The 57,671-nt window shown below is 70.6% G+C and carries 37 protein-coding genes, 3 tRNA genes and 2 pseudogenes (1 of these 42 running past the window's edge); 13 read left to right on the top strand and 29 right to left on the bottom strand.

What is annotated here, in order from left to right; translation table 11 throughout:
- The 11 genes in view from ACFY0K_RS06475 to ACFY0K_RS06425 are tightly spaced (at most 52 nt apart) and all read right to left on the bottom strand, a layout consistent with a single transcriptional unit that may run on beyond the window.
- Positions 1 to 1,254, bottom strand: the 5' portion of a protein-coding gene (locus tag ACFY0K_RS06475) for a methylmalonyl-CoA mutase (RefSeq protein ID WP_390638898.1). 330 nt of this gene lie to the left of the window's left edge; 1,254 of the gene's 1,584 nt are visible here — the first part of the coding sequence; it begins with the start codon at positions 1,252 to 1,254; its stop codon lies beyond the left edge, outside the window.
- Positions 1,255 to 1,270: 16 nt separating this feature from the next.
- Entirely contained in the window at positions 1,271 to 3,043 is a 1,773-nt protein-coding gene (locus ACFY0K_RS06470; protein ID WP_390638897.1) for a type I polyketide synthase, read from the bottom strand.
- A gap of 2 nt (positions 3,044 to 3,045) precedes the next feature.
- Positions 3,046 to 9,312, bottom strand: a complete 6,267-nt coding sequence (locus ACFY0K_RS06465) for an SDR family NAD(P)-dependent oxidoreductase (protein ID WP_390638896.1) — start codon at positions 9,310 to 9,312, stop codon at positions 3,046 to 3,048.
- Positions 9,313 to 9,360: 48 nt separating this feature from the next.
- Positions 9,361 to 10,221 (bottom strand): ACP S-malonyltransferase, encoded by an 861-nt coding sequence (fabD, locus tag ACFY0K_RS06460; protein ID WP_390638895.1) that lies wholly within the window; start codon positions 10,219 to 10,221, stop codon positions 9,361 to 9,363.
- Between the two features lie 10 nt (positions 10,222 to 10,231).
- Positions 10,232 to 11,227, bottom strand: a complete 996-nt coding sequence (locus ACFY0K_RS06455; protein WP_390638894.1) for an aldo/keto reductase — start codon at positions 11,225 to 11,227, stop codon at positions 10,232 to 10,234.
- Positions 11,228 to 11,279: 52 nt separating this feature from the next.
- On the bottom strand, positions 11,280 to 12,803 hold the full coding sequence (locus ACFY0K_RS06450) for an FAD-dependent monooxygenase (RefSeq protein ID WP_390638893.1): 1,524 nt from the start codon (positions 12,801 to 12,803) through the stop codon (positions 11,280 to 11,282).
- Positions 12,804 to 12,837: 34 nt separating this feature from the next.
- On the bottom strand, positions 12,838 to 13,542 hold the full coding sequence (locus ACFY0K_RS06445; protein WP_390638892.1) for an SDR family oxidoreductase: 705 nt from the start codon (positions 13,540 to 13,542) through the stop codon (positions 12,838 to 12,840).
- A gap of 37 nt (positions 13,543 to 13,579) precedes the next feature.
- Positions 13,580 to 14,815, bottom strand: coding sequence for a beta-ketoacyl-[acyl-carrier-protein] synthase family protein (locus ACFY0K_RS06440; RefSeq protein WP_390638891.1), 1,236 nt, complete (start codon positions 14,813 to 14,815; stop codon positions 13,580 to 13,582).
- Positions 14,812 to 15,078 carry an acyl carrier protein gene (locus tag ACFY0K_RS06435; RefSeq protein WP_351493491.1) on the bottom strand — a complete coding sequence of 89 codons (267 nt, stop codon included), beginning with the start codon at positions 15,076 to 15,078 and terminating at the stop codon, positions 14,812 to 14,814. Before ACFY0K_RS06435 ends, ACFY0K_RS06440 begins: the two co-directional genes overlap by 4 nt.
- Positions 15,079 to 15,128: 50 nt before the next feature.
- Positions 15,129 to 15,800, bottom strand: coding sequence for an HAD family hydrolase (locus ACFY0K_RS06430; protein ID WP_390638890.1), 672 nt, complete (start codon positions 15,798 to 15,800; stop codon positions 15,129 to 15,131).
- Entirely contained in the window at positions 15,797 to 16,792 is a 996-nt protein-coding gene (locus ACFY0K_RS06425; protein WP_390638889.1) for an AfsA-related hotdog domain-containing protein, read from the bottom strand. Before ACFY0K_RS06425 ends, ACFY0K_RS06430 begins: the two co-directional genes overlap by 4 nt.
- 158 nt (positions 16,793 to 16,950) lie before the next feature.
- Between ACFY0K_RS06425 and ACFY0K_RS06420 the strand changes: the two genes are divergently transcribed.
- Both ACFY0K_RS06420 and ACFY0K_RS06415 read left to right on the top strand, forming a co-directional pair.
- Positions 16,951 to 17,784 (top strand): helix-turn-helix transcriptional regulator, encoded by an 834-nt coding sequence (locus tag ACFY0K_RS06420; protein WP_351493498.1) that lies wholly within the window; start codon positions 16,951 to 16,953, stop codon positions 17,782 to 17,784.
- Positions 17,785 to 17,940: 156 nt separating this feature from the next.
- On the top strand, positions 17,941 to 19,500 hold the full coding sequence (locus ACFY0K_RS06415) for an FAD-binding oxidoreductase (RefSeq protein ID WP_390638888.1): 1,560 nt from the start codon (positions 17,941 to 17,943) through the stop codon (positions 19,498 to 19,500).
- Between the two features lie 124 nt (positions 19,501 to 19,624).
- On the opposite strand, the gene ACFY0K_RS06410 is transcribed toward ACFY0K_RS06415, so the two are convergent.
- Positions 19,625 to 20,311, bottom strand: coding sequence for an SDR family oxidoreductase (locus tag ACFY0K_RS06410; RefSeq protein ID WP_390638887.1), 687 nt, complete (start codon positions 20,309 to 20,311; stop codon positions 19,625 to 19,627).
- Positions 20,312 to 20,522: 211 nt separating this feature from the next.
- Here ACFY0K_RS06410 and ACFY0K_RS06405 point away from each other — a divergent pair, with 211 nt between their 5' ends.
- The 3 genes from ACFY0K_RS06405 to ACFY0K_RS06395 are packed head-to-tail and all read left to right on the top strand — an operon-like array spanning position 20,523 to position 22,694.
- Positions 20,523 to 21,548, top strand: coding sequence for a phosphotriesterase (locus tag ACFY0K_RS06405; RefSeq protein WP_390638886.1), 1,026 nt, complete (start codon positions 20,523 to 20,525; stop codon positions 21,546 to 21,548).
- A complete protein-coding gene (locus tag ACFY0K_RS06400; RefSeq protein WP_390638885.1) occupies positions 21,538 to 21,906 on the top strand; it encodes a hypothetical protein in 369 nt (122 codons plus the stop codon). The genes ACFY0K_RS06405 and ACFY0K_RS06400 overlap by 11 nt, the downstream gene beginning before the upstream one ends.
- On the top strand, positions 21,903 to 22,694 hold the full coding sequence (locus tag ACFY0K_RS06395) for a thioesterase II family protein (RefSeq protein ID WP_390638884.1): 792 nt from the start codon (positions 21,903 to 21,905) through the stop codon (positions 22,692 to 22,694). The genes ACFY0K_RS06400 and ACFY0K_RS06395 overlap by 4 nt, the downstream gene beginning before the upstream one ends.
- Positions 22,695 to 22,739: 45 nt before the next feature.
- On the opposite strand, the pseudogene ACFY0K_RS06390 reads toward ACFY0K_RS06395, so the two are convergent.
- The 5 genes and pseudogenes from ACFY0K_RS06390 to ACFY0K_RS06370 form a co-directional block, all read right to left on the bottom strand.
- Positions 22,740 to 23,558, bottom strand: a pseudogene (locus ACFY0K_RS06390) (helix-turn-helix transcriptional regulator); the annotation flags it as partial.
- Positions 23,559 to 23,581: 23 nt separating this feature from the next.
- Positions 23,582 to 24,280: a BTAD domain-containing putative transcriptional regulator gene (locus ACFY0K_RS06385; protein WP_390638883.1), complete on the bottom strand. Its 699-nt coding sequence runs from the start codon at positions 24,278 to 24,280 to the stop codon at positions 23,582 to 23,584.
- 214 nt (positions 24,281 to 24,494) lie between these two features.
- A complete protein-coding gene (locus tag ACFY0K_RS06380; RefSeq protein ID WP_390638882.1) occupies positions 24,495 to 25,766 on the bottom strand; it encodes an MFS transporter in 1,272 nt (423 codons plus the stop codon).
- Positions 25,767 to 25,845: 79 nt separating this feature from the next.
- Positions 25,846 to 26,616 (bottom strand): BTAD domain-containing putative transcriptional regulator, encoded by a 771-nt coding sequence (locus ACFY0K_RS06375; RefSeq protein WP_390638881.1) that lies wholly within the window; start codon positions 26,614 to 26,616, stop codon positions 25,846 to 25,848.
- A gap of 147 nt (positions 26,617 to 26,763) precedes the next feature.
- Positions 26,764 to 27,585 carry an SDR family NAD(P)-dependent oxidoreductase gene (locus ACFY0K_RS06370; protein WP_390638880.1) on the bottom strand — a complete coding sequence of 274 codons (822 nt, stop codon included), beginning with the start codon at positions 27,583 to 27,585 and terminating at the stop codon, positions 26,764 to 26,766.
- Between the two features lie 506 nt (positions 27,586 to 28,091).
- Here ACFY0K_RS06370 and ACFY0K_RS06365 point away from each other — a divergent pair.
- Positions 28,092 to 28,355, top strand: a complete 264-nt coding sequence (locus ACFY0K_RS06365) for a type II toxin-antitoxin system VapB family antitoxin (RefSeq protein WP_390638879.1) — start codon at positions 28,092 to 28,094, stop codon at positions 28,353 to 28,355.
- Positions 28,352 to 28,765 (top strand): PIN domain nuclease, encoded by a 414-nt coding sequence (locus ACFY0K_RS06360; protein ID WP_390638878.1) that lies wholly within the window; start codon positions 28,352 to 28,354, stop codon positions 28,763 to 28,765. Before ACFY0K_RS06365 ends, ACFY0K_RS06360 begins: the two co-directional genes overlap by 4 nt.
- A gap of 872 nt (positions 28,766 to 29,637) precedes the next feature.
- Here the strand turns inward: ACFY0K_RS06360 and ACFY0K_RS06355 are convergent.
- The 3 genes from ACFY0K_RS06355 to ACFY0K_RS06345 form a co-directional block, all read right to left on the bottom strand.
- Positions 29,638 to 29,952, bottom strand: a complete 315-nt coding sequence (locus ACFY0K_RS06355; RefSeq protein WP_390638877.1) for a hypothetical protein — start codon at positions 29,950 to 29,952, stop codon at positions 29,638 to 29,640.
- A 4-nt stretch (positions 29,953 to 29,956) separates the two neighbouring features.
- Positions 29,957 to 36,112, bottom strand: coding sequence for an RHS repeat-associated core domain-containing protein (locus tag ACFY0K_RS06350; protein ID WP_390638876.1), 6,156 nt, complete (start codon positions 36,110 to 36,112; stop codon positions 29,957 to 29,959).
- A 593-nt stretch (positions 36,113 to 36,705) separates the two neighbouring features.
- Positions 36,706 to 40,332, bottom strand: coding sequence for a LamG-like jellyroll fold domain-containing protein (locus ACFY0K_RS06345; RefSeq protein WP_390639446.1), 3,627 nt, complete (start codon positions 40,330 to 40,332; stop codon positions 36,706 to 36,708).
- Positions 40,333 to 40,681: 349 nt separating this feature from the next.
- On the opposite strand from ACFY0K_RS06345, the pseudogene ACFY0K_RS06340 reads away from it, so the two are divergent.
- Positions 40,682 to 41,017: pseudogene (locus ACFY0K_RS06340) on the top strand (hypothetical protein); the annotation flags it as partial.
- A gap of 443 nt (positions 41,018 to 41,460) precedes the next feature.
- Here the strand turns inward: ACFY0K_RS06340 and ACFY0K_RS06335 are convergent.
- From ACFY0K_RS06335 to ACFY0K_RS06325, 3 genes are all read right to left on the bottom strand, one after another.
- Positions 41,461 to 41,537 (bottom strand) — tRNA-Ile (locus ACFY0K_RS06335).
- 178 nt (positions 41,538 to 41,715) lie between these two features.
- Positions 41,716 to 41,788, bottom strand: a tRNA-Asn gene (locus ACFY0K_RS06330).
- Positions 41,789 to 41,793: 5 nt separating this feature from the next.
- Positions 41,794 to 41,866 (bottom strand) — tRNA-Asn (locus ACFY0K_RS06325).
- A gap of 134 nt (positions 41,867 to 42,000) precedes the next feature.
- Between ACFY0K_RS06325 and ACFY0K_RS06320 the strand changes: the two genes are divergently transcribed.
- The 4 genes from ACFY0K_RS06320 (at position 42,001) to ACFY0K_RS06305 (ending at position 47,735) form a co-directional block, all read left to right on the top strand.
- The gene (locus tag ACFY0K_RS06320; RefSeq protein ID WP_390638875.1) at positions 42,001 to 42,306 is read left to right on the top strand and encodes a YtxH domain-containing protein; all 306 of its coding nucleotides are present in this window, start codon (positions 42,001 to 42,003) and stop codon (positions 42,304 to 42,306) included.
- A 148-nt stretch (positions 42,307 to 42,454) separates the two neighbouring features.
- Positions 42,455 to 43,909, top strand: coding sequence for an FGGY family carbohydrate kinase (locus ACFY0K_RS06315; protein ID WP_390638874.1), 1,455 nt, complete (start codon positions 42,455 to 42,457; stop codon positions 43,907 to 43,909).
- A gap of 164 nt (positions 43,910 to 44,073) precedes the next feature.
- Positions 44,074 to 45,807 (top strand): ABC transporter ATP-binding protein, encoded by a 1,734-nt coding sequence (locus ACFY0K_RS06310; protein ID WP_390638873.1) that lies wholly within the window; start codon positions 44,074 to 44,076, stop codon positions 45,805 to 45,807.
- Positions 45,807 to 47,735 (top strand): ABC transporter ATP-binding protein, encoded by a 1,929-nt coding sequence (locus ACFY0K_RS06305; RefSeq protein ID WP_351954895.1) that lies wholly within the window; start codon positions 45,807 to 45,809, stop codon positions 47,733 to 47,735. The genes ACFY0K_RS06310 and ACFY0K_RS06305 overlap by 1 nt, the downstream gene beginning before the upstream one ends.
- A 182-nt stretch (positions 47,736 to 47,917) precedes the next feature.
- Here ACFY0K_RS06305 and ACFY0K_RS06300 read toward each other — a convergent pair whose 3' ends face one another.
- From ACFY0K_RS06300 to ACFY0K_RS06280, 5 genes are all read right to left on the bottom strand, one after another.
- On the bottom strand, positions 47,918 to 49,219 hold the full coding sequence (locus ACFY0K_RS06300; protein WP_351954896.1) for an RNA polymerase sigma factor: 1,302 nt from the start codon (positions 49,217 to 49,219) through the stop codon (positions 47,918 to 47,920).
- Positions 49,220 to 49,323: 104 nt separating this feature from the next.
- Entirely contained in the window at positions 49,324 to 51,237 is a 1,914-nt protein-coding gene (dnaG, locus tag ACFY0K_RS06295) for a DNA primase (RefSeq protein ID WP_390638872.1), read from the bottom strand.
- Between the two features lie 125 nt (positions 51,238 to 51,362).
- The gene (locus ACFY0K_RS06290; protein ID WP_390638871.1) at positions 51,363 to 52,625 is read right to left on the bottom strand and encodes an NAD(P)/FAD-dependent oxidoreductase; all 1,263 of its coding nucleotides are present in this window, start codon (positions 52,623 to 52,625) and stop codon (positions 51,363 to 51,365) included.
- 158 nt (positions 52,626 to 52,783) lie between these two features.
- Entirely contained in the window at positions 52,784 to 54,064 is a 1,281-nt protein-coding gene (locus tag ACFY0K_RS06285; protein ID WP_390638870.1) for a deoxyguanosinetriphosphate triphosphohydrolase, read from the bottom strand.
- Positions 54,065 to 54,273: 209 nt separating this feature from the next.
- Positions 54,274 to 55,002 carry a sirohydrochlorin chelatase gene (locus ACFY0K_RS06280; protein ID WP_390638869.1) on the bottom strand — a complete coding sequence of 243 codons (729 nt, stop codon included), beginning with the start codon at positions 55,000 to 55,002 and terminating at the stop codon, positions 54,274 to 54,276.
- Positions 55,003 to 55,166: 164 nt separating this feature from the next.
- On the opposite strand from ACFY0K_RS06280, the gene ACFY0K_RS06275 reads away from it, so the two are divergent.
- Positions 55,167 to 55,847: a vancomycin high temperature exclusion protein gene (locus tag ACFY0K_RS06275; protein WP_390638868.1), complete on the top strand. Its 681-nt coding sequence runs from the start codon at positions 55,167 to 55,169 to the stop codon at positions 55,845 to 55,847.
- Positions 55,848 to 55,954: 107 nt separating this feature from the next.
- Here ACFY0K_RS06275 and ACFY0K_RS06270 read toward each other — a convergent pair whose 3' ends face one another.
- A complete protein-coding gene (locus ACFY0K_RS06270; RefSeq protein WP_390638867.1) occupies positions 55,955 to 57,214 on the bottom strand; it encodes an AMP-binding protein in 1,260 nt (419 codons plus the stop codon).
- Positions 57,215 to 57,671: the final 457 nt, after the last annotated feature.

Raw genomic sequence — 57,671 nt, 5'->3', positions numbered from 1 at the left:
GCGCTCGATCTCCCCCTTCTGGAAGCCGCGCTCGATGCCGGCCACGGCACCCCCCAGTTCCTCCACCTTCGCCAGCAGCTCCCCCGCCGCCGCCTCGACTTCGTCCGTCATCTTCTCGACTACGTACGCGCCCGCGAAGGGGTCCACGGTCGCGGTCACGTCCGTCTCGTAGGCCAGCACCTGCTGGGTGCGCAGTGCCAGTCGCGCCGACTTGTCGGTCGGGAGCGCGATCGCCTCGTCGAAGGAGTTGGTGTGCAGCGACTGCGTGCCGCCGAGCACCGCGGCCAGGCCCTGGACGGCGACCCGGACCAGGTTCACCTCCGGCTGCTGCGCCGTCAGCTGCACCCCGGCCGTCTGCGTGTGGAACCGCAGCATCGACGACTTCGGATTCCTCGCGCCGAACTCCTCCCGCATCACCCGCGCCCAGATCCTGCGCGCCGCACGGAACTTGGCCACCTCCTCCAGGATCGTCGTACGCGCCACGAAGAAGAACGACAACCGGGGCGCGAAGTCGTCCACATCCATCCCGGCGGCCACCGCCGTCCGCACGTACTCAATCCCGTCCGCCAGTGTGAAGGCGATCTCCTGCGCGGGCGACGCACCCGCCTCCGCCATGTGGTAGCCGGAGATCGAGATTGTGTTCCACTTCGGGATCTCGGCCCGGCAGTACTTGAAGGTGTCCGCGATCAACCGCAGCGAGGGCTTCGGCGGGAAGATGTACGTACCCCGCGCGATGTACTCCTTCAGCACATCGTTCTGGATCGTGCCCGTCAGCCGGTCGGCGGCCACCCCCTGCTCCTCCGCCACCAACTGGTAGAGCAACAGCAGCACCGAGGCGGGCGCGTTGATCGTCATCGAGGTCGAGACCTGGTCGAGCGGGATCCCGCCGAACAGCACCCGCATGTCGTCGACCGAGTCGATCGCCACGCCCACCTTGCCGACCTCGCCGTGCGCGATCGGCGCGTCGGAGTCGTGGCCCATCTGGGTGGGCAGGTCGAACGCGACCGACAGGCCCGTCGTGCCGTTCGCGATCAGCTGCTTGTAACGGGCGTTGGACTCCGTCGCCGTACCGAAACCGGCGTACTGACGCATGGTCCAGGGCCGCCCGGTGTACATCGACGGATAGACACCGCGTGTGAACGGATACGCGCCCGGCTCGCCGAGCTTCTCCTGCGGTGTCCAGCCCGCCAGGGACTCGGGACCGTAGACGGGTTCGATGGGCAGTCCGGACTCCGACGTCCGTCGTGCGGCCATGGGATTCCCTCCCTGCTCAATGGCGGACGCTGCTGGCGTCTGCCGTGGGCGGGTCGACGGCGTAGTGGTGGCGCTGCCAGGGGTAGGCGGGCAAGGCCGTCACCCGGCGCGGAAGCCTGCGGTAGGGGCTTGGGACACCGTCGTCGGTGACCTCGGTGCTCGCAGGGGCGTCGGCTCCGTCGGCGAGCGCCCGTAGTGCGGTGAGCGCGGTCGCCCGGTCGGAGGCGGCGATCCGGGACCGGTGCGGGTGGCGGGCGCGGCCTTCCGTGGCCGTGTAGGCGAAGGCCGGGTACCCGGCGTCCCCGGTGGCATCGAGGTGGGTGTGGTAGCGGTGGGCCAACTCGCGCAGGGCCTGGGGGGTCTTCGCGGACAGTTCGAACCCGTCGACGGGGACGTCCTGTTGAGCTCCCCGGGGATCGGGGGCGCGCAGGATCACCTGTGCGTTGGTGCCGCTGAGGCCGAAGGAGTTGACGGCGGCGTGGCGGCCGTTCGACCCTGCCTCCCAGGGCTCCGGCGCCGTGGGCATGGTGATCCCGGTGCCGGAGAGGTCGATACGGGGGTTGAGGGTGCGGTAGTGGACCAGGGGCGGCACGATGCGGTGTTGCAGGCTGAGGATCGCCTTGACCAGGCCCGCGATACCGGCCGCGGCCTCCAGGTGGCCGAGGTTCGCCTTGGCCGAGCCGATCCACAGCTTCGACCCGGCGGCCGGCCGGCCCAGTACCTCGGTGATGGCCTCCATCTCGATCGGGTCGCCGAGGGCGGTGCCGGTGCCGTGGGTCTCCACCAGGCCGATGTCGGCCGCCTCGAGCCCGGCGTCGTCGAGGGCCGCCCGGATCAGTTCGGCCTGGGCGAGGACGTTGGGTGCGCTGATGCTGGTGGAGCGGCCGTCGTGGTTGACGACGGATCCCTCGATCACGGCATGGATGCGGTCGCCATCCCGGACGGCGTCGTCCAGCCGCTTCAGGACGACGATCCCGCACCCTTCCGAGCGGGTGAAGCCGTTCGCGCGGGCGTCGAAGGGTTTGCACAGGCCGTCAGGGGCGAGCAGACCGGACTGGGACATCAGCCGTGTCATGTGGGGGGCGACGATGAGGTTCACCCCGCCCGCGAGGGCCACCTCGCACTCGCCCCTGGCCAGCGCCTGGCGGGCCAGGTGCACGGTGACCAGGGAGGACGAGCACGCGGTGTCCACGGACATGGCGGGTCCGCGCAGACCGAGGGTGTAGGAGACCCGGCCGGCCGCGAAGCAGGGCATGTTGCCGAGGATCCAGCCGAACTCGGGGTCGTCGTCGCGCCAGTGCTCGTAGTCGTGGTTGGTCAGGCCCGTGTACAGGCCGACCTTGGCCGTGGAGAGGCGGTCCGGGGGCAGGGCTGCGTCCTCCAGTGCTTCCCACGCCACTTCGAGCAGCAGCCGGTGCTGGGGGTCGAGGCTGCGGGCCTCGTGGCCGCGGATGCCGAAGAATTCGGCGTCGAAGCCGAAGACGTCGTCGAGGAAGCCGCCGCGGTGCGGCAGGTCGGCCCACTGGGCCGCGAAGGGCTTCTTGCGTTCGTCGGACAGCGGGCGCACCAGGTCCCGGCCCTCGCGCAACGCCTCCCAGTATTCGTCGAGTCCGGTGATGCCGCCCGGCAGGCGCAGTCCGATGCCGACGACGGCGACCGGGCCGTCGCCACGCCGTTCCGCGAGCTCCGCCTTGAGGCGCTTGATCGTCTCCATCGCCCGGGTCAGGGGGGTGGTCCCCCGAGCCGGGGCGGGGCCCTGGGTGGGCGCCCCGTCAGACGTGTCCTGCATGCTCACTCCGTTCCGGTTGACGTGAGCCCCGCAGCCTGCGCGAGACGCTCGGACAGCGCCGCCGACAGGGCGCGTACGGTGCCGTAGGTCCACAGCAGGGTCGGCGACAACTTCAGTGCGAAGGCTCCTTCGAGGCGGTTGCGGAACTCGAGGCTGAGCAGGGAGTCGAGTCCCAGTTCCTTGAACGGCGCCTCGCGGTCGACGGCCGCGGTCTCCAGGCGCAGGACCCGTCCCGCGAGTTCGCGCACCTGCGCCTCGATCAGCGGCAGGCGCTCCTCGTCGGAGGCTCCGAGCAGTTCCGCGGCGAACCGGCCGGCTCCGGCCGTGCCACCGGCGCGGTTCGTTCCCTCCGCGAGGAGGGTGCTCCAGCTCGCCTTCGCCGCGGTGTCCGGGTAGGAGTCGAGCCACTGGCGTACGTCGAGCCGTACGTAGGACGCCACCTCATGACCGCGGTCCAGGTACCGGGCGAGGGCGTGCCACGCCCCCTCGGTGGTAAGTCCGCCCATGCCGCGTTCGGCGAGCCGGGAGCCGCGGGCGTCCTCGTGTGCGGCCAGGCCCACGTCCGAGAAAGGACCCCACTGCACGCTGAGGGCCGGCATCCCGCGGCGCCTGCGCCGGGCCGCCAGGGCGTCCAGGTAGGCGTTGCCCGCGCTGTAGGCGGCCTGTCCGGCGAGACCGACGAGCGAGGCCACCGAGGAGAACAGCACGAAGAAGTCCAGCGGGTCCTGTTCCGTCGCGGTGTCGAGATGGCGGGCGCCGTCGACCTTCGGGGCGAGGACTCGGGCGAGCTGCCCGGCGTCGAGGGTGCGGATCGTCGCGTCGTCGAGGAGCCCGGCCGCGTGCACGACACCGCGCAGTTCCGGCAGTTCGGCCCGTACCTGCTCAAGGGTGCGGTGGACGGCTTCGGCGTCGGAGACGTCGACACGGTGCGTGTCCACGCGCAGTCCCTTGTCGCGGAGAACCTTGATGCGGGCCTGTGCCTCGGCGCCGGGCGCCGAGCGGCCCAGCAGCACCAGTGCGCCGGCACCCAGGTCGGCCAGGAACTCGGCGAGGGACAGGCCCAGTCCGCCGAGACCGCCGGTGATCAGGTAGGTGGCGTCGGCGCGCAGGCGGCCCTCCCGCAGCGGCTGCGGTGCGACCGCCACGGGGACGTCCGGGTCGGCGGCGAGGACGAACTTGCCGATGTGGCTGCCCTGGGACATGGCCCTCATGGCCTCCGCGGCCCGCGCCATCGGGTAGCGGACGACGGGCAGCGGAGCTATGTCGCCGGCCGACACGACGCTCCAGACCTCCCGCAGGAGGCGGGCGAACCGCTCGGGCCTGCGGTCCATCATGGCGGCGATGTCGACGGAGGCCAGGCTGATGCCCTTCTTGAACGCGGTCAGAGCGACCCGGTGTCCGGAGTAGATGTCGCGCTTGCCGACCTCGACGAACCGGCCGCCCTCGGCCAGTACGTCGAGACCGAGCGGGATGGCCGCTCCGGCAAGGGAGTTGAGGACGACGTCGACACCACGGCCGTCGGTCGCGGCACGCACCTCCTCGGCCCAATCCAGTCCGCGGGAGTCGAAGACGTGGCGGATGCCCAGCTCCCTCAGGTGGTTGCGCTTGTCCGCGGTGCCGGCCGTCGCGATGATCTCGGCGCCGGCCAGCCGGGCGAGCTGTACGGCGGCGAGGCCGAGGCCGCCCGCCGCGGAGTGGATCAGCACGGTCTCGCCCGCCTCCAGCCGGGCCACGTCGTGTAGCGAGTACCAGGCAGTCGTCAGGGCGACGGGGAGGCTGACGGCCTCCTCGTCGCTCCACCGGTCGGGCACCGGCCGCACGTGGTCGGCCCGTACGGTGATGTGCGAGGCGTGCGCGGGCAAAGCGCAGGTGACCACGCGCTGACCCACGGCCGGCTCGGTGACGCCGTGGCCGACGCGGGTGACCACGCCGGCGCACTCGATGCCGAGCAGGTCCGCCCCCCGGGGGTCCGGGAAGGTGCCAAGGGCCTTCATGACGTCGAGGAAGTTCAGCGCGGACGCCGTCACCGCGATCTCCAGTTCGCCGGCGGCCGGTGTGCGCCGGACCAGCGGCTGGAACACCAGGCCCTCCCACAGTCCCGGGCGCTCCGGCACCAGGTGATACGCAGGCTCGGAGCGGGCCCAGGCGGGCGGAGCGCCGGCGGGCCCGGGTTCGCCGTGGGTGAGGCGGCCGGTGAAGCGACGGCCGGCACGCAGCGCCACCTGGTCCTCGGCGTCGTCGACGGTGAGCAGTTCGGCCACGCACTCCTGCGCCCAGCCCTGGTCGGCGCGGGTCACGTCGAGCAGCAGGGAACGCAGCTCGGGGTGCTCCTGGCGCAGGACCCTGCCGAAGCCCCAGTACAGTGCGGAGCCCGCGTCGACCCCGTCGTCGCCGGTCACCGGCTGGGCGCCCGAGGTGACCACGGCGAGCCGCGGCGGCACCGGCCGGGTGGCGCACGCCCGGACCAGCTCGGTGAGTTCGAGCAGGCCGCGGCGCTGCGCGCCGAGGTCGCCGACGGGTGCGAGGAAAGCCACGCCCGCCAGGTCGGCGGCGCCCCGCAGTCGCGCGTACGGCTCGCCGGTCTGCACTGCGTCGATCAGCAGCGGCTCGGGGGCACCGGCGGCGATCAGTGCCTCGCCCAGCTCACGGGCCGCGTCGTCGGCCTCTCCCGCCACGACCGCCCAGGTGCCGGGTGCGGGGTCCACGGCACCCCACGGCTGCTCGACGAAGCCGAATCCGTAGGTGTGCGTGCCGGTCTCGTCGGTGCCGCCGTCGGCTGTCGCGAGCGGCTCCATCACCAGGCCCGTCATGGTCAGCAGCGGGCGGCGCGCGCTGTCGTACAAGTGGAGGTCGACCGCGCCGTCCGCGCGCAGCACCGCGTGGGACCAGACCTCGGTGACCGGTTCGGCGGGGTCCTGGAGCAGCTCGACCCGGTGTACCGACCTGGGCACCACGGTGACGTCCCGCGGGTACAGGGCGAGAGAGACCTGGAGGGCCGCGTCCCACAGGGCGGGGTGCAGGCCGTGCGGACGGGCTCCGGCGCGGCACCGCTCCGGCAGCAGTACGTCGCCCAACGCCTCGCGCCCGTCGATGCGCAGCGAGCGCAGTCCCTGGAACGCCGGACCGTAGTTGAGGCCGCGTGCGGCCTGCTCGGCGTAGAACTCCTCGACGCCGGCCGGTGGCAGGCCGGTCAGCCGCTCGGGGAAGCCGGGGACAGGGTGCCCGGGCGGCGTGGTGTAGAAGACGCGTGACGTCGCGTGGGTCGTCCAGCTCGTCGCGCCCTCCGCGAGCGACAGGAGGGAGTACGTGCCGCCGTCCTTGACGTCCTCCTGCCAGCGCACGGAGAGGCGGCGCGGCTCGTCGGCGAAGGTGAGGTCCTGACGGAAGTCGACGCCGGTGAGGACGCGCGGTGCCGCCCCGGTGCGGGCGCGGGCCGTGTCGAGGGCGAACACCATCATCGCCGTGGCGGGCAGCACGACCGCCTCGTACACCTGGTGGTCCCGCAGCCAGGGCGTGTCGTCGCGGCCCAGTTCCCAGCCGCCTTCCCAGGCGTCCTGCTCGGCCGGGGACGGGGTGAGGACGAAGTCCGTCCCGCCGTTCGGGGTGCCGCGCCGACGGCCCTGCTCCACCCAGTACCGGCGCCGCTGCCACGGATAGCCGGGCACCGCCTCCCAGGAGTCGCGGGGCAGACCGCCGAACGGTTCGAGGCCGGCGACGTAGGCCCTGGCCAGTGCCGTGCCGAGGTCGCGGACGGTGCCGTGGTGGCGGCGCAGGGTGGGCAGAACGCGCGCGGGGTCGCTCTGGGTCTGCGCCAGTTCCTCCAGTGCGGGCACCAGGACGGGGTGACCGGAGACCTCGACGACGTGGGTGACCCCATCGGCGAAGAGCGCCTGCATGGCGTCCGCGAAGGCCACAGGCTGCCGAAGGTTGTCCACCCAGTAGGAGGCGTCCATCTCGGGGCCGTCCAGGACGGCCGTCCGCACCGTGGACATCAGCGGTACGGAGCCGGCCCGGGGCGCGACCGCGGCGAGGGCGGCGAGGAGGTCGTCCTCCAGTTCGTCCATCTGCGGGCTGTGCGAGGCGTAGTCGACGTTGACCAGGCGGCAGAAGACGTCGTCCGCCTCCAGGAGTTCCTTCAAGACGAGGACAGACTCCTTTTCACCCGACAGGACACAGGAGCGCGGACCATTGTTGACGGCGAGGGAGACGGTCTCCTCGAAGCCCTCCAGGGCCGCCAGGGCCCCGGCGACATCCAGGTCCACGGCGAGCATCAGGCCCCGGCCGGAGGTACGGCGCGCGAGGGAGCTGCGCCGGGCCACGATCATCGCGGCGTCGGCGTAGGAGAGGATGCCGGCCACGGTGGCGGCGCCGACCTCGCCCTGGCTGTGGCCGACGACCACGTCGGGCTCCACACCCGCGGCCCGCCACACCTCGGCGAGGGCCACCGACACCGCCCACAGAGTCGGCTGGAGCATGTCGACGCGCTCCAGCCAGCCGTCCCCGGCGTCGCCGGAGACGATGCCGGTCAGGTCCCAGTCGACGTGGGGGGCGAGCGCGTCGGCGCAGCGGTGGATCGTCGCGGCGAACACCGCGTCATGGGCGAACAGCTCGCTCGCCATGCCCGCCCACTGGGTGCCCTGGCCGGGGAAGACGAAGGCGGTGCGACCCGGCTTGCGGGCCCGCCCCGCGACCAGGCCGGGTATCTCCTCCGCCGTGTTCCCGGACTGCCCGGCCTCGGTCTCGGCCTCGGCGAAGCGGGCGAGGAGTTCGACGGCCTCGCGGGCGTCGTCGGCGACGACGGCGACCCGGTCGGCGAAGTGGTCGCGCCGCCGGGCGAGGGTGCCCGCGAACCCGTGCGGGTCACCCGCCGCAGGCAGCGCGGCCGCCGTCCCGCGGGCCCGCTCGGTCAGGGCCTGGCGTCCCTGCGCGGAGAGGAACAGGCTCAGGGTGTCCCGCCGCACGGGCTCTTCGGCAGCGGGCGGCACGGCGGGCGGGGTACGCAGCACGACGTGGGCGTTGGTGCCGCCCCACCCGAAGGAGCTGACGCCCATGTAGTAGTCGGTGTCGCGCGGCAGCGGCAGCGGCTCCCGTACGACGGTGACGTTCAGATCCTCGAAGTCGATCGCCGGGTTGAGGATCCCGGAGTGCAGGCTCGGCGGCACCACCGCGTGCTTCATCGACAGCAGCGCCTTGATGACGCCTGCGAGTCCGGCGGTGGCCTCCAGGTGACCTACGTTCGACTTGACCGACCCGATCGGCAGGGGGCCGCTGCCGGGCCGGCGGACCTGGCCGAGGACGCGGCCGATGGCGGTGGCCTCGACCGGGTCGCCACGACCGGTGCCGGTGCCGTGCGCCTCGACGTAGGCGACCTCGTCGGGGGAGACGGCAGCGCTCGTCCAGGCCTGTCGCAGCAGGTCCTCCTGGCCGGCCGGGTCCGGGGTGACCAGGCTCTCGCCACCGCCGTCGTTGTTCACGGCGGAGTGCGCGATGACGCCGTGGATCCGGTCGCCGTCGCGCAGGGCACGCTCCAGCGTCTTGACGTACAGGGCCGCGACGCCCTCGCCGCGCACATATCCGTCGGCCGACGCGGAGAACGCCTGGCAGCGCCCGCTCTCCGACAGGCCGCCGAAGTGGCTGAGGCCCACGGTGAGGTCGGGGGCGAGCATCAGGTTGGTGCCGCCGACGACGGCCGCCTCGATCTCGCCCGCCCACAGCGCCTGGGCCGCGAGGTGCAGGGCGACGAGGGATGCCGAGCAGCCCGTCTCCACGGTGAGGCTGGGGCCGCGCAGGCCCAGGAAGTAGGAGAGCCGGGTGGCGATCATGTCGTTGGCGTTGCCGAACGCGCTGTGCGGCGTGGCCGGTGCGCCGCGGTCCTTGCGCAGCACCTCGTAGTCGTGCCAGAGCGCGCCGACGTACACCCCCGTGCGGGAGCCCGCGAGGTCGACGGCCCGGATGCCGGCGTCCTCCAGGGCCCGCCAACCGGTCTCCAGCATCAGCCGCTGCTGCGGGTCGATGCTGGCTGCCTCGCGCGGGGAGATGCCGAAGAAGGTGGGGTCGAAGTCCTGCACCCCGTCGATGAACCCGCCCACGGACTGCACGGGCACCTCGGGGTCGAGCGGTTGCGAGGTGTCCCACCGGTCCTCGGGCACGGGCCGGATGGCGTCACCGCGCTCCATGAGGAGCTTCCAGAAACTGTCCAGGTCGGGGGCGGAGGGGAAACGCCCCGCCATGCCGACCACGGCGAGCGGGGAGTGTGGTGCGTCGGTCACGAAGTTCTCCCGGTGATCAGGTGGGTGCGTTCGGCCGTACGACGGCGGCTACAGCGACGCCGTCACGGACCGGCGGATGCGCTGCACCATTCCGGTCAAGGTGGTTCCGGGCCCGAGTTCCACGAAGGTGAACTCGTCGTCGGCTGCGTCGAGGAGACGTTCGACGCTCTCCCGCCACAGCACGGGCCCGGTGAGCTGGGCGACAAGCGCGTCGGCCACCCGGCCCGGCTCGTGGGGCAGTGCGGTGGCGTTGGCGAGGACGGGGACGCGCGGGGCGGCGAGTTCGATCCGGGCGAGTTCCGCGGCGAAGCCCTGGGCCGCGTGTCGCATGTAGCGGGAGTGGAAGGGCCCGCTCACATTGAGCCGTACGCACTTCACGTCGGCCTCGGCCGCCATGTCGACGAGCCGGTCGACAGCCTCCTCCGGGCCGGCGAGCGCCACCTGGCCCGGCGCGTTGTGCAGTGCGACGTCGAGCGCGGTCAGTTCGCTGCGCTCCAGCAGGTCACTGACCTCGGGCAGGTCGAGGCCCAGCAGTGCGGCCATGGTGCCCGGGATGCTGTCGGCCATGAGCTCGCCGCGCCGCCGTACCAGGCGCAGCCCCGTGGCGAAGTCGAAGACACCGGCCGCGAAGAGTGCCGCGTACTCTCCGACGCTGTGGCCCACCAGTACGTCGGGCTCCACATGGTCCCGCCGGTGCCGCAGCCAGGCCAGCGCCTCGACCACGTAGAGGGCGGGCTGGGCGAACCGGGTGCCGCGCAGCTCTCCCTGCGGATCCTCCAGGCAGAGTCGCTCGATGGAATACCCGAGCACCTCGTCGGCCTGCGTGACCAACTCCGGGAACTCGGCGAACAGTTCATGTCCCATGCCCTTGGACTGCGCGCCCTGGCCGGGAAATCCGATCACCAGCATCACGGGCCCCCTACCGGTCCACGGTGGAGAGCATCGGCGCGTGGAAGCGGTCGCCGGCGAAGGCGCCCTCCGGGGCCAGCTCGTCCAGTTCGGCCAGGGTCCGCGCGTCGAGGACGATGTCGGCCGCGGCCCGGTTCTCGTCCAGTTGCCCGCGGTTCATCGCGCCGGGGATCGGCACTGCGCCCTGCGCGATGATCCACGCCAGGGCCAGCTGAGCGAGCGTCAGACCGCGGTCCCGGGCGAACCCGGCGAGCCGGTCGGCCAGCCGGAGGTTGTGGGTCAGGGCATCCCGCCCGAACCGCGGCAGCACGCTGCGGATGTCGTCGTCCGGGAACTCGGTCGCCGGGAGCTTGCCGGTCAGCAGCCCGCGGCTGAGCGGCCCCCAGGCGACGAACCCGATGCCCAGTTCCCGGCAGACCGGCAGCAGAGTGCGCTGCGGCTCCCGCGTGGACAGCGAGAACTCCGACTGGAGCGCCGCCATCGGGTGGGTGGCGTGCGCACGGCGCAGGCTGTCCTCGCCGGCCTCGGAGATGCCCAGCAGCCGTGCCTTGCCCGCGGCGGCCAGCTCGGCCATGGTGCCGATCGACTCCTCCACCGGCACCTCGGGGTCCACCCGGTGCAGGTACAGCAGGTCGACGTGGTCGGTGCCGAGGCGCGAGAGACTCTCGTCGACGGCCACGCGGATACGGTCGGGTGTGCCGTCGATCCGTACGCCCGTGTCGGTGCGCTCCAGGCCGCACTTGGTGGCCAGTGTGACCCGGTCGCGGCCGATGCGGGCGAGCGCCCGGCCGACGATCTGCTCGCTGCGGCCGCCGCCGTACATGTGAGCCGTGTCGATGAAGTCGACGCCGTGGTCGACGGCCCGCTCGATGGTGGCGACGGACTCCTGTTCGTCGGAGGGCCCGTAGAACTCGGCCATGCCCATACAGCCGAGACCGAGCGCGGAGACCTCCAGCTGCTCGCCGAGGGCGACCCGGGGTACGGAGGACGGGGGTGTGGTCGTCATGGTGTGTGCTCTCTCCTTGCGTCAGGGGGCGCCATGCGTCCGACGGGCAGCGTCAGCGCGCCCGGCTCTCGGCGGGTGCGGGCGTGACGAGGGCCAGCAGCCGGGCGCGCAGTGCTTCGGCGGCCGCCCGGTCGGACGGGGCGGCCGCGGCCGCGACCACGCCGTCGGGGCGGACCAGGCACAGGGCCCGGCGCGGTACGCCGAGGGACTGCGCCACGTGCAGCGGGACGGTGACGATCCGCAGCACCTCCGGGTCGGCGTCGACCGGCAGCCCGAGGCCGGGCAGCGCGCCGGCGCCCTCGTCGCCGGCGGCGAGCAGCAGGTGTCCGCCGCCCAGAAGGTCGTACAAGTACTGTCCGCGGCCGGTGACCGGCACGTCGGGAAGACGGGAGCCGGGCCGCAGCCGCCCCGCGGCCGGCCCCTGGACGGGCAGCACCAGGTCCAGCTGGGCCATGCGACGCGGCAGCACCCGCTCGATCACGCCGGTGCGCAGACCCACCGTGATGCCGACGTCCCGCAGCCACCTGCGCCAGCCCTTGAGCAGCCACATCCGGGTCTGCTGGTCGGCCTCCGCAACGACCCCGTGCGCGACGAAGAGCCGCTCCTCCTGCCAGGCGTCCAGCTCGGCCTCGTCCAGCCCGCGCCGGACGACCGCGGCCAGCCGCCAGGCGAGGGAACCGGCGTCCTGGACACCGGTGTTGAGGCCGAGCCCGCCGGCCGGACTGTGGATGTGGGCGGCGTCCCCGGCCAGCAGCACCCGCCCCACCCGCATCCGGTCGGCGAGTTTGCGGTGGATCCGGAAGACCCCGCTGCCCGCCACCTTCACCGAGTCCGCCCGTAGCGGAGAGTTCTCCGCCACCGCGCGCGCCACGGCCGCCTCGGCGTCCTCGACCTCCACTCCGGGCGGCACGCTCGCGAAGAAGCGGTACAGCCCGCCGGGCAGACCGGCCACCACGATCACTCCGGTGCGCCCCATGACGTAGTACGACTCGTCGTGGACGTACTCGGTGTCGTACTCGCCGTCGACCAGGACGAAGGACTGCGGGTAGGTGGCCCCCTCGAAGGAGACCCCGGCGCCCTCGCGGACCGTACTGTGCGCGCCGTCGCAGCCCACCAGCCAGCCGGCTCTGATCTCGGTGCCGTCGGCGAGCCGGGCGGTGACGCCGTCGTCGTCCTGGACGAACGACTCCAGGCGGCTGCCGAACTCGATCCGGCCGCCGTGGCGGCCCACCGTCTCGCGCAGCACCTCCTCGGTCGTGACCTGGGGCAGGGAGACCGGCACCGGGAAGCGGGTGCCCGTCAGCGGACGCATGCGCAATCGGCCGATGTGGCGGTCGCCGGTGTAGTAGTTCGTCGCCGCCAGCTTCACGCCGCGGTCGTACAGCTCCCGGCCGGCGCCGAGCGTGTCGAACACCTCGAAGGAACGCGGCCACAGCGTGATCGCCTTGGAGTGCGGACTGGCCCGCTCGGCTCGGTCGATGACGCGCACCCGCACGCCCCGGCTCAGCAGCCCGGCCGCGAGGGTGAGCCCCGTCGGGCCCGCCCCGACGATCAGTACGTCGGTCTTCTCGCTCACAGCTCACCTCGTAGGTCTCGTAGGCTCACGTGCATCACGCCCCCATCGCGAAGCCGCCGCTGACCGGGACGACGGCGCCCGTCACGAAGCGGGCCTCGTCCCCGGCGAGGAAGCGCACGACCGCGGCGACGTCCTCGGGGGCGCCCATCCGCCCCAGGGCGCTGGCGCCGAGCACCCAGTCGAGGCGTGCCGGATCGACGGCGGCGCTCATGTCGGTCTCGACGGGCCCGGGGGCCACCACGTTGGACGTGATGCCGCGGCTGCCCAGCTCCCAGGCCAGGGACCGGGCGAAGCCGACGAGCCCGGCCTTGGAGGCCGCGTAGTTGGCCTGTCCGGCGCCGCCCATGGCGGCCACGGCCGAGGACACGAACAGCAGCCGCCCCCAGCGTTGTTCGAGCATGGAGCGGGCGGCGCGACGGGCCATCCGGAAGGCGCCCACCAGGTTGGTGTCCACGACGTCGAGGAAGTCGTCGTCGTCCATCGCCAGGACCAAGCCGTCGCGGGTGGTGCCGGCGTTGGCGACCATCACCTCGACGGTGCCCTGCTCCCGCTCGACGGTGTCGAAGGCCGCCTCGACGCTCTTGGTGTCGGTGACGTCGCAGGGCACGGCAAGGAAGCCCTCGGGGGGTATGCCGGAGCGATAGGTGACCGCCACCCGGTCTCCGGCCTCGGCGAACGCCCGCGCGACGGCCAGGCCGATCCCGCGGTTGCCGCCGGATATCAGTACGGACCGGCTCATGGAGAGGAGATTCCTTCCCTTGGCAGGACCCGGTGCCTCACGCCCGGGTGAAGGCGACCACGGCGTTCTGGCCGCCGAAGCCGAACGAATGGGTCATCGCCGCCTGCAGGGCCAGCTCGCGCGGCTTGCCGGAGACCACGTCGACGGTGATCGCGGGGTCCTGCTCGACGAGGTTGGCCGTCGGGGGCACCAGGCCGTTCTCCAGCGAGAGGACGGTGTACACGGACTCCAGCGCGCCGGCCGCGCCCAGCGCGTGGCCCACCACGCCCTTGGTGGAGGTGACCGCGGGCGATCCGTAGATCCGGTCGATCACCTGGCTCTCGGCCAGGTCGTTGAGCGGAGTCGACGAGCCGTGCGCGTTGACGTGCCCGATGTCGGCACGGGTGAGGCCCGCGTCCGCCAGCGCCATGCGGATCGCCCGCTCCGCGCCGACACCCTCCGGATCCGGCGCCGTCATGTGGTAGCCGTCCGCCGAGGCCCCGTATCCGGCGACACCCGCGCGGACCCGCGCGCCTCGCGCCCGGGCGTCCTCGGCGCGCTCCAGGACCAGCACTCCGGCACCCTCGGCGGGGACCATGCCGTCCCGGCCCACGTCGAACGGACGGCACGCGCCGGCCGGATCGTCGGTCCGCCGCGACATCGCGCCCATCTGGACCAGGCCGCTGATCACCAGCCCCGTCAGGGGAGCCTCCGCGCCGCCCGCCAGCACCACGTCACACAGTCCGGCCTGAAGCAACTGGCGCGCGGTGCCGATCGCGGCCGGGCCCGCGGCACAGGCCGTGTTGACCACCATGTTGGGGCCGTACGCGTGGAGCGCCGCCGCCAGGTAACCGGCCAGGAGGTTCATCGGGGCGGTCACGCCGAACAGCGGGGACACCCACTCGTGGCCCTCCTCGACGTACCGCAGGTGCTCGGCCTCGTAGCTGTGCGCGGCGCCGATCGAGGTGCCCATGACGATGCCGACGCGGGCACCGTTCCAGTCCAGGGGGTCGAATCCGGCGTCGGCGCACGCCTCCTTGGCCGCGGCCAGACCGAGCTGGGTGGTCCGGTCGGTGCGCCGGGCCTCCTGGGCGCCGACCACGTCGGCGGGCACGAAGCCGGGCACCCGGCAGGTGATGTTCACCGGCAGATCGGGCAGGCCGGGGTCGGGGGCCGCGGTGGAGACGCCCGCGCAGACGCGGTCCCAGTTCTCCGGCACCCCGACACCGGCCGCGGACACCGCGCCGAGGCCGGTCACGACCACGTCGGGGCGCCGGCCGGCGGCGCCGGTCACGAGGCCGCCGCTTCGAGCTCGCCCAGCTTCTGACGGGTCAGGTCCGCCACGTCGGTGACGGTGAACTCCACGCCGATCTCACCGGCGATGAACTGCACCCCGTACTTCTTCTTGATGGTGAGGCTGAGCTCCACGCCGCCCAGGGAGTCGAGCCCGAGGCTCTTGAGGGTGGCCTGCTCGGTGAGCTTCGCCTCGGGCACGTCGAAACGCGTCCGGAGCATCTCCAGGACGAACAGCTCGATCTCGTTGTTCTCTGCGGTCATCGCACGTCACCTCTCTGGAAGTTGGCCGGATCGCGGGGCGGTCGCCGCCGTCACGCGCGCCCGGTGCCGGTCAGCCACGCCACCTCGGCGACGGCTTCCGGGGTGTCCTTGAACTCGACCGCCCGCCAACCCGCGGCGACGGCCCCTGCGCAGTTGGCCGGCAGGTCGTCGACGAGCAGACAGGCCTCGGGCGGTACGCCCGCGACGGCGGCCGCGTGATCGAAGATCTCGCGCATGGGTTTGCGCACGCCCACCTGGTACGACATCACCAGCGCGTCGAAGACGCCGTCCGGCGGCACCATGGCCCGCCAGTGCCGCTCCCAGGTCGGGACCATGTTGGACAGCAGGCCGACGAAGACGCCGTGCGCCCTGATGTCCCGCAGGTGCGCCACCCACGCGGAATTGGCGGGACGGCCGCCGAACCAGGCTTCGCCCGGGTCGCCGAGGTCTGCGTGCAGCCCGAACTCCCCGGCCAGCACCTTCTCGACCCGGCGCGCCCACTCTGTCTCCGTGATCAGCGGGGTGTCCAGGAGCTCCATCGAGTCGCTCGCACCGGCGTCCTCGGTGACCCGTGCGATGGCCTTCTGGAGCAGGTCCCGCGGGACGCCGACCCGCTCGGCGAACACCCGCATGCTGTCCCGGACAGGCTGCGTGCAGACGCCCCCGAAGTCGGTCCACACGGCCCGCACCGGCGGTTCCTGTCGTTCGTGGCGTGTCGTCATGCGGCCACCGCCTGCCGGGCCGGGACACGGTCGGAGGTGTGGAGTTCGGCCCTCACGGCGATCTCGGTGAGGACGGCGCCGTGCTGCTGGAACACCACGTCTGCCGTGATCGGTCCGTCGCCGGCCGCCGGGGGCCGCTCGGTGATCGTCGCCGTGACTGCCACGTCGGCGTCCACTTCGGCGAAGCGGACGTAGTCGGCCGCCAGCCCGGTGATCCGTACCTCGGCGCCGTCCGCCCCGTCGAGCCGTACCGCCAGTGTCGTGGCCTGTGCGGCCGCCTCCAGCAGGGCCATCGCCGGGTAGTGGTCCAGCGGGTGGTCGAAGATCGTCGTGTGCCGGCCGGAGACCCACAGCCGGGCGGCCAGGCCGTCCGCGGTGCCGTGGGCATCGACCAGCAGAACGTTGCGGGGGTCGCGTCGCTCCACCAGACGGGGGGCGACCGGCACCCCGGCGGGTTCGGCACCGAGGGCCGAGGACAGCGGCACCTGCCCACCCCGGCGGCCCTGGCGCAGCAGCCCGTACTCCTCACGGTCCAGATAGCGCCCCTCGCCCTCCATCACGCCGATCCGCTCGCCGGCGATCGACAGGTCGAGGCGGGTGCGGACGCTGCGCAGCAGACCGCCGCGGAAGGAAGGCAGAGAGTGCACCTCAAGGATCAACTGGCCTGGGCTGTCGCCCACTTCCAGGATGTCGGTGCGCTCCAACTCGATGGAGGTGGCGGCGGCCAGGAACACCCAGTCGCGCGCCACCCCGTACTGGGTGTGTGCCACGTAGGTGCCGGCCTGACGGCAGCACTCCGTCAGCAGCAGCGCGTCGTACCGTGCCGCAGGTGCGCGCTGGTCGAGGAAATAAGGGTGGGACAGCGGGAGTTGGGCGCCGATAACGCAGGTGTCGCGGTCGATCGGCACCAGGTCGGTGAGAAACACTTCGTTCACCGCGTGCCGATGGACCAGGAGGCGATCGACGGTTTGCTGGAAGGAGAGGTCCTCCATCGGTCCGGCCCTTCGGTCGGCGCGTTGTGCGCGGTCGGTTGGAACCGAGGAGAGAGTGACCCAGAGGTCGTGACGGCACCGTCATCGCCCCGTCATGCCGGTCCCGACCCGGCCACCGTTTAGGCTGGTCGGCGGGCAGGAAAGAAGAGGGGGATCAGGTGAGCACGCAGGAACAGCGGCGCGAGCTGGCGCAGTTCATCCGCAGTCGCCGCGAGCGACGCAAGCCCCAGGACGCCGGGCTGCCAGTCGTCGGCCACCGGCGCACACCGGGGCTGCGGCGCGAGGAGGTCGCCACGCTCGCGGGCCTCAGCATCACCTGGTACACGTGGCTGGAGCAGGCACGGGAGATCCGGGTCTCCCGACAGGTGCTCGGCAGCCTCGCGAACGCACTGGGCCTGGACCCGGTCGAGCGCGACCACCTGTTCCGGCTGGCCGGCGAGGTGCCCCCGGGCAACGCCCCGCCGCGCCCCGAACTCCCCATGCAGTACGAACTGTTACTCACCCACCTGAACCCGAATCCGGCGTTCATCGTGAACCGGCGCTTCGACATCCTGGCCTGGAACCAGGGCTGCGAGCTGCTCTACGGCGATCTGGGCGCACTCCCCGACGAGCGCCGCAACGTCCTGTGGGTCACCTTCACCTCCCCGGCGGTGCGGGCGATGTCGGAGAACTGGGAGGAGGAGGCCTCGCACACCCTCGCCCTGTTCCGCACCCAGGTCGGCGAGCGCATCCTCGACCCTGATGTCGTCGAACTCCTCAGCGCCCTGGAGGAGTCCAGCCCCGACTTCACCCGGCTGTGGGAGCTCAAGGAGCTGGCCCCGTTCGTCCCCAAGCCGCGCACCGTCAACCATCCGCGGCTCGGTGTGATCGAGCTGGAGTACATCAAGATGCATGTCGCGGACGACGACAAGACCCTGGTGTCGTATCTCGTCAAGCCAGGATCGGACCTGGAACGACGCCTGGGCGAGCTGCTGCGGGAACGCGAGGGCTGAGTCGCCCCCGACGTCGCCACTGGCGCGGCTCTGGCGGGGCTGCGCCGTGCTTCTGGAGCCCTTCGCCACACTCGGGTCCGTCCCTGATCCCTCCCGGTCCGAGACGTGCGGCGGACCGCCGGGGCGGACCGGCCGCACGATGGGTGTGCTGCACACATGGCCGGAATCCTGGACGGCACGACCGTCCCGAACGCCTCCGAGTTCCCGCACGGTCACCGGGCCCCCGCGCGGGTCACCGTCACCCCGGACGATCCCCGCTACGACTACCTCGGCGCCCGCGGCCTGAACCGCCGGCTGTCCTCCCGCCCCGAGGTGATCCACCAGGTGTTCACGGCCCGGCAGGTGGAACAGGCCGTGGCCGACTCCGTCGCCACCGGCCGGCGTATCGCCGTGCGCAGTGGCGGGCACTGCCTGGACTCCCTGGTGGACCGGCCCGACGTCACCTCCCTCATTGACGTCTCCCTTCTGAACTCCGTGTACTACGACCCCGAGCACGCCGCCTTCTCCGTCGACGCCGGTGCCCAGCTCGGTGACGTCTACAAGCAGCTCTATCTCGGCCACGGCGTGGTGATACCCGGCGGTACCTGCCCGACCGTGGGCATCGCGGGGTACACACAGGGCGGCGGCTTCGGCGCGCTCTGTCGCGAGCAGGGACTTATCGTCGATCATCTCCACGGCGTCGAGGTGGTGGTGGTGGACGACGCGGGGCGTACCCGTACGGTCCTGGCCACTCGCGAGTCCGGCGATCCGCACCGGGATCTGTGGTGGGGTCACACCGGCGCGGGCGGCGGCAACTTCGGGGTGGTGACCCGGTTCCTCTTCCGGTCGCCGCATGCCTCGGGCAACGATCCGGCAAGCGCGCTGCCGAAGCCGCCCGGCAGCAGCCTGGTGGCCACCGTCCGCTGGTCCTGGGACGGCATGACCGAGGCGGACTTCACGCGGCTCGTCGACAACCACGGCGCCTGGCACGCCGAGCACAGCGCGGACGGCTCCCCCTACGCCGGCCTGTACACCTCGCTCGTCCTGTCGTCCCGGGCCGCCGGCACCCTGTCACTGGTGGCGGAGACGGACGGCTCCGCACCGAACGCCACCGGCCTGATGAACGCCTATCTGGACGCGGTGAACGCGGGTGTACGGGCGCCGCACACGGTCGACCGCAGGACCATGCCGTGGATCACGGCCGTCTACTCGGACCTGTTCGGCAGCGTCTCCTTGACCGACAACCGCTACAAGGGCAAGGGCGCCTATCTGCGCCGACCGTACACAGCCGATCAGGTCGCCGTCATGTACCGGCATCTGACGGATCCGGCCTTCCCGGGGCGGGGTGCGGTGAACCTCCTGTCGTACGGCGGACGCGTCAACGCGGTGGACCCCGCCGCCACCGCCGTGGCCCAGCGCGACTCAATCCTGAAGGCCTACACCGGCGCGGCCTGGTCTGACCCGGCGCGGGACGAGGAGCACCTCGCCTGGGTGCGGGGGATCTACCGGGACATGCACGCGGCGACCGGAGGGGTGCCGGTGCCGGACGGGGCCACCGACGGCTCGTACATCAACTATCCGGACACCGACCTGGCCGACCCCGCCTGGAACACCTCGGGCGTGCCGTGGCAGACCCTGTACTTCAAGGACAACTACCCGCGGCTCCAGCGGGTCAAGGCCGCGTACGACCCCGGGAACGTCTTCCGGCACCCGCTGTCGGTCCGGCTGCCGGACTGAGGCCGCACCCGGACAGCACCGCGCCCCACCGGATCTGGTCCGGTGGGGCGCGGTCGGGCCCGGGGGATGGCCCGGCTGACCCGGAGCCGGGCCTGCCGGGCCCGGCTCCCGGAGCGGTAAGTGGTCAGGCGACCGTGAAGCCGCCGTCGACCGGGAGGACCGTGCCGGTCACGTACTCCGCGCCGACGAGGTAGGCGATCGCGTCGGCCACCTCGCCGGGCTTGCCGACCCGCTTGATCGGCAGGTCCTGCGCCATCGCGGTGAACTGGCCCGCACGCGCCTCCTCGGGCACGAACGACCACCAGGGCGTGTCCACGGCGCCCGGCGCGACGGCGTTGACGCGGACCGGAGCCAGCTCGGCCGCCAGCGGTGAGACGATCCGCTCGATCGCTCCGTTGACCGCGGCGAACGTCACGGTGCCCGGGGCGGCGGAGCGCGCGGTGGCCGCAGACACGAACGTGACGGAGCCGGTGACCTGCGCCTTCTGGACGGCGGACAGGTAGGCGAACAGCTTGCCGTCGAACGCGGACCTGATGTCCGCGAGTTTCAGGCCGGCCAGCGGGCCGAGGCCCAGCGCCCCCGGGCTGAAGGCGAGCACCAGGTGGTCGAAGGAGCCGACCCGCTCGAAGAACTCGGCAACGGCCTGCTCGTCGGTGCCGTCCACCTGCTCGGCGACGCTCACCCGGTCCTTGACCGCGGCCAGCTTCTCGGCGTCGCGCCCGGTGACGATCACCTCGGCGCCGGCCGCCGTCAGCTTCTCCGCCGTCGCCAGGCCGATACCCGACGTACCGCCCAAGATCACAACACGCATCAATGCCTCCAGTTATTCCTGCTTGCACCACCGATCGTGAGGCCCCGTCAGACAGCCTTCCAGATGCGCGTTGTGCTGGTGGCAGCGCTACCAGGCAGACCGGGATCACGCCGATACTGTTGGTTTCGGTACCAGAAAGCAGAACACCAGGAGCTTAAATACCCCGAGGACCGCCTTGCGTGGCTTTCTCCGCCACCCCTAGCATTTTTCCATGCCTGCCAAAGATACCCGTACCACATCATCCGACCGGATATCCACAGTTCGTGGCGATATTGACGCGGACGCGTTGGGCATGACACTGACGCACGAGCACCTCTTCGTCTGGAACCCGGAATTCCATCGGAACTTCCCCGCACTGTGGGACTCGGCGGCCGGGGTCGAGCGGGCCGCACAGCAGCTGGAAAGCGCCTATGAGCTGGGCATCCGCACCATCGTCGATCTGACGGTGCTCGGCCAGGGCCGCGATCCGCAGCTCATCGCACAGGTCGCAGAGAAAACCCGGGTCAATATCGTCCTGGCCACCGGAATATACGCTCTTGACGGCCTTCCGCAGATCGTGCGCTATCGCGGCCCAGGAGAAATTCTCGACATGCCCGATCCGCTGGTCGATCTACTGGAGTCCGACATCCGCGACGGTATCGCGGGAACCAAATCGAAGGCTTCCCTGGTGAAATTCGCCTGCGAGGACCAGGAGCCCGGGCCGACACTGCGCAGGGTGGCGGCCGCGGTGGCCGAAGTGCACCGCCGTACCGGAGTGCCCGTCGTCGTCCACACCGACCCGGAGCGGCCCAACGCCCTGCTCGCACTCGACCTGCTCGGCAAACACGGGGTCGACGCCGGCGACGTGGTCCTCGCCCACGCGGGCGACATCGCCGACACCGGTTACCTGCGCGAGGTCGCCGGCTCCGGCGCCTACATCGGGTGCGATCGCTTCGGCATGGTCATGGTCCCGGAGGAACAACGCGTCTCCAACGTGCTCGAACTGGTCGCCCGAGGCCATTTGCGCCAGTTGCTGCTGTCGCACGACTGCGCCTCGTTCATCGACCACTTCCCCGAGGAGGTCCGGCAGTCGATGATGCCGGACTGGTCCTACGACCATCTCCCGCTGCGGGTGATCCCCGCGCTGCGCCGGGCAGGCCTCACCGACGGCGAGCTCACCGCCCTCTTCGAGGACAACCCCCGACGGCTGCTCACCGGCCGCGGACCCGCGGACCCGGAGGCACCCCATGCGGGATGAACCGCAGCCGGAGGAACCCTGGTCGGCTCTCGAACCCTGGGAGGCCGTGGGCGCCCGCCTGATCGTGGACGAGCCCACGGTCAAGTGCTGGATCGAGGAGGTTCCCCCGGGCGAGAGCCGCCCCCCGCACACTCACCGGCATCCCTGGCTCACCGTGGTCCTCGCGGGCGCCGACGGCGAGTCCCGTACCCCCGACGGCACACTCATCGCCACCGGGACGGCGGTCGAGGGCACCGTTCAGTTCAACCGGCAGCAGCTCCCGTTCTCGCACTTCATGACCAACACCTCAGACCGGCCCCTGAAGCTGGTCGCCATCGAACTGCGCACCGCCACAACCGCCGCGGAGGGCGACCGATGAACCTGCACGGCACCGTCCCGGGCACTCCCTCCTGGCTCACCGAACTGCACCGGCCCGCCGGGCGGCCGCGGCACCGGATCGTGGTCTTCCCGCACGCCGGTGCCGGGCCGCACGCGCTCGGCGGACTCGTGGACCTGCTGCCCGCCGGCGCCGAAGTGCTCGCAGTCTCCCTGCCGGGCCGGGAGCGTCGGCTCGCGGAGACGCCCGAGACCACCCTGACCAGGGTGCTGACAGCCCTCGCCACGGAACTCGCGACGCATGAACCCCTCCCGACCACGGCGTTCGGGTGCAGCGTCGGCGCTCTGCTGGCGGTGCGGGCCGCGCACCGGCTGCCCGCGCTGTTCGACGGCGTCGTGGCCGCGTCCCAGGCGCCCGGCCCCGGCCCCCGCTGGCCCCTGCACGTCACCGGCGACCAGGACCTGCTCACCGTCCTGGGCCAGGCCGGCGACGTCCCCGAGACGATCCTCGCCGACCCGGACATCAGGTCGTCCGTACTGCTGAGACTGCGTGCGGACATCCGGCTCGGAGCGGAGGCGGAGCAGGACTTCGCCGACGTACGTCTGTCCGTGCCGCTCACCGTGCTCGGCGGGCTGAGCGATCCGCTGGTCCCGGCGCACACCTTGTCAGGATGGGCGGAGCACAGCGGTGCCCACTGCCGGGTGGTACTGCTCACCGGCGGGCACTTCGCCTTTCTCGCGGCGGACCACCACCGGATCGTGTCGGCCGTGCTCGGCGACCATCTCGCCGCCGTGTCGGCGCGGGGCGCCGCCGAGGCCGACGCCGCCTGAATCGACCTCCTCCAGGAGGGCCGTCTCCTCCAGGAGTGCGGACAGCCGCTCCGCGAGGTCGGAGCCCGGCGGAGCCAGCGACGCGATCACCGTGGCCTCGCCGCCGTCCGAGATCGCGAGTTCCATCGTCTCCAGCTCGATACGGCCGAGCCGGGGGTGCAGGATCGGCCGGCGCCGGGGCCGGGCGGGCGCCACGGCCATGGCTCGCCACAGCCTGCGGAAGTCCGCGCTGGCCTCCTCCAAACGGCGCACCAGGGCCCGGGTGGCCGGCTCGGTGACCCGGTCACCGAGCCGGTCGCGGAACTGCCCGAGGATGGCGGCCGCCTCCGCCTCCCACTCCGGGGAGAGCGCCCTGAACCGGGGATCCATGAAGGCCAGCCACAGCAGGTTGCGGTCGCCGTCCGGCAGCCTGCCCAGGTGCCCGAAGAGCGACTGGTAGCCCCGGTTCCAGGCGATGACGTCCAGGCGCCGGTTGGTCAGGACCGCCGGACTGGGGTCGAGCTGCGCCAGCAGAATGCGGTGCGGTGCCCCGCACTCGCTCGCCCACGCCGTGTCACGGGCCGGCGGCACATGACCCGCAAGCCGGAAGAGATGGGCCCGCTCCGCCGGGTCCAGCCCGAGGACCCCGCTCAGCCGTGCGAGCACACCCCGCGACACCCCGATCTCCCGCGCCTGCTCAAGCCAGGTGTACCAGGTCGCGCTGATACCGGCGAGGGTGGCGACCTCCTCACGGCGCAGGCCCGGTGTGCGGCGCTGGCCGAGGGCACTGATCCCGACGTCCGCAGGCTGCCGCCGGGCCCGCCGGTTACGCAGGAACTCCGCCAGCTCGCCGCGGGCCGACCCGGCGGACCGCACCCTGTCCATGGTGTCCAAGGTGTCCATGGGGCTCACCCGGCCAGCGCACGGGCCGACTCCGGCATGCCCGCCAGCGCCGCCCGGAACGGGGCGGGCTCGACGCCCAGTTCCTTCCTGAGCCGCGCGGCGTGGAACTCGTAGTGCCGACGGGCCTGGGCCGTGTTGCCTTGCAACAGGCAGGCCTGGATGACTCGTTGACAGGAGCTCTCCCGTAGCGGATCCGTGCGCAGCGCTGCCAGGGCGCTCTCGAGACCGAGTCCGAACCGGCCGTCCGCCAGCAGCCGGCCGGCAAGGGCGTCCAGCGCATCGAGCCGGAGCTGACTCAGCCGCTCCCGCTCGACCACGACCCACTCGTCGTGCCAGTCCGGAAGGAGCTCGCCGTGCCGCAGCAGCACGGAGGCGTCCTCGGGGAAGTGGGTGTCGCACTCCAGAACCGCCCGGGTCTCCCGGACGAGTTCGTCGACATCGGCCACGGCGCGGTCGGAGAGTGACAGCAGCGCCCGGCGGGCATCGATGAGGCCGGGCAGCTCCCGCTGGATCCGCCACACCCCGCTCCGCAGGCTGCCGAGGGCGCGTTCCTGGGTGGCCTCGGGCCACAGTTCCCCGGCGACCCGCTGGCGCGCCGTGGGGCCGTACAACGCCAGGTAGGCGGCAATCCGCCACACGCTGCCGGGCGTCGGCGACGGCACCAACGGGCCGGCCGCGAATCCGTCCAGCAGTCTTACCGTCACCACGCCCGTCCGGGCCCCGGCGGTCGTCCGTTCGCGAGCAATCGAGTGCGTCAGGCTGTGTGCCACGCTGAATCCCCCATATGCGTTGGTGCCGAGCCGTCCGTCGTTCCGGATGCTTGCCGCGTCAACTGTTGCAACAAGATCCAGCGGCTTGTCCCAGCGCCGCCAGAGCCCACCCAGTGTCACGGTGAACTTCCCAGCTACAGGGGCGGGTTCAGGGCCGTACGCCGTCCGTCCCGCGACCACGCAGGCGCCCGAGCCCGGTCCGCAGTACCGCGACTGCCAGCGCGCCGGCTCCCATCCCGGCGCCGACCAGACAGGTGGCGCCCCAACTGCCGCCCCGCCCCCACACGGTCGCCGCCACGGCCGAGCCGAGGGTGCCGCCCACGAAGTACATGACCATGTAGGTCGTCGTGATACGACTGCGCATCGCCGGGTTGCCCGCGTAGATCACGCTCTGGTTGGTGATGTGGGCGACCTGGATGCCCATGTCGAGGACGACCGTCCCGACGATCAGCAGGGCAAGGGACCGCGGCCAGGCGCCCAGCACCAGGAAAGTGGCCACGACGGTGGCGAAGGCCGCCAGGGTGGTCGGGGCCTGGAGCCCGCGGTCCGCGAGTCGGCCCGCGGCCGAGGCGCCCACCACCCCGGCTCCGCCCAGCAGCGCGAAGAGCCCGATTTCGGCCGGTCCGAACGAGAACGGCGGCGCCTGCAGATGCAGCGGCAGAACGGCCCAGAAGGCGCTGAAGGCGCCGAAAGCGAGCGCCCCGTACAGACTGCGTTCCCCGACACCGGGGACGCGCAGCAGGATTCGCGGCAGGGAGCCTAGCAGGCGGAGGTAGCTCTCGCCCTGCGCGTCCCGCGGTCGGCGCCGATCCATTACCGCCCCGCTCGGCAGTCCCCAGTACAGGGCGGCGACACACAAGGCCATGAGGACGGCCGCGCTGCCGTACACGAAGCGCCAGGAGGCGAGTTGGGCGATGGCGCCGGCCACCGTGCGGCACAGCAGGGTGCCGAGGATGAGGCCGGTCATGATGGTGCCGACCACCCGGCCGCGCGCCGAGTCGTCAGCGAGGTCCGCACCCCACGGCACCAGCACCATCGCCGTGACGCTGCACAGCCCGAGCAGTACGAACAGCACCGGGTAGGCACCCGTGGGCGCGCAGGGGACGGCGGCGCACACCAGACAGGCGGCGGCCAGCAGCAGGGTACAGAGCCTGCGCCGCTCCACCCGGTCGCCCAGGGGCACGACGAACAGCAGACCCAGGGTGTATCCGCCCTGGGTCAGCGACAGCAGGTGCGCGAAGTCCTGCGAGGGACGGTGATGGGACGCCGCTATCTCGGGGAGCAGGACGATGACGTAGTAGAGGTTCGAGACGCACAGGCCCGCCACCACCGCGAACACGCGCACAGTACGGCTGTTGTGGCGCAGGGGTGCGAGTCCGGACCCGGCGCTTTCGGGCCGCCGTTGCGAGAGTTGGCTCATGGTGCCCGATGGTGCCGCCGCAGCGTGGCGGCAGCCAGAAAGCGTTGGTACTGGTGCAACCGCTACCAGGGAGCGCGGGTCACCGCGCCGAGGGCTCGAGGATGGACTGGCGCAGTGCCATGACCTGCGGGGAGGGGGCGAGGCCGAGTTCCTCGTTCAGACGGGACTGGAGCAGGTGGTAGATCCGCAGGGCTTCCACGCGCTGCCCGCTCTGGTGGAGGGCGCGCATCAGGAGCACGTGGAAATTCTCGTGGAAGGGATTTTCCTCGACAATCTCCGAGAGCGCACCGATGACTTCGTGATGGCGTCCCATCCGGATATTCAGTTCGTAGCACTGTTCGGTCACGGCGAGCCTCAATTGCTCGATCCGGCGCACCTGAACCTCTACCACGGAACCGTGCGGGACGTTTTCGAGGACAAGACCGCCAAACAGGTCCAGCGCCCGCTTCAAGAGCACTCGGGCCGCTTCCGCATCTCCCTCACCGAGAGCTGCACGGCCTTCTCGTACTCTTTCCTCGAAAGAGGCCAGATCGAGTTCCGGAGTACCCACCCGGAGCGAGTAGCCACCCGACTCCGTCACCAGAACGTCTTTCATGATCCGCCCTACGGACACTCCGGACATCTTCGCGAGAAAGCGCCTGACCTGCGCTATATAGGCCTGAAGGGTGGCACCGGAGGTCTTCGGCCGAGCATCTCCCCACAGCTCCCTGGAAAGCGAGGAGGCAGAGACGAACCTGTTTGCCTGAAGCAGCAGAAGCGCCAGAGTCTGCTGCTGCTTCGGGGCGCTGGGCACACACCATTCACGACCTAGGGACGAAACACCCAAAGATCCCAGAACGCGGAACTCCACGCTGATTCCCCCTGAATATGGACCCAGCGACTCCGTCATTGCAGCCGCGCCACGCTCCCATCGTTGCACTCTACATTAAAAGACAAGTTTAAGGAGTCCCAAATAATTCTAAATTCGAGCCGCCGAACACGCCGACGACCCGCACCGTCAGAGGAACGCCGCCAGGCAATCCTCGGTGACCTTTCCGAGTTCCTGCCGCACCGATTTCTTGTACGTCTTGGAGTTCGCTCGACCGGGACGCGTCCCGTCGAAATACTGGCCGGTGGACTCGCCGCCCAGACCGATGGCGAGGCTGAGGACCGGCTCCACACCGGCGGCCGCGGACGTCCACGGAGTGATACCCGCCTCGCGCACCTGGAACGTGTCCATGAAGTTGGCCGGATGCACACAGTTCACATGCACATCGGTGGACCGAAGTTCGTCGGCCAGGTCGAAGGTGAACGCGGCGAGCGAGAACTTGCTGCGGAAATACGCGTCGGCGCCGTCGTAACGCCGTTCCATGTGGAGATCGCCGAAGTCGGGCGGCGCCTGTCCCACCGACCCGACGTTGACCACCCGGGCCGGCGCCCCCGCGATCAGTGACGGCAGCAGCAGCCGGGTCAGCAGCACCGGCGCGAGATAGTTCACCGCGAATCGAAGCTCGTAGCCGTCGGCGCTCACTTCGCGCTTCTTGTGAGGCGGCGGGCCACCCCCCAACCCGGCGTTGTTGACGAGAATCGTCAGCTCGGGATGGTCCGCTCCGACCCGTTCGGCAAGTGCGCGCACCTGCGACAGATCGGCCAGATCTGCCAGGTACGTGTCCACCCGACCGCCCGCGGCCCGCACCTCGGCGCCGACCGCTTCCAGACGCGTCGCGTCACGCCCGTGCGCAAGGACGTGGATACCTTGTGCGGCCAGGGCCAGGGCCACCTCCCTGCCCAGCCCGGATGTCGTACCGGTCACCAGAGCAACCCTCTTGTTTCCAGCCATCTCGGCCACCTCCACAGACGTCGCCACAAAGGCCCCACGCTGTCAACGGCGCGGGCTCGGCACGCCTTCCACTCTGGCCGGAATCGGGGGCGCGAAGCGAGGGAGGTCCCTGGTGCTCTTTGCACCAGTGTCCTCCCCAACCCTCAGTCACCTCTCATCTCCGCTCGTCCACGTACGGGTCCGTAACGGGCGCCGAACGCACGAACGGCGCGACGAACCGTGCGTCATCCAGCCGTACTCAGGGGTGACAGTGCGGGATTCGCACCGCGGAGGCCCGCGGGGTGGGTGCCGACGGCTTCGGCGGCCGGTTCCTCGCCCTGCGGGGCTCAACCAAGGTCGCGCCCTTGCCAGACACCAAGCGGCTCCTGGCGATTCTGGAGGACCGAGGCGGGAGGAACGGGACCGGCATCAAGCAGCACCGAGCGCCAAGACGCCGCCCGGCCCATATATAAAAGATCTTGTATCTTGATATACTTCACCCTATACACTCAGCAGCGGAGGCCACCATGAGTCGGACAGTCATCGATCTCGACGACGAGGCACTGGAAGAAGCAGCCAAAGAACTCGGCACCTCTACCAAACGCGACACCATCAACACCGCGCTGCGGGAAGTCACGGCCCGCTACCGGCGTCTGCGAGCGCTCGACGAGGCCCGCGAACTGGTGGCCGAGGGCGCTCTGGACATCGACCTGCTGCTGGACAAGAGCGCATACCGCCCCACGAGCGCGGGCGCGGCGGACGATGACCGCGGCACCGGAGCGCACGAGTGACAGTCGCCGACTACCTCATCGACACCTCCGCCCTCGCCCGCGTCCTCCTCCGCCAGAACACCGCCGAATGGGACGACAGAATCGCCGCCGGCCTCGTCGCGATCTGCGACCTCACCGAACTGGAAGTCCTCTACTCGGCCCGTTCAGCCACGGACCGCGCCCGCCTGAAGTCGGCACTCGACGCCCACTACGCCTGGTGCCCCATGCCCGACGGTGTCCACCGCCGCTCCCGCGTCATCCAGGAACAGTTGACCGCCAAGGGAGAACACCGCAGCGCGGGCCCCGTGGACCTCCTGGTGGCCGCCGCCGCGGAAGAAGCGGGACTCACTCTCCTCCACTACGACCGCGACTTCGAAACGATCGCCCGCACGACAGGGCAGCCGGTCCGCACCATCGACCTCAGACAGTAAAGCTCGCGCGGCGCCGACGGGCACCGCGCTGCCGACCGACCCGGCCGACTGGCTGTCCGTCCGCTGCGGCCCGGGCCGTCTCCCGACGCCCAGGGGTCACCGGGCGACACCACTTCCGGATCCTCGCATCCAGCCAGCGTCCAGACTCCGACGTCCAGACGCTCGCACAGCCCACCCACGACGCCGTTCTCCAGCCACAGGCCGATACGTCTGCGCAGGTCGGCCCCGCAGTCCAAAGTCCTGCATCCGCACGCCAGATAAGGCGTTTCCACAGGTCAGAGACCTGCATGGTGGGGCGGGTGGGACTCGAACCCACGGCCGACGGATTATGAGTCCTTTGAGGTGGTTCCGACCCCGCCGCATTACTGACTCGATCTTCCTATTTCTGCAGGTCAGAATGCTAGAAGTCGTTTGATCTTGCCCCATCCTTCCTGATCCTTCCGGGTCCTTCCGTCCACTGCGCGTCCACCACGAGCCCGTGCGGCGGCATTCCACAGCGGCTCCGGTACCGCGGCAAGGACAACGATGCAGGCAATGGCACACCGTGACGAGGGTTTCGAAGTATCGAGCAGCGGATTACCTTTCCCTCGGTTGAAGACCCTGCCCGAGTCGAATCCGCTGTCGGGATGGATCACCTGGACACGGGAGTCGTTGGCATAACCGGGATTGTGGGCGTGGGCCCGCTCATGCAGCCGGCGGCCGGCGGCCGCACCAAGGAGGCACTGCAGGATGCACTGCGCCCCCGCTGGTGGGGACGCCGTTGACTGCCGGAGGAGCGGGAGGCGGCGGGGCTGGTGCAGGCCGAATGCCGAGCGAGCCCCGGACGCATGGTCCGGGGCTCGTCGTGTGCGGTGGCGGTGCAGCGCGAGGCCTCACATCTCGGGTTCGCCCGCGGGGTCCAAGGCGTAGGTGACTCTTTCTCCGACCCGCACCGCAGCATCGATCATTCTCTGGCGTTCGTCCCCCGCGTAGAGGTCGGCGCAGGCGCTGATCGCCGGGTACAGCTCCGAGAGGAGGAGGGCAGCCGATTTCGGAATGACCTCGGCTGCACGCCACTGCTGCCCGAGTTGGTCGATCTGCCTGCACAGCTCGTCCAGCGCGAGCTGATCGAAGCCGTCGTTCAGGCGCAGGGGACCGATGAACCCCTCAGCCGCGTCGTTCAGTTGCGACACGAGTTCCTCATCCACTTGATCATTCCTCATCTTCGACCATTCCGATTATGGCGTTCGGGTTTATGTATCTCTCAACCAGGGCCTCTTGCGATGATTGCGCATTGTTGAGTGAACGAAATCCTCGCAGGTACCTTGCCCTGTTTTCCGGGGTAGTGAGGTCGACCAACCGCGCCTCGACTTTGTCGCCGTCGATGATAGCGACCCGTTGTCCGGGCTGGCGCCACTTCTTGATCACATCCCAGCTCTTCGTCACCGAAATCCACTGGGTCCGCACCCGAGTCCCCTGACCGATCTGCACGTTGATGGTGTAGTCGCCGTCGACGTTCTTGGCGAACAATCCCTCTGCCGGATCCTCGTCGGGGCGCAGATTTCTGTACCAGATTCCGGCAGCTGCCGCCGAGGGGCCACCACGCACAACGTCTTTGAGTGACTCTCCCGACGAGTCCGACGAAGTCATCGGGAAATACCCGAAGTCGGTGGAGTTGTGAGCGTCGGGCCGGCTCTTGGGGCAGGCTCCGGGGGCCTCGTCGCAGAAGACCTCCCAAAACGTCTCACTCGCCAGATGGATTCCGTTGCGGGCGTCCCACATGTCGCCGGAGTCCGTCATCCGGTTTTGCTTGTCGACCATGTGGAGTGCGTCGAGCCATGCGCGTTTCGCCTCCGCTCCAAACTGGCGCGGCGGGATCGGCGCGATCGTGACCGGGTCGCTCGCCGGAGCACTGCCGGTGCCACCACCACCGCCGCATTTGTGCGTGTCGCAGTAGTGGCTGGAACCCTTGTACTTCTTCGACCCCGGGTCGTTTTCCTCGTGATAGGTGCCGTACGTGCCGTTACTGCCGGAGCAGTAGTGAGCCAGCCCACAGCTTTCCAGGCCCGTGGGGTCGCTCTGGGTCAACGGGCTGTTGTCGGCGTAGGTATAGCCGTTGAGGGATTGGCTGTCGCTTGTGTCGAGTTCCGGGTCGACGCTGAGGAAACGGCCTATCGTCGGGTCGTATTCGCGGGCGCCGACGTAGGTAAGGCTGCTGGAAGAGTCGGCGGACTTACCAAGGAAGGTCTTGTCGTCGGGCCAGGTGCCGGTACCGCCAGTGCGGGAGGCGCCGAAGGGGGTGGTGTATCGCTTCGTCACCGCCTGGCTGGCGGCGTCGAGGGCCAGGCTGCTGGTGCCGTGCTGGTCGGATGCGAGCCAGGAGAGGTTCTCGGTGCCGGTCTTGTTGGTGCGCAGAGCGATGACCTGGCCGCCGGCGTTGTAGTACCGCTGGGCCCAGTACTTGGCGGTCGAGGTGGAGGTGTCGAGGTGGACCTCTGTGCCGTCGTCGAGGTAGAGGACGGTCTCTCCGCCGGCGTTCCGGCGGATCAGGAGAGTGCCGTCGGCGTCGTAGACGTGACTGGTGGTGCTCTTCGTGGTGCCGGTGCTGGATTTCTCGGTGAGGGTGTCGAGTTGGCCCTCGGGGCTCCAGGTGAGGCTCTGGGTGTCGGTGCCGTTGGGGCGGCCGGTGGTATTGCCGGTCGCGTCGTAGGCGTACGTGGCGGTCACGCCCGTGCACGAAGTGGCCGCGGTGGTGGCGGTCAGGCCGTGCGGGTGAGCAGTGTCGCCGTAGCAGTACGTCCTGGTGGTGTCACCGGCGGAGGTGTGGCTGGTCTCCGTGGAGCGCAGGCCTCCGCCGGTGTAGCTGTACGAGGTCCAGTACGGGGCGGCACCGCCGAGGTTCGCGGTGGTACGGCCGGAGGCGGAGCAGTCGGCGGTGGACGGGGTCCAGGCCTCGGTCAGGCGTTGATGACCGTCGTAGGCGAAGCACTGGTCGTCGGCCTTGCCGGTGCCGCCGAGAGTGGTGGGGTCTGTGATGGAGGTGACGTTGCCCGCGTCGTCGTAGCCGTAGTTCAGTTCCTGCAGTTCGTAGTTGTGGGTCTGGTCGGTGACGGCCGACTGCTTGAGCCGGTCGGTGCCTTCCTCCCAGGTGTTGGTGATGTAGGCCTTCTTGGTGCCCTCGGCCGCGGAGGTGCCCAGGGTGAACTGCTGGGGCTGGCCGATTTCGGAGTAGGCGGCGCCGAGCAGGTAGCCGCTGAGGCCGGCGACGTCGGTGGGCAGACCGGCACTGTCGTAGTGGGTGACGACCTTCTCTGCGGCCAGGCCTGCGGCGGCTGGTTCGGAGATGTACTGCTGGGTGCCGTCGAGGTTGTAGTACGTCGAGAGGCTCAGTGTGGAGGCGACGGCGCCGGAGGTGACCAGGGCGTCGGTCGAGGGCAGGACCAACTGAGTGGTGGTCGGCCGGTACATGCTGTCGTAGGCGGTGACCTTGCGGGTGTAGGCGGTGCCGGTCACCCCTCCGACGTAGCTGGTGGACGAGTCCAGTTGCCCCTTGGCCAGGGTGTCGTAGGCCCAGTGGGCGAGTTTGTTGCCGTCGGTTTTGGACGTCTGCCACTGGTCGGTCTTGCGGCCGAGTTCGTCGTAGCCGTACAGGAGGGTGGTTTTGCGGGAGTCGGTGGTGGTGGCGACCTGGTCCAGGTCGGTGTACGACGTGGTGCTCGTGCCCTTGTCCGGGTCTGTCGCCGAGGCCTGACGGCCGAACAGGTCGTACGTGTAGGACCACTGGGTGCCATCGGGGCCGGTGACGATGTCCGGCTTGGAGTCACGGGTGTAGGTGTACTTCGTCGAGGTGTAGGCGCTGCCGACGCCCGAGCCATAGGCAGTGTCTGCCGGGTCGGTACCGGAGTATTCGCGCTGCTCGGTGGTGCGGCCGAAGACGTCGGTGATGGTGCGGGCCGCGGATCCGCCGGCCAGGGCGGTGGTAGCGGTGGAATCTCCGGTGTACGTCGTCGAAGTGGACCGCTTCTTGACGCCGTAGACGTAGAAGCTGCTGTTGGTCGGGCGTTCGGCTCCATCGAAGACGGTGTCGGTCTGCTTCGGCGCGCCACCGTATTCGGCACGGGCGTAGCTGCCGGAGGGAGTGGCGGTGGAGTCGAAGACATCCGCGTAGGTCTCGTAGGCCAGGCTGCGGCTGTCGTAGCGGACGTCGGTCAGCAGCCGGCCACCGTTCGCGGTCGGGGACTGGGTCTGCAGCGGTCTCAGCAGCGAGTCGTAGATCGTGTAGCTGGTGTTGTAGATGCCTTCGCCGAGGATGCTGGAGGTGGAAACCCAGGACGGGGCGTTGGCGGTGACCGAGTAGGCGTAGGTGTAGTTGGCGCCGTATCCGGCGGCCCGCAGGTGGTTGGGCAGCCAGACGGCGGTCACCCGGCCCAACGCGTCATACGTCGACTCGGTCAGCTTCGTGTTGACGTCGTAGGCCTTGACGGGAGTGCCACGGGCGTAGTCGAGGTAGGTGTAGGACTTCTGAGTCTTCGCGTTGGTGACCGTGATCTTGGTCAGCGGCCCCGTCGTCGTCGGTGTGTAGACGGTGGTCGTCGGGTTGCCCAGCGCGTCGGTCACGCTCAGGGGCCTGCCCAGGGTGTCGTACGTGGTCTTGTCGACGGTCTGCCAGGAGGTCGGGTACCGCTCACCATTGGTGGCCGTGGCGGGGTAGGCCGAGGCACGTCCGGTCCAGTTCGCGTCCCCCAGAGTCGGGGTCTGCGAGGCGGTCCAGGCGGTGGCGGTGGCGGAGTCGTAGACCGTGGCCGCATCGGACAGCACGTCCCCGCGGGTGCTCGACGAGGCCGGCAGGCTCAGGTCGGTCTCGGCGGCGGAGCAGGCGCGGCCGACGACACGGGTGCGGGAGACCAGGGAGTTGATGCCCAAGCCGTCGTTGCGGGCGTACCAGGTGCGGGTGCAGGTCTCGTCGCCAGTGACGGCCGTGTCTCCGGCGTCGTAGACGGTGGCGGGCATGCCGTAGCTGTCAAAACTGGTGGTCAGGCTGCGGGTGCGCCAGTCGGAAGCGGCGGTCAGGTAGGTCGAGGTCTGCGTCTTGTAGGTGCGGACGAAGTAGGCCTCGACGCTGGCGTACGACTTCTGCTGGCTGGCCGTGCGGCTGGACCAGGGGTCGTTGACGGTGACGGTGACCGGGGTGGACCCGTTGTAGGTGATCTGCTCGCGAGTGAAGCCCGAGAAGCGGTCGCTGTCCGTCTGACCGGCCACGCTCAGGCCGGTGAAGCCGATGCCGGGGACGGAGACCGAGCGGGTCGTGCCGTCCTTCTGCTTGTCACCGTCCATGCCCTGCAGATACAGCGACACGGTCCTGGACTGGGTTTCGCTGGAGGCGCCCTTCAGCGTGGTGACGGTGCGGTAGCCGCGCCAGTCGGACCAGGTGCGCTCCTTGGCCGGGGTGAACGGGTCGTTATTGTAGTGCCAGGCCGGCCCGGAGTAGGTGTAGTGGTTCTCCATCGTCTCGCCCAGACCGGTGGGGTCGGAGGTGACGACGTCGGTGACCCGGTACTTGTTGAACCAGTCCAGCGTCGCCTCGGTGGCGCCGTTGACGTGCCAGTAGACCGGGTAGCAGCTCAGCGTGTCGTTGTCCTCGGACGACGGCATGTGCGAGCCGCGTACGCACTCCGGACTGGACAGCGTCACCGTGGTGATGGCGCCGGCCTCGGAGGTGACGGTCTGGATGCGGGGCCGGTTCAGCGGCAGGACGTTGTCCGTGGAGGAATCGACCCGGTTCGACCGCATCTGGTAGGTGAACGTAACCGGGTCCAGAGAGATCGCGGTGCCGTTCTTGCCCGTGTGCCTGATGCTCTTGAGGACCAGGGTCTGGTCGGTGCTGTTGCCGATGTCGCCCGGGTCCAGGAACTGCTGGGTCAGCGCCCAGGAGTCGACGTCCGTGTAGGCGCTGGAGACGGCCGACCAGGCGTGGGTGTCGATGCTCGTCAGGCGCTTGCGGGTGAAGAACGCCGGACCGGTGGCCTTGCAGTCCGCGCCGGAGGTGCAGAGGGAGTCGTACGGGACGTCGGGCCAGCTGGAGGCGGTGGAGGAGGTCAGCGATGAGCAGTCGGTGGCGGTGCACCGCTCGTCATAGCCGAAGGTGACCTCGTCCGAGGCAGTGCCGGCGAACAGGGTGTCCTTGTTCTGCCCGTAGAAGATCTTGGTGAGGTAGCCGCCCCGCGTGTACTGGGCGGTGCCGGTGGACGCTCCGTTCTTTCCGTAGTAGTTGGTCTCCGTGGTGTACCAGTACGACATAGCGTTGCCGTGCAGGTCCACGACGTAGTCCAGATTCCAGCGCCAGGCCTGGGTGACGGCCCGGTCGGCGAAGGCGGAGCCCTGGTCGTAGCCGGGCTCGCCGGAGTTGTTGCCGAACACAGGCACGGTCCAGACGGAGTTGGTGCGCTGGGTGTCCGCTCCGGGCAGCTTGTTCAGGCCGAAGACGTACTTCGTGCCATCGCCGGTGGTGACGGTCCAGTACTCGCCGTCGTTGTCGCCGTTGTCGGCGCCGGTGGAGTGGGTGACGGTGGAGGCGTCGTCGTCCTTCAGGTGCCAGACGCCGGTGGTGTCGTCCTTTACCAACTCGGTGGACTTGCCGTTCAGCACGAGCGAGGCGTTGTCATACTTCCAGCACTCGTCGTACTTGCCGCTCTCGCCGTCGTCGTCGCACGAGGCGTAGGACCGTTCGACATAGGAGGACGCCACGTCGCCGAAGCCCTCACCGACGAGCGTTCCCTGGTTGTTCGTCGAAGCCGTCCTGCCGTCCACGCTCCCCGAGTCGTACGACAACGACAGCTGCGGCGAAGGTCCCGCAGCGGCCGGCGGAGCAGTCAGAGGATAGGACCAGGTGAAGCCGCCCGAAGCACTGCCCGCTTCCCAGCTGGAGGAGGCCGAGAGGGGGCTGGCCGCGTAGTTGCCGGCACCGGAGGCCGATTCCCCCGATGAGGTGGCGGTCACGGCCAGCACGGTGGCCGACGTTGTGCCGGCAGCCATCAGGGACGTGCGCGGCGCCGAGCGCGAGGCCCGCGCAGTGTCCACGCCACTGCTCGCCTCCCCCAGGCTGACCTTGGCCGACAGTGTCTGAGCACTGATGTTGTTGTGCGAGCCGAGGGGGGTCTGTGTCTGGCAGGCGGCCTTCCGCGGCGTGGTCAGCACGCAGGCCGGGAGCTGGACCAGCCGCAGCCGACCGGACCAGCCACCGCCGTAGGCGGAGGCGAACGCCGAGTAGTCGACGCTCACCTGGGCGGAGCCCGGCTCGGCGGCCGATGCCGTCAGCAGCACACCCTTGATGCCCGCTGCCCGGGCCTGCTGCTGTCCGAGAACCCGCACCCGAACCTGGCCCGCCGCCGAATCGGTCCCCCGCCCAGGTACAAGGGTGACCGGCAGTCCTCCTGCTGTCAGCTTGGCCACGCCCTGCCCCGGTATTCGCCCGGTCACCTCGGCGGTGTGCGGCCAGACCGCGTGTTGCTGGGCATATGCGCGCTGGGCCTGGGCCGCGTTGGCGGCCCTGGTTCTCGCAACCTGCGCACGGGCCTTCTCCGCGCCCAGGCCTGGATGTTTCCGTACCTTGTCGACCCGCTGCTTCGGCAGCGCCGGCTTGCCCAGGCCGCCCCCGGCAGCATGAGCCGCCGGCACTCCAAGTCCCGCCGGAACAGCCAGCGCCATGCACAGCGCCGCGACAACAGGTGTCCGCCGACGCCGTACACCCCGCCTCAGTGCAGGTGCACGCCACGGCAGCAAAACACCGCGGGTCAGAGCAGTGCCGATCCAACGAGCATTCATGCCGGGTCTCATGACTAGCCTCCCGCGACCGCTGCCGGCCGCCTGCGCACGCCAAGGGATCAAAAATGCAAGGGGGACAAGGGAGCCGGGCCGGGTAGGGCGGCTGCTTTGCGCCGCCCCACCCGTACCTGTCACGCGGGTCAGTCTCCGATGGTGTCGGTGATTTGCTGGTTGGCCATGGCACCGGCCCAGATCCGGATGTCGGTGATCTTGCCGGGCAGGTAGTGGCCCCACGATCCGCCGACGTATCCCTCACCGGCGGCGAAGACACCGGACCCTGCCACCGCCGTATAGGGATGGGTGGCCTCGGCGCCGTTCTCGTCGGGGCCGAGGTAGAAATGGATCGTGCCAGACGGGGCGTCGTACGTGCCGGTCATCCGGACCGGGCTGCCGAGTTCCGCGGCCTCGTCGGAGACCACGCCGTCGAAACTGCCGTCGGTGTTGAGCCGGCCGAAGTACCACTTGCCGACCGGGATGGTCGTGTCGGTGTCCGGATCGGTATCGGTTCCGGTCAGCTGGTACCAGAAGCCCCAGGCGGAACCGTCCGCACTGCGCTGCCCCAGGACCTGAGCCGTATAACCCGTCGGTTTGCTGAGCAAGGCGCTGCTGTCGATGTCCACCAAGCTGGTGGCGGTGAACGAGGCCGTGTCGTCGAGTAGTGGGCCGGGAGCTGTGGCGGCGCCATCCGTTCCGTTCAGGACAAGTGCCTGGCCGTCGAGCGAGGCACCGCCTGACAGCGTGAGCGTGCGGCCGTATCCGGAGGTGGTGTCCGCCAGCGTGGTGCCGCTGGCTCCGTCCGGGTTCCAGGCGCCCATCAGCTCCACGCTCGGCACGCCGTTGGAGTCGAGGAGTTGGTCCTCGGTGGCGATCCCGTCCTCTTGCTCCGTCAGATTCCGCTGCCAGACGGCCACTTCGTCGATCCGGCCCCGCCAGTAGTTCACGTAGCTGCCGGGGGTGAAACTGGCTCGCCCGAACTGGAGGGTGCCGTCGCTGATCGTGGCATCCGACGTGGCGGGCAGCGCCACCGGCGAGCCCTGCAGGCGCCCGTTGACGTACAGGGAGATGGTGCGGTCCTTGGAGTTGTACACACCGGTCAGATGCGTCCACACCTTCATCGGTACGCCCGCCGTGTCCGCGCTCGCGCCGAGGTACTTGCGCACCCCGTTCTCGTACCAGTTCCACAGGAACACCCACCGCTGGACGTTCGGCGAGTAATACAGGGAGAACCCGGAGCCGTCACTGCCAGTCTCCGACAACACCGTGCGGAAATCGGACTCGTCCGTGAGGTAGGCCCAGGCCGAAACGGTGAACGACGACTGGGTGTTGACGACCGGAGCGGCGGTGGCCGCATATCCGGCCTGGCGTGTGGTGTCGGAGGTGTCGTTCAGCCACAGCGACCGGTCGCTGTCGCCTCGGCGTGCAAGTGAGGACCAGCCTGCGCCGCTGGTGTACAGCGTCGCTGGGTGCCGCGTGCTGCCCTCGGTTGCTGTGTCGGCGGCCGTGGTCGCCCCTGAACCCGGGGCCGCGTCATCGAAGTGCCAGCGACCGATCGCCGTCTGGCCCGCGGCGACGTTGAACTTCACGATGGCCTTCGCGCCCCAGCGTCCGGCGCTGTCCTGCGCCCGTACCTGAAGCTGCTGGCTGCCCGCCACCTGCGGGGTGATCGCCACATTGACCTTGTTGCCGGAGATCGGCTTGGACCAGGAGGCGGAGCTCGCGAGCTTGTACTCGTAGGCGGTGTTGGTGTCCCCGGAGGCAGGCGAGAAGGTGAACTGGCCGGGAGTCCCAGGGCCGCCGGCAGGGTCGCACAGGTTGGCCGTGCACTCCGAGTAGGGCTGTCCGAAGCTCACCGCGGGTGCCTTCGGAGCGGTGGTGTCCACCTTGAAGTAGCACCAGTCCTTGGTGGTCACCGTGCTGTGCGACTCCAGATAGTCGTCACCGCCGTTGTAGTACGAGCGGCTGAACACCGCCAGGCGGTACAGGACCCCCTCGGACAGGGTGATCGGCGAGGGGTAGGTGACAACACCGCCGTTGCCGACATAGCCGCTGGTGGGACGAACCGGTTCGGTCGCCACCGACCAACCGTCGGTGGTCTGCTTTTGGATGTAGAAGTGGGCGCGCAGGCTCGCGCCGCTGCCACCGCCGGTCGCCGTCCACACCGCCGCGGTCAGGCTGGGGGTGGGATCGGTGATCGTGTCCGGGTCGCCAGAGTTGGTCTCGCAGCTGATCCCGCTGCCCTCGACGATGCCCGCCCTGGTCGGCACCGCCGGCAGCCCCACATAGGTCACGGACAGCACGGCGTCATTCCGGAACCGCTTCCAGGCGCTGGTGTCCGTCTCGTCCCGTGCCTTCAGCAACAGCGTCAACCGGGAGAACTTGCCCGCAGCCAAGTCCCCCACCGCCGACGTGAGGCTCGAGCCGCTGAACTCGATCGGAGCCGGCGGCTGCGAAGGATCGCACAGGGAACTGCGGCCCGCCGAGACATCACGGCTCGCCATCATCCCCAGATACGAAGGACGGGTTGACCACGTCGTGGACGAAGAGATGTTGCTGGTGCGCTCCAGGTCCACCCAGCGCGCATCACAGGTGAACGACCAGCTCTCGGTCGCCCGGAACGTCGCCGACAGCACCTTCTTACCCGCCAGGCTGCTCGGCGAGAACTGGAAGTACAGCCGCTCGGTGTAGCCGGGGCCACAGTAGTAGCCGTTCCACGAAGAGCAGTGACCCGTGCCCTTGCCCTCGTTGTTGCTGCCATTGCCCCAGTTGAAATCGCTGACGCCGTCCGAGCGCAGATACGTGTGGGCCGTCTGGTCCAGTCCCACACTGGGGTCGATGTAGAGCGGGTAGGCGTTGCTGTCACTGTTCGCCAGCATGCCCGCATCCGGCACCACGGCCAGCGAATCGGTGCTGACCTGGACCGGCAGCACTGCCGACGCGTCCCCGTCACCCGGCCCCGCCGTACCATCCGCCGACGTCCCAGCGGACGGATCCGTGGTCGCCGACGGCGACGGACTGCTCGCCTGCGTGATCGCAGCCGTCCGCTCCAGTTGGGCAGACGCGCCGGAGGCAGCCGTATCGCCCTGCGAGTCCCACATCAGCGCCGCCGGAGCCGCGAAGACCGGGCGCGCGTCGTCGTCAACGGCGGTCATCCCACCGCCACTCGTCGGCGCCACCGTCAGCCCGTCCGCCTGAAGGGAAAACGCGACCTTCTTCAGCTCCGGGTCGGCAGCCGCCTGCGGGCTCTTCACCACGAGCAGCTCACGAAAGCCCTCAGCCGTCGCCGTCATCCGCAAGTCCACACCCGGAAGCACATCGGTGTAGACCGCGCTCGCGCCGTCCAGCGTGGGCTTCGGAAGCGCGCCCGGCCAGCCCAGCCGCAACGACTTGCCGCCCCGGGCGATGTCCACCAGTCCCGAGCCGTCACCGCCGCTGGAGAACGCCAGGTCCACCAAGGCCGCCTTCGGCCCGACCGTACCGTCCGACCGGACCTCCAGGGTCGGGTCCGGGGACACCCACGACCCGTCGCCCTGGTACACCCGCACCGGCACGGTCGACTGGTCCACCGTGAACGTAGTGCCGTCCGGATTGGCGTACGTCGTCGTGTACTCCGTACGGTCGTCGGTGACCTCGACTGGAGAACCGCTCACCGCCGCTTTCTGCGAGGCGGCCGCCTCCGGCGAGAGAAAAGCCGTGCTGGCGGAACCGGTGTCCTGGCCGTCGGCGACGGCCGTGTGCGCGGCGCTCGTCGCGACAGGCTGAATCAACAAGACCGCCGCGGCCAGCCACGCCAAATGCAACGGCCGCACACGTCTACCCCCCGAATCCCCCACAAGCCACCCCCGAGTACTTGACGAGTCGATCACAAGCCCTTGGCGATCGAGAGCATGGCAGGGGCACTTCGACCGCAGAGCAAGGAATCAGTCAAGATCAGGCGATCAACCGACCGAGCACGGGTAAAGAATCTTCCGGTTAACTTCAATGACAGGTACCGGACACCACCTCGACCCCGCGAGCTGCCGCCTCCAAACTCAGACGGACCGCTCCTCATGGATGTCTACGTGCACCAGGGAGCCCGGTCAATCCCTTCCGGAGGGGTTCTCCGGTTACCGAAAACCTCAACTCGAGGTCCTCTACTCCGCCCGCTCGGCCGCGGACCGCGCACGCCTGACGGCGGCACTCGACGCCCACTACGCGTGGTGCCCCGTGCCCGACGGTGTCTACCGTCGTTCCCGAGTGATCCAGGAACAGCTCACCGCGAAGGGCGAACACCGCAGCGCGGGCCCGGTTGACCTCCTCATGGCCGCCACCACCGAAGAGACAGGACTCGCCCTGCTCCGCTACAACCGCGACTTCGAAACCATCGCCCGGACGACGGGCCAACCGGCGCAAGCGATCACCCTCAGACGTCAACGCCCGCCGGTGGCGCCCGGCTTTGCATGCAGGGCCCGCTGATGACGGAAACGCCATGAGTCAGGCAATCGGCGCTCGGGGCACGCGCGGACACCAAGACCAGCGACTTCGACCAAACCCTGCAGACCTCGGGCTACGAAACGCGAGGCAACGCAACTTGTCCGGTGAACCGAGCGGCAGTTGGAGAGGCGTCCGGCAGACAGGGCTGGAGTAGGACGCCAGCCAGGTCACGCAACTTCCTGCGGCCCGTCTCCATTTCCTCGCGTCCACTGGGCGTCCACTGAATCTTGATTCTGGGCCCTGCCGCGCAACTTCCAGCAGACGAACTCGCCTTGCATCGCTGCAGGTCAGCCCCTTGACAGGGGTAGCCGCACACCTGCCGCGACGTCTCGAACAGTACTTGTGAGCAGCGGATTCTGCCCATGGGACCCGGGTCGCTACTCAGGGCCACCAAAGATGCGTTTCCGCAGGTCAAACCACGTGACTGGTGGGGCGGGTGGGACTCGAACCCACGGCCGACGGATTATGAGTCCGCTGCTCTAACCGGCTGAGCTACCGCCCCATAGCGGCGTGTCGCGTACAAGTGTGCGCGCCGTCTGCCGCAGCATAGCCGCTCATACGATCTCCTGCTTCGGCTGGTCGGCTTCTGCGGACAGTCACGACCTTCAGGACATCGGTGCAGGCCCGGCGGTTCCCGCGGACATGAAAAAGGACCCCACCAGGGGTCCTCGTTCAGCATGCTCCCCCGACTGGACTCGAACCAGTAACCTGCCGGTTAACAGCCGGCTGCTCTGCCAATTGAGCTACGGAGGACCGAGCTCCCCCGACTGGACTCGAACCAGTAACCTGCCGGTTAACAGCCGGCTGCTCTGCCAATTGAGCTACGGAGGAATGCCTCGTTGCATCGAACGTACCTACCTGGGTATTCGCCAGGAAGCGCCCGCTCGCTGCGACACATACATTAGCGCAAGCAGGGGGGTGCTCCGCCAATCGGTACTCCCCCACGTCGGAAGGGTGGCACCGCCATGCGCTACAAGCTCACGTTCGTCGTCGGGCTCGCTCTCGGTTACGTGCTCGGCACGCGAGCCGGACGAGAGCGCTACGAACAGCTGAAGAAGTCCGCCCGCCAGGTCGCCCAGAACCCGGCCGTCCGCAACACCGCGGAGACCGCCGCCCAGCAGGGCCGCGTCTACGCCGGCAAGGCCATCCACTCGGTGAGCGAGAAGGTCGGCGACCGCATGCCCGACTCGGTCGCGGCCCGGGTCCGGTCCCTGCGCGACCGCAACACGAACGGCGCAGCCGGCGACGACTGGGGCACCAGCAACACGTAGGTCCACTTTTCGACGCGCCCGGCGGCACCCCCCAGGGGCGCGGGGAACTGCGCGACCAGCCACAGCGCGCCCCGCGCCCACAAGACCACGCGAACCCCTACGGCGCCCTCGGCCGAACCACAGCGGCGCGTGCGGCAGAATTTCGGTCATGGGGATAGTCGCCGGGTTGGACAGCTCACCCGATTTCACTCGCATCGTGGTCTGCGACACGGACACGGGTGCGGTGCTCCGCCAGGGATACGCACCGCACCCGGTCGACACGCCGGACGGCGCGGCGCGCCCCAGTGACGTCGACCCGCAGGCCTGGCTGCTCTCCCTCGGCGAGGCCGCCGGCGGCGGACTCCTGGAGGGCGTGCAGGCCATCGGCGTGTCCGCGCAGCAGAACGCGCTGATCCCGCTGGACGCCCAGGGCAGCACCGTCCGCCCCGCGATGGTCGGCGGCGACAAGCGCGCCCAGGTGGCGGCCGCCGATCTCATCGACGCGCTCGGCGGCCGGGAGGCCTGGGCGCAGGCCGTGGGGTGCGTGCCGCAGGCCGCGCAGCCCGTCACCAAGCTGCGCTGGCTGGCCAAGACCGAACCGGAGAACGCCCGGCGGACCGCCGTACTGCTGCAGGCCCACGACTGGCTGGTGTGGCAGCTGCTCGGGCGGCCGGTCCGACGGACCACCGATCGCGGCGGGGCCTCCGGGACCGGGTACTGGTCGGCGGCCACCGGCGGCTACCGGCCCGATCTCGTCGAACTCGCCCTGGGGCACCAGGCGATGCTGCCCGACGTGATCGGCCCGTCCGACGCGGCCGGTACCACCCCGGAGGGGCTGCTGATCTCCGCGGGGACCGGCGAGACCATGGCCGCCGCCTTCGGTCTTGGGCTCGGGTTCGGGGACGCCGTGGTGTCGCTCGGCGCCTCGGGTTCGGTGATGGCCGTGCACACCGAGGCGCTCGCCGACACCTCCGGGATGATCACCTCGCTCGCCGACGCCACCGGCATGCACCTGCCGGTCGTCACCACCCTCAACGCCGTACGGGCCCTGCGCGGCACCGCCGAGCTGCTCGGGCTCACCGATCTGGAGGCCCTGTCCGACCTGGCGATGAAGTCGACGCCCGGCTCGCACGGGCTGGTCATGCTGCCGTACCTGGAGGGCGAGCGGACGCCGAACCTGCCGCACACCGCCGGGACGCTGGCCGGGCTGCGCCGGGAGTCGATGCGGGCCGAGCACCTCGCGCGGGCCGCCTTCGAGGGCATGCTGTGCGGGCTCGCCGACGCGCTGGACGTGCTGCGCGGCCGGGGTGTGGAGGTGCGGCGGATCTTCCTGCTGGGGCAGGCCGCCGAGCTGCCGGCCGTGCAGGCGGCGGCGCCGATGCTGTTCGGCACACAGGTCGTCGTACCGCAGCCGGCGGACTACGCGGCGATCGGGGCCGCGCGGCAGGCGGCCTGGGCGCTCGGCGTCTCGCAGGGGACGCTGGACCCGCGCACGCCGCCGGTGTGGCAGGGCGCGGCGGCTCAGGTCCTGGAGCCCGGGGACGAGCTGGCCGTCGGGCAGGCGGTGCGGCAGCAGTTCATCTCGGTGCGGGAGCAGACCCATCCGGGGGCGTTCCGGTCGTAAACCCCGCGAAACGCGCGTCCGCGTACGGCCGTGTCCGTCCGCTGTCGGGTTAATCGGTTGAGGTAACGCGGGTGGAGTGTCGGACGATAGGGGCCTAGGGCAAACACCCCGCCCTCCGGGCAGGTGACCCTGCCCACCCCACCGCCGACTCCGAGAGACGTAGCGTGCTCATACGACTTCTGCGGACCTACCTCAGGCCCTACAGGAAACCCATCTCCATCCTGGTGCTGCTGCAGTTCCTGCAGACCTGCGCCACCCTCTACCTGCCCACGCTCAACGCGCACATCATCGACAACGGCGTCGTGAAGGGTGACACGGATTACATCCTGTCCTTCGGCGCCCTGATGATCGGCATCTCGCTCGCTCAGGTGGTGTGCAACGTCGGTGCCGTCTACTACGGCGCCAGGACCGCGTCCGCGCTCGGCCGGGACGTGCGTGCCGCCGTCTTCGACCGGGTGCAGTCCTTCTCCGCACGTGAGGTGGGTCACTTCGGGGCACCCTCGCTCATCACCCGTACGACCAACGACGTACAGCAGGTCCAGATGCTGGTCCTGATGTCGTTCACCCTGATGGCGTCGGCGCCCATCATGTGTGTCGGCGGCATCGTGCTCGCCCTCGGCCTGGACGTTCCGCTGTCCGGGGTGCTGGTCGCCGTCGTACCGGTGCTCGGCATCTCGGTGACCCTGATCGTGCGGCGGCTGCGCCCGCTGTTCCGGGCCATGCAGGTGCGGCTCGACACCGTGAACCGGGTGCTGCGCGAGCAGATCACCGGCAACCGGGTGATCCGCGCGTTCGTCCGCGACGAGTACGAGCAGGGCCGGTTCGGGAAGGCCAACAAGGACCTGACCGACATGCAGCTGGCCACCGGCAACATGCTGGCGCTGATGTTCCCGATCGTCATGACGACGGTGAACGTCTCGTCGATCGCGGTGGTGTGGTTCGGCGCCCACCGGATCGACAGCGGCCAGATGGCGATCGGTGACCTGACCGCCTTCCTCGCCTACCTCATGCAGATCGTGATGTCCGTGATGATGGCCACCTTCATGTTCATGATGGTGCCGCGCGCCGAGGTCTGCGCCGAGCGCATCGAGGAGGTCCTGGACACCGAGTCCAGCGTCGTCCCGCCGCTCGCGCCGGTCACCGAGCTGCGCCGGCACGGCCATCTGGAGATCCGGGGCGCCGGGTTCCGCTACCCGGGTGCCGAGGAGCCGGTGCTCAAGGCCGTCGACCTGGTGGCCAGGCCCGGCGAGGTGACCGCCGTGATCGGCTCCACCGGCAGCGGCAAGTCCACCCTGCTCGGGCTGGTCGCGCGCCTCTTCGACGCCACCGACGGCCAGGTCCTCGTGGACGGCGAGGACGTCTCGGGCCTCGACCCGAAGCTGCTCGCGCAGACGGTCGGCATGGTCCCGCAGAAGCCGTACCTGTTCGCCGGCACCGTGGCGACCAACCTGCGCTACGGCAACCCGGACGCCACCGACGAGGAACTGTGGCACGCGCTGCAGGTGGCGCAGGCCAAGGGCTTCGTGGAGAAGCTGGAGGGCGGCCTGAACGCGCCCATCGCCCAGGGCGGCACCAACGTCTCCGGCGGACAGCGCCAGCGCCTCGCCATCGCCCGCACGCTCGTGCAGCGCCCGGAGATCTACCTCTTCGACGACTCCTTCTCCGCCCTCGACTACGCGACCGACGCCGCCCTGCGCGCCGCGCTCGCCCGGGAGACGGCCGAGGCGACCGTCGTCATCGTCGCCCAGCGGGTGGCGACCATCAGGGACGCCGACCGGATCGTCGTCCTCGACGAGGGGCGCGTCGTCGGCACCGGCCGCCACCACGAACTCATGGCCGGCAACGAGACCTACCGGGAGATCGTGCTCTCCCAGCTGACGGAAGCGGAGGCTGCCTGATGGCCGGGCCCATGGGACGCATGATGGCCGGGGGCGGCCCCGACTCGCGCTCGATGGACTTCAAGAACTCGGGCAAACGGCTCATCGCCCGGTTCAAACCCGAACAGCTCACGATCTACCTGCTGCTGTTCTGCGTGGTCGCGAGCGTCACCCTCAACGTGATCGGCCCCAAGATCCTCGGCAGGGCCACCGACCTGGTCTTCGCCGGCGTCATCGGCAAGCAGATGCCCGCCGGGACCACCAAGGACCAGGTCCTGCAGGGCATGCACGAGCGCGGCCAGGACACCGTCGCCGACATGCTCAGGAGCACCGACTTCACGCCGGGCAAGGGCATCGACTTCGGCCAGGTCGGCGACGTCCTGCTGTTCGCGCTCTGCACCTACGTCGTGGCCGGCCTGCTGATGGCGGTGGCGACCCGGCTCGTCAACCGGTCCGTCAACCGCACGATGTACCGGCTGCGCGAGGACGTCCAGGCGAAGCTGTCCCGCCTGCCGCTCTCCTACTTCGACAAGCGGCAGCGCGGCGAGGTGCTCTCCCGCGCCACCAACGACATCGACAACATCGGCCAGACGCTCCAGCAGTCGATGGGCCAGCTCATCAACTCGCTGCTCACCATCATCGGTGTGCTCGCGGTGATGTTCTGGGTCTCCTGGATCCTCGCCCTGGTCGCCCTGGTGACCGTGCCGCTGTCCTTCCTGGTCGCCACCCGCATCGGCAAGCGCTCGCAGCCGCATTTCGTGCAGCAGTGGCGCTCCACCGGCAAGCTGAACGCCCACGTCGAGGAGATGTACACCGGGCACACCCTGGTGAAGGTGTTCGGCCGGCAGGAGGAGTCGGCGCAGCAGTTCGCCGAGCAGAACGAGGCGCTGTACGAGGCCGGGTTCAAGGCGCAGTTCAACAGCGGGATCATGCAGCCGCTGATGATGTTCGTGTCGAACCTGAACTACGTGCTGGTGGCGGTCGTCGGCGGTCTGCGGGTCGCGTCCGGCGCGCTGTCCATCGGTGACGTCCAGGCCTTCATCCAGTACTCCCGGCAGTTCTCGATGCCGCTGACCCAGGTCGCCTCCATGGCCAACCTGGTGCAGTCCGGTGTCGCCTCCGCCGAGCGGATCTTCGAACTCCTCGACGCGGAGGAGCAGGAGGCCGACCCGGTCCCCGGCGAGCGCCCCGCCGAACTGCGCGGCCGCGTCGCCCTGGAGCACGTCTCCTTCCGCTACGACCCGGAGAAGCCGCTCATCGAGGACCTCTCCCTCACGGTGGAACCGGGCCACACGGTCGCCATCGTCGGCCCGACGGGCGCCGGCAAGACGACGCTCGTGAACCTCCTCATGCGGTTCTACGACGTCTCCGGCGGCCGGATCACCCTTGACGGCGTCGACATCAGCCACATGTCCCGGGACGAACTCCGCGCCGGCATCGGCATGGTGCTCCAGGACACCTGGCTGTTCGGCGGCTCCATCGCGGACAACATCGCGTACGGCGCCTCGCGCGAGGTCACCCGCGGCGAGATCGAGGAGGCGGCGCGGGCGGCCCACGCGGACCGGTTCGTCCGTACGCTCCCCGACGGCTACGACACGGTCATCGACGACGAGGGCACGGGCGTCAGCGCCGGTGAGAAGCAGCTCATCACCATCGCGCGCGCGTTCCTGTCCGACCCGACGATCCTCGTCCTCGACGAGGCGACGTCGTCGGTCGACACCCGTACCGAGGTCCTGATCCAGAAGGCGATGGCCAAACTGGCGGACGGCCGGACGTCGTTCGTGATCGCGCACCGCCTTTCGACGATCCGGGACGCGGACACCATCCTCGTGATGGAGAACGGCTCGATCGTGGAACAGGGCGCGCACGCGGAGCTGCTGGCGGCGGACGGGGCGTACGCCCGGCTGTACAAGGCACAGTTCGCGCAGGCGGTGGCCGAGGTGGACTGACGCGGGTGCGGCACGGGTGGGGACGCTCACCGGCGCTTGCCGGGTGCTGCTGCGCCCACCCGTGCCGCCCTGCGGCACGCCTGCCCGCAGCTGAGTAGCCCCGTAAGGGGCGCTGGGGGTACCCCCGGCCGAAGGCTGGGGGAGGAACTGCGCGACCAGCCCCCACGCACCCGCACCCGGCGTCAGTCCAGATAGCCCCTCAGCTGGTCCGCAAAGGCGTGGTCCCGCAGCTTGTTGAGCGTCTTCGACTCGATCTGCCGGATCCGCTCCCGCGTCACACCGAAAATCCGCCCTATCTCCTCCAGCGTCCGCGGCCGCCCGTCGGCCAGGCCGTACCGCAGCTGGACGACCTTCCGCTCCCGCTCCCCGAGCGTGGACAGCACCGCCTCCAGGTGCTCCCGCAGCAGCAGGAACGCCGCCGACTCGACCGGGCTCGCCGCGTCGCCGTCCTCGATGAGGTCACCGAGGGCGACGTCGTCCTCCTCGCCGACGGGGGCGTGCAGGGACACCGGTTCCTGCGCCAGCCTCAGCACCTCCCCCACCCGCTCCGGCGCCAGGTCCAGGTGCGCCGCGACCTCGTCGGCCGTCGGCTCGTAGCCCCGCTCCTGGAGCATCCGGCGCTGGACGCGGACGACCCGGTTGATCAGCTCCACCACATGCACGGGGACGCGGATGGTGCGGGCCTGGTCGGCGAGGGCGCGGGACATGGCCTGGCGGATCCACCAGGTCGCGTACGTCGAGAACTTGTAGCCGCGGGCGTAGTCGAACTTCTCGACGGCGCGGATCAGGCCGAGGTTGCCCTCCTGCACCAGGTCGAGCATGGTCAGGCCGCGGCCGACGTACCGTTTCGCGACCGACACCACCAGCCGCAGGTTCGCCTCGATGAGGCGGCGCTTGGCCATGCGGCCCATGACGACCAGCCGGTCCAGGTCCAGCGCCAGTTCGCTGTCGAGGTCGGGGGTGCTGCCCAGCTTCTCCTCGGCGAACAGGCCGGCCTCCACGCGGCGGGCGAGTTCGACCTCCTCGGCGGCGGTGAGCAGCGGGATGCGGCCGATCTCCCGCAGGTACTGGCGGAACAGGTCCGAGGAGGGGCCGCCGGTGTCGGCGCGGGCGGCGGCCCGCGGCTCGGCGGGCTCGGGCTCGGGCTCCGCGTCGGGGGCCTCGGCCGCGAGCTCCTCCGGTGGCGGGCCGTCCGGCTCGGTCTCGGGGTGCAGCGCGGCCCGGCTCTGCGGGGGCACGCCGGCATGGCCGCCGGTATCGGCTTCCGGCTCGTCCGTGAGCGTGCTGCTGCTGTCCGTCTGGGTCAGGGTCTGGGTCTGCACGGGGGCGACCTCCAGGATGATCGCTGCCAGGGGGTACGGCAGCGGTACTTCGGGGGCGGAGACGACGGCCTCGCCGCTGTCCGTCCCGTACGCGATGAGTGGAACGGCGGGGGTGTGGGACCCGTCCGGGACGGGCCGGCCGCGCTCCGAGGACTCAGGCACCGCACCCCAGTGTGGGGTAAGACACATCGCCGCCACGAGGGGCGTGCGGTGACTTTTTGCGTCCGGTCCGTGACCGCGCGGTTATCCTGCCGGTCCGCCGGGGCTCAGAGAGCGGCCGGTCCCTGCTCGCGCAGCGCCTGCCCGTACTGCTGGAGCACCCACAACTCGTTCTGCACGGAGGCGAGTTGGGCCGGGTCGCCGCCGTTGCCGAGGCGGGTGAGGGTGATCTGGATCTCGTGGATGCGGCGGTCGACGGCGCGACGGCGGACGGTCACGAGTTGTTCGCCCGCGTAGTTCTCGTCGACCGTGCGGCGCATGATCGGCTCGACGGCGAGCTCGGTGACCATCGCCCGGACCCCGTCGTCGGCGGCCGCCTCACGGACCCGCACCAGGTACTCCTGCGGATCCTGCACGCCGTACTCGGCGCCGCCCGCCTCCATGATGGTCCGGCGCACGGCCGCGTAGGGCTCGGCGGTGAACTCGTCGATGCCGTACGCGTCGAAGGCCGGGGAGACCAGCTCGGGGCGCTGCAGGGCGAGTTTCAGCAGCTCGCGCTCGGTGGCGTAGACGGCGTTGCGGAGGTTGAGGGCGGGCCCGGAGACGGTGGGGCGGCCGGCGCCCGTGTCGTACGACGGCTGCTGCGGTCCGCGGGCCGGACCGGCTCCCCTGCCGCTCCCGCCCTTGTCGCGGGCCCAGCGGGCCAGCTGGGCCACCCGCTTCACCACGAACTGGGTGTCGAGGATGCCGAGCATGCCGGCGAGCTGGACGGCGACCTCGTGCTGCGCGCCGCTGTTCTTGATCCGGGCGACGACCGGCGCCGCCTCGTCCAGGGCGGCCGCGCGGCCCGCCGGGGTGTCCAGGTCGTAGCGGGCGACGATCTGGCGGAGCGCGAACTCGAAGAGGGGGGTGCGGGGTTCGGTCAGGTCGACGACCGCGTCGTCGCCCTTGGCGAGGCGCAGCTCGCAGGGGTCCATGCCGTCGGGGGCGATGGCGATGTACGTCTCGGCGGCGAACTTCTGGTCGTCCTCGAAGGCGCGCAGGGCCGCCTTCTGCCCGGCCGCGTCGCCGTCGAAGGTGAAGATCACACGGGCCGATCCGTTGTCCATCAGCAGCCGGCGGAGGATCTTGATGTGGTCGCCGCCGAAGGCGGTGCCGCAGGTGGCGATCGCGGTCGTCACCCCGGCCAGGTGGCAGGCCATGACGTCGGTGTAGCCCTCGACCACGACCGCGCGGCTGGCCTTCGCGATGTGCTGCTTGGCGAGGTCGATGCCGTACAGGACCTGGGACTTCTTGTAGATCGCGGTGTCGGGCGTGTTGAGGTACTTGGGCCCGTTGTCCGCCTCGTAGAGCTTGCGGGCGCCGAAGCCGACGACCTCGCCGCCGATGTCCCGGATGGGCCACATCAGGCGGCCGCGGAACCGGTCGATGGGCCCGCGCCGCCCTTCCTGCGACAGGCCGGACGACAGCAGCTCCCTGTCGGTGAAGCCCTGGCCGCGCAGGTAACGGGTGAGGTGGTCCCAGCCCTGCGGGCTGTAGCCGACGCCGAAGTGCACGGCGGCGGCCTGGTCGAAGCCGCGCTCGGCGAGGAAGACCCGGCCGGTCTCGGCCTCGGGACTGGTCGCGAGCTGCTCGGCGTACCAGGCGGCGGCGATCTTGTGCGCCTCCACCAGGCGGATGCGCTCACCGCGCTGGTGGGACGGGTTGTACCCGCCCTCCTCGTAGCGCAGGGTGATGCCGGCCCGGGCGGCCAGCCGCTCGACCGCCTCCGAGAAGGAGAGGTGGTCGACCTTCATCACGAAGGTGAGGGTGTCGCCGCCCTCCTGGCAGCCGAAGCAGTGGAAGAGTCCCTTGCTCGGGCTGACCTGGAAGGACGGCGACTTCTCGTCGTGGAACGGGCACAGGCCCTTCAGGTTCCCGCCGCCCGCGTTGCGCAGCTGGAGGTACTCGGACACGACGGCGTCGATCGGGACCGCGTCCCGTACCGCCTTCACATCCTCGTCATTGATCCGTCCAGCCACGGATGGATTCTACGGGGGTGCTGTGACAACTCCGGCGCGCCGGAGCGCCCCTTCAGGGGCGCGGGGAACTGCGCGACCAGCCACACCCGACCCGCACCCGCGCGCCCACCGCCGGCGGCAGCCCCCTAGGCGAGCGAATCCAACGCCACATGGGGGTCGGCCAGCGCGTCGAGATCCACCGGCGCCCCGGAGCGGATCAGCCGCTGGATCGGCTCTGTGACATCCCACACGTTCACGTTCATCCCGGCCAGCACCCGCCCCTCCTTCACCCAGAACGCGATGAACTCCCGCTTCCCCGCGTCCCCGCGGATCACCACCTGGTCGTACGACCCGGGCGGCGCCCACCCGCTGTACTCCATGCCCAGGTCGTACTGGTCGGTGAAGAAGTAGGGCACCCGGTCGTAGGCGAGGTCCTGCCCCAGCATCGAGCGGGCCGCCGCCGGGCCGCCGTTCAGCGCGTTGGCCCAGTGCTCCACGCGCAGCCTCGTGTCGAACAGGGCGTGCGGGAAGGCGGCCACGTCACCGGCCGCGTAGATGTCCGGGTCGGACGTCCGCAGGCGCTCGTCGACGACGATCCCGCCGCCCTGCGCCCGGTCGGCCAGCTCCAGACCGGCCGCCTCGGCCAGTCCGACCCGCGGCGCCGCGCCGATCGCCGCGAGGACGTCGTGCGCCGGGTGCTCCTCGCCGTCGTCGGTGCGCGCGGCGAGCACCATGCCGTCCTGGCCGACGATCTCGGTGAGCCGTGCCCCGAAGCGGAACCGGACCCCGTGCTCCTTGTGCAGCTGGGCGAAGACGTTGCCCAGTTCGGGTCCGAGGACGCTGTGCAGCGGGGTCTGCCCGTGTTCGATGACGGTGACCTCGGCGCCGTAGGTCCGGGCCGCCGCGGCGACCTCCAGGCCGATCCAGCCGGCGCCCGCGATGACGAGGTGCCCGTTGTCGCGGCCGAGCGCGGCGAGGACGCCCTTGAGGCGCTCGGCGTGTGCGAGGCGGCGCAGGTGGTGGACGCCGGCCAGGTCGGTGCCGGGGATGTCGAGACGGCGCGGCTCCGCCCCGGTGGCGAGCAGCAGCTTGTCGTAGCGCACCAGCGTGCCGTCGTCGCCGAACCGGACGGTCTTGGCGGCGCGGTCGATGCGGTCCACGGTCTGGCCGAGGTGCAGTTCGATGTCGTGCTGCGCGTACCAGGCGGGCTCGTGCACGAAGACGCTGTCGCGTTCGGCCTTGCCGAGCAGGTAGCCCTTGGAGAGCGGCGGCCGCTCGTAGGGGTGGTCGCGTTCGTCGCAGATCAGTATCACCCGGCCGGTGAAGCCCTCGGCTCGGAGCGTCTCGGCCGCCTTCGCACCGGCGAGTCCGCCTCCGACGATGACGAATGTCTGGTCCGCGTCGACCACTTGATGCCTCCTCGTAAGGGTGCCGCCACATATGCCGCCCACATGCGCCGCACTGTGAGCCTCCCGCACGCAGCGTGATGCGGGAAGAGGGTGTGACCCCCGCTGACGCGATCTTGCCCCGATCAGGCCAGCGGGAGTCGCGGAGAGTCACGAAGTGTTCATATACGTCCCGTCAGCCGCGCGTGCAGCGACCGCGCGGAGGCGTCGGTGAGCGAGGCGATCTGATCGACGATCACGCGCTTGCGGGCGTGGTCGTCACCGGCCGCGTCGAACAGCGCCCGGAACTGCGGGTCGAGTCCGTCGGGCGCGCGGGCGGTGAGCGCCTCGGCGAGTTCGGCGACGACGATCCGCTGGTCGGCGCGGAGCCGCTCCTGCTCGGCGCGCTGCATGACGTACCGGTGGGCGATGGCCTTGAGCACCGCGCACTCCGTCCGGGCCTCGCGCGGTACGACGAGTTCCGCGCCGTACCGGGTGAGCCGGCCGCCGCCGTACGCCTCGCGGGTGGCGCCCTCGGCGGCCAGGCAGAACCGGCCGATGAGCTGGCTGGTGGCGTCCTTGAGGCGGGCCTGGGCGACCGCGCTGCCGTCGTAGCCGTGCGGCCACCACTCCTCGTCCTGGAGCCGGTCGAGGGCGGCGGCGAGTTCGGCGGGGTCGGTGCCGGCGGGCACGTACAGGCCGACGGCGACCGCGAACACCTCCTGCCGTTCCGGCTCCGCGTGCAGGCAGTTGGGGTCGATGTGACCGGCGTGCAGGCCGTCCTCGACGTCGTGCACCGAGTAGGCGACGTCGTCCGACCAGTCCATCACCTGGGCCTCGAAGCAGGTGCGGGTGCCGGGGGCCTCCTTGCGGACCCAGTCGAAGACCGGCCGGTCGTCCTCGTACACGCCGAACTTGGGGGACCCCGGGGCGGTGGGGTGAGCGCCACGCGGCCACGGGTACTTGGTGGCGGCGTCCAGGGCGGCGCGGGTGAGGTTGAGGCCGACGGAGCCCTCGGGGGTGAACCGCTTGGGCTCGATGCGGGTGAGGAGCCGCAGGGACTGGGCGTTGCCCTCGAAGCCGCCGCAGTCGTCCGCGAACTCGTTCAGCGCCTGTTCGCCGTTGTGGCCGAAGGGCGGGTGGCCGAGGTCGTGGGAGAGGCAGGCGGCCTCCACGAGGTCGGGGTCGCAGCCGAGGGCCGCGCCCAGTTCCCGGCCGACCTGGGCGCATTCGAGGGAGTGGGTGAGGCGGGTGCGGGGGCTGGCGTCCCACGCCTGGGCGGAGGTGCCGGGGGTGACGACCTGGGTCTTGCCGGCGAGGCGGCGGAGGGCAGCCGAGTGCAGGATGCGGGCGCGGTCGCGCTGGAAGGCGGTGCGGCCGGGGCGCTTGTCGGGTTCGGGGGCCCAGCGGTCGGCTGACGCCGGGTCGTAGGCCGAAGAAGGCACGGGTGCGGGGACTGCCATGGTTCGACAGTACGGGTTGGTGGTGACAAAACGGGGGTTGTGGGGTGCCTACTCGGCTGCCGGGTCGGGGTGCGTTTGCGGGTGCGCCGCCGTCGTGGCTTGTCGCGCAGTTCCCGCGCCCCCAAGAAGGCGGGCCCACTGGGCCGACCCAAAGGGGCGCGGGGAACTGCGCGATCAACCACGACGCACCCGCAGCCGCGAGCGCACCCCTAGGCGGCTGCGGTCACCGGCGTTCCCAGTGCCCGCTCGTACCGGTGGACGACCAGGTCCGCCATCGCCTCGTGCGCTCCGAGGGGGGCCGAGGCGAGCCACGGGGCGTGTGCCGCGGACTCCGTCGCGAAGCGGCCCGGGGCCGTGAAGTAGGAGGCGACGGCGATGCGGTGACGGCCCTTCGCGCGCAGGGCGGAGACCGCGTCCGGGACGCTCGGAGCCGCCGCCGAGGCGTAGGCCGCAAGGACCGGGACGCGCAGGCGGGCGGCGAGGAGGCCGGCCATGCGGTCGGTGTCGGCCCTGGCGTCGGGGTCACGGGAGCCGGCCGCCGCGAGGACCACGGCGCTCGCGGGCCTGGGGCGCCAGCCCGCCTCCAGCAGGCGGGCGTGCAGGGTGTCGGCGAGGAGGGGGTGGGGGCCCAGCGGGGCGGCGATGCGGGCGCGGGCGGCCGCGGCCGTCTCCGGGATGTCCCGCTTGACGTGGTGGCCGCGGCCGAGGAGGAGCGGGACCAGGACGGCCTCGGTGTTCCCCAGGGCGGCGAGGGTGTCGGGGAGCAGCGGCTCGTTCAGCTCGATGTGACCGAGGCGCACGGACAGGCCGGGGCACCGTGCGCGCACCCGGTCCATGAGCGCCCGCACGGTGCTGAGCGCGCGCGGGTCGCGGCTGCCGTGGGCCACCAGGACCAGGGCGGGCGGACCGGGGCGCGAGGAGAGGTCGGTCACCGTCATGCGAGGATCCTCGCCGGGCGAGGTTGCACGGCCGTTGCCTGGCCGTCACGCGTCTTTTCCGGCCCTTCACGGTGCGCGCCCGCACGCTGTGAGCGAACCGGAGTCCGCTGCGCTGCGTCCTCCATGGTCGGAGCGAACGGGGAGCACGAGGGGGGAACGAACGTATGAGGATCCGCCGCCCGCGGCTGCCGCGGACCCGTGCCGGCCGGCGACGCCTGGTGCAGGGTGTGATGGCCGGGTGCGTGCTGGCGCTGCTGCCTGTCACCTGGCTGTACGTCTCGACGGCCGGCCGGCTGCGCACGGTGGCGGACGTGCCGCGCGCCGACGTCGCGGTCGTCTTCGGCGCGGGCCTGTGGGACGGCGAGCCGTCGCCGTACCTCGCCAACCGCCTGAACGCGGCGGCGACGCTGTACAAGGAGGGCCGCGTCAAGGTCGTCCTCGTCACCGGCGACAACAGCCGCAAGGACTACGACGAGCCGGACGCCATGCGCACCTACCTGACCGCGCACGGCGTGCCCGGCAGGCGCATCGTCAGCGACTACGCCGGGTTCGACACGTGGGACTCCTGCGTCCGCGCGAAGAAGATCTTCGGCGTGGACCGGGCCGTACTGATCAGCCAGGGGTTCCACATCCGGCGCGCGGTGGCGCTGTGCGAGGCGGCGGGGGTGACGTCGTACGGGGTCGGGGTCGACGCCAAGCATGACGTGACCTGGTACTACGGGGGCACGCGGGAGGTCTTCGCGGCGGGGAAGGCGGCCCTCGACGCGCTCTTCGAGCCGAACCCCCGGTTCCTCGGGAAGAAGGAGCCGGGGGTGGCGGCGGCCCTGGCCGCGGCGAAGCCCTGACTCCGGCGAAATCCGCCGCGGTCCGGCAGCGCCCCCAAAGGGGCGCGAGGAACTGCGCGACCCGCCACGACGGCGCCGCGGTCGGCCGGCGGCATGTTGCGGACGGCCTACCGGGGGACGGTCACCGTGCGCTCCCCGGCGAGCCGCGGCAACGGCCGGTCCGTGCGGTGGCCGACGTGTTCCAGGTGGCCGTCGGGGGTCCAGCGGCCGAGGCCGCCGGTGCGGAACATGGTGCGGCCGGCGCCGAGGAACGGGTCGGGTGCGTACCGCTCGGCGTTCAGGGCTTCGTCGCCGAGGCAGCCGGCCGGGACGCAGTCGCCGCCCGCCCACACCTCGCCGGTCTCGCCGATGGGCAGCGGCCTGCGGTCGGCGCCGAGGACGTACACCGTGCTGTTGGGAAGGGGCCGTCCGGTGTCCGGGGTGCGGCGGCCCATGGTGGTGGCGAGGGCCGGGCCGCGGCAGTGGAGGAGAGCGGCCCGGCCCGACCAGCGGTCGGCGAGGGGGCGCGGGCAGGGCTCGCCGGTGACGGCGACCGTGCGCAGGTGCGGCCAGTCGGCGGGGTCGATGCCGGACAGCGCGGCCGGCGTGGCGATCAGGACGGTCGCGGTGCGGGCCGCGGCGCCGGTGTCCGTGCCGCGGATGGCCAGGGTGGCGCCGTGGGTGAGGCAGCCGAGTATCTCCCAGGCGGCGGGGCCGGAGGCGATGCCGAGGAGTTGGGCGACCCGGTCGCCGGGGCGGATGCCGAGCCCGCCGGGTTCGGTGAGCAGCAGGTTGGCGAGGTTGCGGTGGGTGAGCTGCACGCCGTGGGTGCGGCGGCCGGCGGTCCCCGGGGCGAAGAGGACGCAGCAGCCGTCGTCGGGATGCGGCGGCAGCGGCGGCGGCACGGGCCCGGGGCCGTACGGCGCCGGGTCGTCGAGGGCGATCAGCCGGTGGCCGCCGGGCAGGGGGACGCGCGGGAGGTGTTCCTTCTGGGTGAGGATCACCCGGGTACGTGCGGTGCGGATGACGTCGGCGAGCCGGGCCGGGGGCGTGCGGCCGATGTCCTGGGGGACGTAGGCGGCGCCCGCCTTGAGGACGGCGAACAGGCCGACCAGCATCGGGATGGAGCGCCGGGCGAACAGGCCGACGCGGTCACCGGGCCGGACGCCCTCGCGGACCAGCCGGGCGGCGAGGGCACCGGCGTAGCGGTCGAGTTCGCCGTAGGTGAGGGTCGCGCCGTGGTGTTCGGCGGCGACGGCGTGCGGGTGGGCGATGGCGTGCCGCTCGATGGCCCGGTGGACGAGCGGTTCGTGGACGGGTACGTCGGCGCCGCGGCCGTACTGCCAGAAGAGGTGCTGGTCGCGGGGTGTGAGGTGACGCAGAGGCATGGCTCGGAGACCTCCTGGCTGGCTCTTTCGAGTGGGGGGAGGCCGAGTCCGGGAGCGACGGTGGCCCGGTCAGGGCGGGGGTCGAGCGCCGTGCGGGTCTTGCGGGAGGTGGGGGACGGCGGTGGCCGACGACGACTGTAGCCGGGTCCCTTGAAGTCTCAACGGGGCGGGATTGGCCAACGGGGGTGGGGAATGAGCCACGTGCGGGGCGCTCCGCCGCACGGGCGGCGGCGGACAGGGCGCCCATCAGCCCGGCTCGGGTCCGGTAGCGGCGGCCGCCGGGCCGGTATCGGTTCTCACGATGGCTGGGACAGTGCGGGGAGTTGACGGCCTCCGCCGTGCGGCACGGGTTCCGGCCGGCGGGGGGGTGCCTCTATGTCTTTCGTCAAGTGAGGCGTGGGGTTCTGGGTTCGTAGAAGGTGCCGTCGCGGAGCATTGCGAACAGCACGTTGATCCG

Origin of the sequence: Streptomyces sp. NPDC001507, from assembly GCF_042894765.1 — a bacterium.
GTDB lineage: Bacteria > Actinomycetota > Actinomycetes > Streptomycetales > Streptomycetaceae > Streptomyces.
Note: the sequence above shows the minus strand (reverse complement) of the source record. Positions and strands in the feature narration are given on the sequence as shown.

Bases quoted from the DNA above. Each gene is read 5' to 3' on its own strand.
- ACFY0K_RS06365 (WP_390638879.1), top strand. From the start codon at position 28,092: ATGAGTCGGACAGTCATCGATCTCGACGACGAGGCACTGGAAGAAGCA.
- ACFY0K_RS06285 (WP_390638870.1), bottom strand. From the start codon at position 54,064: ATGGCAGTCCCCGCACCCGTGCCTTCTTCGGCCTACGACCCGGCGTCA.
- ACFY0K_RS06320 (WP_390638875.1), top strand. From the start codon at position 42,001: ATGCGCTACAAGCTCACGTTCGTCGTCGGGCTCGCTCTCGGTTACGTG.
- ACFY0K_RS06435 (WP_351493491.1), bottom strand. From the start codon at position 15,078: ATGACCGCAGAGAACAACGAGATCGAGCTGTTCGTCCTGGAGATGCTC.
- ACFY0K_RS06395 (WP_390638884.1), top strand. From the start codon at position 21,903: ATGAACCTGCACGGCACCGTCCCGGGCACTCCCTCCTGGCTCACCGAA.
- ACFY0K_RS06405 (WP_390638886.1), top strand. From the start codon at position 20,523: ATGCCTGCCAAAGATACCCGTACCACATCATCCGACCGGATATCCACA.
- ACFY0K_RS06430 (WP_390638890.1), bottom strand. From the start codon at position 15,800: ATGACGACACGCCACGAACGACAGGAACCGCCGGTGCGGGCCGTGTGG.
- ACFY0K_RS06380 (WP_390638882.1), bottom strand. From the start codon at position 25,766: ATGAGCCAACTCTCGCAACGGCGGCCCGAAAGCGCCGGGTCCGGACTC.
- ACFY0K_RS06315 (WP_390638874.1), top strand. From the start codon at position 42,455: ATGGGGATAGTCGCCGGGTTGGACAGCTCACCCGATTTCACTCGCATC.
- ACFY0K_RS06305 (WP_351954895.1), top strand. From the start codon at position 45,807: ATGGCCGGGCCCATGGGACGCATGATGGCCGGGGGCGGCCCCGACTCG.
- ACFY0K_RS06445 (WP_390638892.1), bottom strand. From the start codon at position 13,542: ATGAGCCGGTCCGTACTGATATCCGGCGGCAACCGCGGGATCGGCCTG.
- ACFY0K_RS06400 (WP_390638885.1), top strand. From the start codon at position 21,538: ATGCGGGATGAACCGCAGCCGGAGGAACCCTGGTCGGCTCTCGAACCC.
- fabD (WP_390638895.1), bottom strand. From the start codon at position 10,221: ATGCTGGTGATCGGATTTCCCGGCCAGGGCGCGCAGTCCAAGGGCATG.
- ACFY0K_RS06275 (WP_390638868.1), top strand. From the start codon at position 55,167: ATGAGGATCCGCCGCCCGCGGCTGCCGCGGACCCGTGCCGGCCGGCGA.
- ACFY0K_RS06425 (WP_390638889.1), bottom strand. From the start codon at position 16,792: ATGGAGGACCTCTCCTTCCAGCAAACCGTCGATCGCCTCCTGGTCCAT.
- ACFY0K_RS06410 (WP_390638887.1), bottom strand. From the start codon at position 20,311: ATGCGTGTTGTGATCTTGGGCGGTACGTCGGGTATCGGCCTGGCGACG.
- ACFY0K_RS06270 (WP_390638867.1), bottom strand. From the start codon at position 57,214: ATGCCTCTGCGTCACCTCACACCCCGCGACCAGCACCTCTTCTGGCAG.
- ACFY0K_RS06455 (WP_390638894.1), bottom strand. From the start codon at position 11,227: ATGACGACCACACCCCCGTCCTCCGTACCCCGGGTCGCCCTCGGCGAG.
- ACFY0K_RS06470 (WP_390638897.1), bottom strand. From the start codon at position 3,043: ATGCAGGACACGTCTGACGGGGCGCCCACCCAGGGCCCCGCCCCGGCT.
- ACFY0K_RS06370 (WP_390638880.1), bottom strand. From the start codon at position 27,585: ATGGCTGGAAACAAGAGGGTTGCTCTGGTGACCGGTACGACATCCGGG.
- ACFY0K_RS06280 (WP_390638869.1), bottom strand. From the start codon at position 55,002: ATGACGGTGACCGACCTCTCCTCGCGCCCCGGTCCGCCCGCCCTGGTC.
- ACFY0K_RS06415 (WP_390638888.1), top strand. From the start codon at position 17,941: ATGGCCGGAATCCTGGACGGCACGACCGTCCCGAACGCCTCCGAGTTC.